General features: G+C 60.9%; 53 protein-coding genes (1 of these 53 running past the window's edge). 30 read left to right on the top strand and 23 right to left on the bottom strand.

Annotated features, from left to right (window positions below; translation table 11 throughout):
* The first annotated feature begins 239 nt into the window (after positions 1-239).
* Positions 240-1,631: a tetratricopeptide repeat protein gene (locus WJ542_RS17890; protein WP_411190748.1), complete on the top strand. Its 1,392-nt coding sequence runs from the start codon at positions 240-242 to the stop codon at positions 1,629-1,631.
* 64 nt (positions 1,632-1,695) lie between these two features.
* Here the strand turns inward: WJ542_RS17890 and WJ542_RS17895 are convergent, their stop codons facing one another.
* The 4 genes from WJ542_RS17895 to WJ542_RS17910 all read right to left on the bottom strand — a co-directional run bounded on the left by WJ542_RS17895 (position 1,696) and on the right by WJ542_RS17910 (position 6,304).
* Complete coding sequence (locus WJ542_RS17895; protein WP_411190749.1) at positions 1,696-2,967, bottom strand: MFS transporter; 1,272 nt, start codon at positions 2,965-2,967, stop codon at positions 1,696-1,698.
* 56 nt (positions 2,968-3,023) lie between these two features.
* Positions 3,024-3,833, bottom strand: a complete 810-nt coding sequence (locus tag WJ542_RS17900; RefSeq protein WP_411190750.1) for a siderophore-interacting protein — start codon at positions 3,831-3,833, stop codon at positions 3,024-3,026.
* Positions 3,834-3,879: 46 nt separating this feature from the next.
* The gene (locus WJ542_RS17905) at positions 3,880-4,608 is read right to left on the bottom strand and encodes a PadR family transcriptional regulator (protein ID WP_411190751.1); all 729 of its coding nucleotides are present in this window, start codon (positions 4,606-4,608) and stop codon (positions 3,880-3,882) included.
* 514 nt (positions 4,609-5,122) lie between these two features.
* Positions 5,123-6,304: an MFS transporter gene (locus WJ542_RS17910; RefSeq protein WP_411190752.1), complete on the bottom strand. Its 1,182-nt coding sequence runs from the start codon at positions 6,302-6,304 to the stop codon at positions 5,123-5,125.
* Positions 6,305-6,551: 247 nt separating this feature from the next.
* Here WJ542_RS17910 and WJ542_RS17915 point away from each other — a divergent pair, with 247 nt between their 5' ends.
* Positions 6,552-7,064, top strand: coding sequence for a winged helix-turn-helix transcriptional regulator (locus WJ542_RS17915; protein WP_411190753.1), 513 nt, complete (start codon positions 6,552-6,554; stop codon positions 7,062-7,064).
* A gap of 141 nt (positions 7,065-7,205) precedes the next feature.
* Positions 7,206-7,826, top strand: a complete 621-nt coding sequence (locus tag WJ542_RS17920; RefSeq protein WP_411190754.1) for an FMN-dependent NADH-azoreductase — start codon at positions 7,206-7,208, stop codon at positions 7,824-7,826.
* Between the two features lie 275 nt (positions 7,827-8,101).
* Here WJ542_RS17920 and WJ542_RS17925 read toward each other — a convergent pair whose 3' ends face one another.
* Complete coding sequence (locus WJ542_RS17925) at positions 8,102-8,668, bottom strand: TetR/AcrR family transcriptional regulator (RefSeq protein WP_411190755.1); 567 nt, start codon at positions 8,666-8,668, stop codon at positions 8,102-8,104.
* A 162-nt stretch (positions 8,669-8,830) separates the two neighbouring features.
* Between WJ542_RS17925 and WJ542_RS17930 the strand changes: the two genes are divergently transcribed.
* A complete protein-coding gene (locus WJ542_RS17930) occupies positions 8,831-10,276 on the top strand; it encodes an alpha/beta fold hydrolase (RefSeq protein WP_411190756.1) in 1,446 nt (481 codons plus the stop codon).
* Positions 10,277-10,453: 177 nt separating this feature from the next.
* Here the strand turns inward: WJ542_RS17930 and WJ542_RS17935 are convergent, their stop codons facing one another.
* Positions 10,454-11,656, bottom strand: coding sequence for an MFS transporter (locus tag WJ542_RS17935; protein WP_411190757.1), 1,203 nt, complete (start codon positions 11,654-11,656; stop codon positions 10,454-10,456).
* A 72-nt stretch (positions 11,657-11,728) separates the two neighbouring features.
* Here WJ542_RS17935 and WJ542_RS17940 point away from each other — a divergent pair, with 72 nt between their 5' ends.
* Positions 11,729-12,547, top strand: a complete 819-nt coding sequence (locus WJ542_RS17940) for an AraC family transcriptional regulator (protein WP_411190758.1) — start codon at positions 11,729-11,731, stop codon at positions 12,545-12,547.
* A 15-nt stretch (positions 12,548-12,562) separates the two neighbouring features.
* On the opposite strand, the gene WJ542_RS17945 is transcribed toward WJ542_RS17940, so the two are convergent.
* Entirely contained in the window at positions 12,563-13,465 is a 903-nt protein-coding gene (locus WJ542_RS17945; protein ID WP_411190759.1) for a LysR family transcriptional regulator, read from the bottom strand.
* Positions 13,466-13,629: 164 nt separating this feature from the next.
* Here WJ542_RS17945 and WJ542_RS17950 point away from each other — a divergent pair, with 164 nt between their 5' ends.
* The 4 genes from WJ542_RS17950 to WJ542_RS17965 all read left to right on the top strand — a co-directional run bounded on the left by WJ542_RS17950 (position 13,630) and on the right by WJ542_RS17965 (position 18,049).
* Complete coding sequence (locus WJ542_RS17950) at positions 13,630-13,962, top strand: DUF485 domain-containing protein (RefSeq protein WP_411190760.1); 333 nt, start codon at positions 13,630-13,632, stop codon at positions 13,960-13,962.
* Positions 13,959-15,731, top strand: coding sequence for a solute symporter family protein (locus WJ542_RS17955; protein ID WP_411190761.1), 1,773 nt, complete (start codon positions 13,959-13,961; stop codon positions 15,729-15,731). Before WJ542_RS17950 ends, WJ542_RS17955 begins: the two co-directional genes overlap by 4 nt.
* Before the next feature lie 27 nt (positions 15,732-15,758).
* Positions 15,759-16,784 carry a carbon-nitrogen hydrolase family protein gene (locus tag WJ542_RS17960; protein ID WP_411190762.1) on the top strand — a complete coding sequence of 342 codons (1,026 nt, stop codon included), beginning with the start codon at positions 15,759-15,761 and terminating at the stop codon, positions 16,782-16,784.
* Between the two features lie 356 nt (positions 16,785-17,140).
* Positions 17,141-18,049, top strand: coding sequence for a LysR substrate-binding domain-containing protein (locus tag WJ542_RS17965; protein WP_411190763.1), 909 nt, complete (start codon positions 17,141-17,143; stop codon positions 18,047-18,049).
* 106 nt (positions 18,050-18,155) lie between these two features.
* Here the strand turns inward: WJ542_RS17965 and WJ542_RS17970 are convergent, their stop codons facing one another.
* From WJ542_RS17970 to WJ542_RS17980, 3 genes are all read right to left on the bottom strand, one after another.
* Complete coding sequence (locus WJ542_RS17970) at positions 18,156-18,881, bottom strand: SDR family NAD(P)-dependent oxidoreductase (protein WP_411190764.1); 726 nt, start codon at positions 18,879-18,881, stop codon at positions 18,156-18,158.
* 61 nt (positions 18,882-18,942) lie between these two features.
* Entirely contained in the window at positions 18,943-19,443 is a 501-nt protein-coding gene (locus WJ542_RS17975; protein WP_411190766.1) for a carboxymuconolactone decarboxylase family protein, read from the bottom strand.
* Positions 19,444-19,542: 99 nt separating this feature from the next.
* The gene (locus WJ542_RS17980; protein ID WP_411190767.1) at positions 19,543-19,824 is read right to left on the bottom strand and encodes a DUF3331 domain-containing protein; all 282 of its coding nucleotides are present in this window, start codon (positions 19,822-19,824) and stop codon (positions 19,543-19,545) included.
* Positions 19,825-20,368: 544 nt separating this feature from the next.
* Here WJ542_RS17980 and WJ542_RS17985 point away from each other — a divergent pair.
* Entirely contained in the window at positions 20,369-20,899 is a 531-nt protein-coding gene (locus tag WJ542_RS17985) for a GlcG/HbpS family heme-binding protein (RefSeq protein ID WP_411190768.1), read from the top strand.
* Between the two features lie 216 nt (positions 20,900-21,115).
* Positions 21,116-21,529 (top strand): VOC family protein, encoded by a 414-nt coding sequence (locus WJ542_RS17990; RefSeq protein ID WP_411190769.1) that lies wholly within the window; start codon positions 21,116-21,118, stop codon positions 21,527-21,529.
* 71 nt (positions 21,530-21,600) lie between these two features.
* Here WJ542_RS17990 and WJ542_RS17995 read toward each other — a convergent pair whose 3' ends face one another.
* Positions 21,601-22,989, bottom strand: coding sequence for an MFS transporter (locus WJ542_RS17995; RefSeq protein ID WP_411190770.1), 1,389 nt, complete (start codon positions 22,987-22,989; stop codon positions 21,601-21,603).
* A 198-nt stretch (positions 22,990-23,187) separates the two neighbouring features.
* Between WJ542_RS17995 and WJ542_RS18000 the strand changes: the two genes are divergently transcribed.
* The 3 genes from WJ542_RS18000 (at position 23,188) to WJ542_RS18010 (ending at position 25,787) form a co-directional block, all read left to right on the top strand.
* Positions 23,188-24,099, top strand: coding sequence for a LysR substrate-binding domain-containing protein (locus WJ542_RS18000; RefSeq protein WP_411190771.1), 912 nt, complete (start codon positions 23,188-23,190; stop codon positions 24,097-24,099).
* A gap of 86 nt (positions 24,100-24,185) precedes the next feature.
* Positions 24,186-25,003 (top strand): IS5 family transposase gene (locus tag WJ542_RS18005; RefSeq protein WP_411186887.1). Its coding sequence is split into 2 segments (ribosomal slippage): positions 24,186-24,534 and positions 24,534-25,003, totalling 819 coding nucleotides; the frame shifts between segments, so codons are not numbered across the junction.
* A 238-nt stretch (positions 25,004-25,241) separates the two neighbouring features.
* Complete coding sequence (locus WJ542_RS18010) at positions 25,242-25,787, top strand: carboxymuconolactone decarboxylase family protein (RefSeq protein ID WP_411190772.1); 546 nt, start codon at positions 25,242-25,244, stop codon at positions 25,785-25,787.
* 186 nt (positions 25,788-25,973) lie between these two features.
* Here WJ542_RS18010 and WJ542_RS18015 read toward each other — a convergent pair whose 3' ends face one another.
* Positions 25,974-26,456, bottom strand: coding sequence for a winged helix-turn-helix transcriptional regulator (locus tag WJ542_RS18015; protein ID WP_411190773.1), 483 nt, complete (start codon positions 26,454-26,456; stop codon positions 25,974-25,976).
* Between the two features lie 467 nt (positions 26,457-26,923).
* Between WJ542_RS18015 and WJ542_RS18020 the strand changes: the two genes are divergently transcribed.
* The 5 genes from WJ542_RS18020 to WJ542_RS18040 all read left to right on the top strand — a co-directional run bounded on the left by WJ542_RS18020 (position 26,924) and on the right by WJ542_RS18040 (position 34,045).
* A complete protein-coding gene (locus WJ542_RS18020; RefSeq protein ID WP_411190774.1) occupies positions 26,924-30,121 on the top strand; it encodes an efflux RND transporter permease subunit in 3,198 nt (1,065 codons plus the stop codon).
* On the top strand, positions 30,118-31,278 hold the full coding sequence (locus tag WJ542_RS18025) for an efflux RND transporter periplasmic adaptor subunit (RefSeq protein ID WP_411190775.1): 1,161 nt from the start codon (positions 30,118-30,120) through the stop codon (positions 31,276-31,278). Before WJ542_RS18020 ends, WJ542_RS18025 begins: the two co-directional genes overlap by 4 nt.
* A complete protein-coding gene (locus WJ542_RS18030) occupies positions 31,275-32,774 on the top strand; it encodes an efflux transporter outer membrane subunit (protein ID WP_411190776.1) in 1,500 nt (499 codons plus the stop codon). Before WJ542_RS18025 ends, WJ542_RS18030 begins: the two co-directional genes overlap by 4 nt.
* 101 nt (positions 32,775-32,875) lie before the next feature.
* A complete protein-coding gene (locus tag WJ542_RS18035) occupies positions 32,876-33,133 on the top strand; it encodes a DUF1272 domain-containing protein (protein ID WP_411190777.1) in 258 nt (85 codons plus the stop codon).
* Between the two features lie 216 nt (positions 33,134-33,349).
* Positions 33,350-34,045, top strand: coding sequence for a M15 family metallopeptidase (locus tag WJ542_RS18040; protein ID WP_411190778.1), 696 nt, complete (start codon positions 33,350-33,352; stop codon positions 34,043-34,045).
* Between the two features lie 300 nt (positions 34,046-34,345).
* On the opposite strand, the gene WJ542_RS18045 is transcribed toward WJ542_RS18040, so the two are convergent.
* Positions 34,346-34,657 (bottom strand): BufA1 family periplasmic bufferin-type metallophore, encoded by a 312-nt coding sequence (locus WJ542_RS18045; protein WP_411190779.1) that lies wholly within the window; start codon positions 34,655-34,657, stop codon positions 34,346-34,348.
* A gap of 423 nt (positions 34,658-35,080) precedes the next feature.
* On the opposite strand from WJ542_RS18045, the gene WJ542_RS18050 reads away from it, so the two are divergent.
* Together WJ542_RS18050 and WJ542_RS18055 are read left to right on the top strand one after the other, a co-directional pair.
* Positions 35,081-36,088, top strand: coding sequence for an alpha/beta fold hydrolase (locus WJ542_RS18050; RefSeq protein ID WP_411190780.1), 1,008 nt, complete (start codon positions 35,081-35,083; stop codon positions 36,086-36,088).
* 165 nt (positions 36,089-36,253) lie between these two features.
* Positions 36,254-36,751, top strand: coding sequence for an HpcH/HpaI aldolase family protein (locus WJ542_RS18055; protein ID WP_411192481.1), 498 nt, complete (start codon positions 36,254-36,256; stop codon positions 36,749-36,751).
* Here the strand turns inward: WJ542_RS18055 and WJ542_RS18060 are convergent.
* Genes WJ542_RS18060 through WJ542_RS18080 form a run of 5 tightly spaced genes read right to left on the bottom strand, consistent with a single transcriptional unit; the run spans position 36,736 to position 39,916 of the window.
* Positions 36,736-37,377 carry a DUF1109 domain-containing protein gene (locus tag WJ542_RS18060; protein ID WP_411190782.1) on the bottom strand — a complete coding sequence of 214 codons (642 nt, stop codon included), beginning with the start codon at positions 37,375-37,377 and terminating at the stop codon, positions 36,736-36,738. The genes WJ542_RS18055 and WJ542_RS18060 overlap by 16 nt on opposite strands.
* Positions 37,374-37,826, bottom strand: coding sequence for a DoxX family protein (locus tag WJ542_RS18065; protein ID WP_411192482.1), 453 nt, complete (start codon positions 37,824-37,826; stop codon positions 37,374-37,376). Before WJ542_RS18065 ends, WJ542_RS18060 begins: the two co-directional genes overlap by 4 nt.
* A 52-nt stretch (positions 37,827-37,878) precedes the next feature.
* Positions 37,879-38,658 carry an HvfC/BufC family peptide modification chaperone gene (locus tag WJ542_RS18070; protein WP_411190783.1) on the bottom strand — a complete coding sequence of 260 codons (780 nt, stop codon included), beginning with the start codon at positions 38,656-38,658 and terminating at the stop codon, positions 37,879-37,881.
* Entirely contained in the window at positions 38,648-39,571 is a 924-nt protein-coding gene (bufB, locus tag WJ542_RS18075; RefSeq protein ID WP_411190784.1) for an MNIO family bufferin maturase, read from the bottom strand. Before bufB ends, WJ542_RS18070 begins: the two co-directional genes overlap by 11 nt.
* A 33-nt stretch (positions 39,572-39,604) precedes the next feature.
* Positions 39,605-39,916, bottom strand: coding sequence for a BufA1 family periplasmic bufferin-type metallophore (locus tag WJ542_RS18080; protein WP_411190785.1), 312 nt, complete (start codon positions 39,914-39,916; stop codon positions 39,605-39,607).
* 544 nt (positions 39,917-40,460) lie between these two features.
* On the opposite strand from WJ542_RS18080, the gene WJ542_RS18085 reads away from it, so the two are divergent.
* Positions 40,461-41,278, top strand: a protein-coding gene (locus WJ542_RS18085) for an IS5 family transposase (RefSeq protein ID WP_411186887.1) whose coding sequence is annotated in 2 segments (ribosomal slippage) — positions 40,461-40,809 and positions 40,809-41,278 — 819 coding nt in all. Because the reading frame shifts where the segments join, the coding sequence is not laid out codon by codon here.
* A gap of 21 nt (positions 41,279-41,299) precedes the next feature.
* Entirely contained in the window at positions 41,300-42,895 is a 1,596-nt protein-coding gene (locus WJ542_RS18090; RefSeq protein WP_411190786.1) for a methyl-accepting chemotaxis protein, read from the top strand.
* 530 nt (positions 42,896-43,425) lie between these two features.
* On the opposite strand, the gene WJ542_RS18095 is transcribed toward WJ542_RS18090, so the two are convergent.
* The gene (locus WJ542_RS18095; RefSeq protein ID WP_411190787.1) at positions 43,426-44,340 is read right to left on the bottom strand and encodes a glutaminase; all 915 of its coding nucleotides are present in this window, start codon (positions 44,338-44,340) and stop codon (positions 43,426-43,428) included.
* A gap of 110 nt (positions 44,341-44,450) precedes the next feature.
* Positions 44,451-45,998 carry a DHA2 family efflux MFS transporter permease subunit gene (locus WJ542_RS18100; RefSeq protein ID WP_411190788.1) on the bottom strand — a complete coding sequence of 516 codons (1,548 nt, stop codon included), beginning with the start codon at positions 45,996-45,998 and terminating at the stop codon, positions 44,451-44,453.
* Between the two features lie 243 nt (positions 45,999-46,241).
* Here WJ542_RS18100 and WJ542_RS18105 point away from each other — a divergent pair, with 243 nt between their 5' ends.
* The 3 genes from WJ542_RS18105 to WJ542_RS18115 all read left to right on the top strand — a co-directional run bounded on the left by WJ542_RS18105 (position 46,242) and on the right by WJ542_RS18115 (position 49,172).
* Positions 46,242-46,895: an alpha/beta hydrolase gene (locus WJ542_RS18105; protein WP_411190790.1), complete on the top strand. Its 654-nt coding sequence runs from the start codon at positions 46,242-46,244 to the stop codon at positions 46,893-46,895.
* Between the two features lie 248 nt (positions 46,896-47,143).
* Entirely contained in the window at positions 47,144-48,190 is a 1,047-nt protein-coding gene (mreB, locus tag WJ542_RS18110; RefSeq protein ID WP_411190791.1) for a rod shape-determining protein, read from the top strand.
* A gap of 196 nt (positions 48,191-48,386) precedes the next feature.
* A complete protein-coding gene (locus WJ542_RS18115; protein WP_411192483.1) occupies positions 48,387-49,172 on the top strand; it encodes an alpha/beta fold hydrolase in 786 nt (261 codons plus the stop codon).
* Positions 49,173-49,289: 117 nt separating this feature from the next.
* Here the strand turns inward: WJ542_RS18115 and WJ542_RS18120 are convergent, their stop codons facing one another.
* Positions 49,290-49,691 carry a hypothetical protein gene (locus WJ542_RS18120; protein WP_411190792.1) on the bottom strand — a complete coding sequence of 134 codons (402 nt, stop codon included), beginning with the start codon at positions 49,689-49,691 and terminating at the stop codon, positions 49,290-49,292.
* A gap of 363 nt (positions 49,692-50,054) precedes the next feature.
* Between WJ542_RS18120 and gltA the strand changes: the two genes are divergently transcribed.
* Positions 50,055-51,356 (top strand): citrate synthase, encoded by a 1,302-nt coding sequence (gene gltA / locus WJ542_RS18125; protein WP_411190793.1) that lies wholly within the window; start codon positions 50,055-50,057, stop codon positions 51,354-51,356.
* Between the two features lie 165 nt (positions 51,357-51,521).
* Complete coding sequence (locus WJ542_RS18130; RefSeq protein WP_411190794.1) at positions 51,522-53,792, top strand: amylo-alpha-1,6-glucosidase; 2,271 nt, start codon at positions 51,522-51,524, stop codon at positions 53,790-53,792.
* A 33-nt stretch (positions 53,793-53,825) separates the two neighbouring features.
* Here the strand turns inward: WJ542_RS18130 and WJ542_RS18135 are convergent, their stop codons facing one another.
* Positions 53,826-54,893, bottom strand: coding sequence for an asparaginase (locus WJ542_RS18135; RefSeq protein ID WP_411190795.1), 1,068 nt, complete (start codon positions 54,891-54,893; stop codon positions 53,826-53,828).
* Between the two features lie 54 nt (positions 54,894-54,947).
* The gene (locus WJ542_RS18140; RefSeq protein ID WP_411190796.1) at positions 54,948-56,018 is read right to left on the bottom strand and encodes a LacI family DNA-binding transcriptional regulator; all 1,071 of its coding nucleotides are present in this window, start codon (positions 56,016-56,018) and stop codon (positions 54,948-54,950) included.
* A gap of 121 nt (positions 56,019-56,139) precedes the next feature.
* Here WJ542_RS18140 and WJ542_RS18145 point away from each other — a divergent pair, with 121 nt between their 5' ends.
* Together WJ542_RS18145 and WJ542_RS18150 are read left to right on the top strand one after the other, a co-directional pair.
* Positions 56,140-57,342, top strand: a complete 1,203-nt coding sequence (locus tag WJ542_RS18145; RefSeq protein WP_411192484.1) for a phytanoyl-CoA dioxygenase family protein — start codon at positions 56,140-56,142, stop codon at positions 57,340-57,342.
* A gap of 65 nt (positions 57,343-57,407) precedes the next feature.
* On the top strand, positions 57,408-57,671 hold the 5' portion of the coding sequence (locus WJ542_RS18150; protein ID WP_411190797.1) for a MurR/RpiR family transcriptional regulator. The gene runs 597 nt beyond the window's last position; the window shows 264 of its 861 coding nt (coding positions 1-264); its start codon is at positions 57,408-57,410; the stop codon falls past the right edge of the window.

A 57,671-nucleotide genomic window follows, 5' to 3' on the forward strand; every position in this document is an offset into this window, starting at 1 on the left:
TGCATGGCTTGCATGCAACGCGCGAAGGACGGCGATCATGAATGTAGTGCCGAAACGAGTCGCGCTTGTGTCACACAGCCGGGTTCGCGGGTGGCGGCGCTCGCGGCTTCGCGTTACGTGGTGTTACACACGGCGCCTCTGGTAATCTGCCGTAAGCTGTCACATCAGGGTCACGGTCTTCGCGGCGCGTGGCTCTGCTATGTTGACCTGTTCAAGTCACGTTGCCGCGCGTTGCCATCATGTCTGTCGATCGCTTGTTTGAACTGGCCTCTTCGCATCATCGCGAGGGACGTCTCGATCTCGCCGAGGGCCATTACCGCGAAGTCCTTGCCGGCGACCCCGATCATTGGGCGGCCTGCTACGGCCTCGCCCAGCTCCTGATCCGGCTCGACCGTTTCAACGAAGCCATCGCGTGTCTCACGCCGCTCCTGAACCGCGAAGGCGACACGGCCGCGGTCTGTCGTCAGTTGGGTCTGGCCGAGGCCTGCGCGGGACGCCGGCTGCGCTCGCTCCGGCACTTCGAGCGCGCGCTCGAATACGCGCCGGACGACGCCACGACGGCCCACCTCGTCGCCAACCTGCAGCAGGCTCTGGGAATGGACGAGGCCGCGGAGGCAAGCTACCGCCGCGCGTTGAAACTCAGGCCGCTGATCCTCATCCCCGCCGCCGTCGCTCCGCCGGATTTTCGTGCGCTATTCGTCTTCGCGCCCGGCGCCGGCAATACGCCAATCGAATATCTGGTGGCGAACGCGCGCTTCGAAAGCAACGTCATCACGGTGCTGGCGGACATGGACTACGATTACGACCGTTTGCGCGGCTACGCGGACGTGGTCGTCAATCTCGTTTCCGATGTCGACCGCGGTCTGGCGTCGCTCGGACCGGCGGAGGCTTTCATTGCGGCGATCGGAAGTCCGGTCGTCAATCCGCCTCGACTGATCGCAGAGACGAGCCGCGAGTCGGTGGCGCGGCGTCTCGAACACGTGCCGGGCTGCCGGGTTCCGCAGACGCGCCTCTATCCGGCGGCGGCGTTGCAGGCGCTGGCCGCGCGGGGCGGCGAGGCCCTGTCGTTTCCGTTGCTCGTGAGGCCGGCGGGCTCGCACGGCGGCGAGGCATTCGAGAAGGTCGAGGATCTCGCGCAGTTGCAGGCGTTTCTGGCGAAACATGTCGCCGGGAACTACTACCTCACGCCGTTCGTGAACTACCGGTCCGCCGACGGCTATTTCCGCAAATATCGTTTCGTTTTCGTCGACGACGAGATTCTGCCGTACCACCTCGCCATCGACGACAAATGGAAAGTGCACCACGTCACGACGGGCATGGTGGACAGCGCGTGGATGCAGGCCGAGGAACAGGCGTTCCTCGACGATCCGTGGCGTGTTTTCGGCACGGCGCAGCGCGAGGCCTTGCAGGCCATACGCAATGCCATTGGCCTCGACTACTTCGGCATCGACTGCTCGCTAGGGCGGGACGGTGCGATCGTGGTGTTCGAGGTGAATGCGAGCATGCTGGTTCACGGCAACAACCAGCAGTTTCCGTACAAGACGGAAGCGGTGGAGCGGATCAAACGCGCATTTCATGCCATGCTCGCGAGGCGTGTGGCAGCGTGCCAGGTCCAGCGCGAGCGCCAGTAACGCCTCCCCATATTCATGCCGCAGCCAGGGGCCAGGTCTTGCGTGTCCTCAAGATGACACGGTGCTAGCGCGACTGGGCGGCAACCGGCGCGGCCGCGGTCCGCACCGGGCCGCCTTGCGCTGGCGTATCGTGGCCGGTGCCTTTCACATGCGCGATCCAGGCAACGGCGGCGAGCGTCAGCACCGTGGCGACCCAGCCGTTGTATCCATAGCCCGTGATCGTGCCGTTCGGCCCGTTCGCGAGCAGCAGGCCGCCGGCCCATGCGCCGATGCCCATCCCGAGCGCCTGCACCGCACTGTTGGCGCTGAGGAAGGCGCCGCGCCGCGCCGGCTCGGGGATCGTCGTGAGCAGAGCTTGCATCGGGATCATACGTCCCGACATCGCGACCATGAAAAACGCGAAGAACGCGACAAGGCCGACGAACGGCAGCACGGGTAGATGCGTAATGAACAGCACCGGCGCGAGCGAGACGAGGGCCATGATGCGGAAAATCTGGCGCTTGCCGTAGCGATCCGCGAGCCGTCCTACCACACGGGACGTCAAGAAAGTCGCCGCGCCGCCCGCCATGTAGAGCCACGAGAGCTGCTGCGGCGCGATGCCGTGATTCGCGACGAGCATGGGCGAGATGAACGGAATCACGAACATGTGGCCGACCATCATCGTGAAGGTCAGCGCAAACGCCTTGAGGTGGCGCGGCAGCGTGAGCAGGCTCCAGAGCTGCGGCAGGATGCGCGAGAGCGGGGTGCGCTCGCCAAGGTGCGCCGTGAGCGGCGGCACGATGCGCGCGCCGGCGAACCAGATGCCTGCCGAAAGCACTACCAGCAGCAGGAACGGGGCGCTCCAGCCGAAGTGCGCGCCCAGCAGCACGCCGGCGGGTACGCCGGCAATCGCCGCAATCGAGAACGCCGTCATGATGACGCCCGTGGCGGCGCCGCGGCGTGCCACCGGAATGACGTCGCTCACGATTGCCATCACGATCGAGCCCAGCACGCCGCCCGTGAGGCCGGCAAATGCGCGCGCCGCGAGCAGCAGATGGAAGTTGCCGGCCAGTGCGCAGGCGAGATTCGACGCGGCGAAGAGCGCGTACGCCACCTGCAGCAAACGGCGCCGGTCGAAGCGGTCGATGTAGGTCGCCGCGAAGAGACCCGAAAGCCCCGAGCACAGCGAATAGGCCGATACGGCCGTCGCGAACTGCGCCGGCGTGATGGCGAACGCATGCATGATTTGCGGGCCGAGCGGCATCATCACCATGAAGTCCATGATGACGGTGAACTGGGTCAGCGCGAGCAGCCAGAGCAGCGTGCGTTCGCGCAGGGGATTGAGCGTGGTTGTCATTGGATTCGTTTTGCTCTGAAAGAAGACCGCGCGGCATGTGAGCCGCGCAGCATGGATTAGTCGTCGATCGTCTCGTGGGTCGCTGGCGCGCCGCGCCGCCAGTAAGCCGACGCGCGAATGCGCTTCTTGTCCACGCCGCGATCGTTCACGAGATGCGTGCGTACGGCGCGGATCGCAGCCGCCTCGCCGGCTGCCCAGACGTAGCCGGTGCCCGGCGGCAGCCAGACCTGGTCCACGGCCTCGAGCAGCGGATTATCCGACGTCGACTCGTCGCGGTAGCACCAGATGGCATAGAGATCGGTCTCGGTCGGCAGCCCGATGCGGGCGGCCCGGTTCTCGACCTCCACGACCACCGCGACGCGCGCGCCCGCGGGCAGTTCGGCGAGACGCCGCTGGATAGCCGGCAACGCGGTTTCGTCGCCGATCAGCAGATGCCAGTCGAAGCCGGTCGGGATCACCATCGATCCGCGCGGTCCGCCGACGCCGAGGTATTGCCCCGGCTGCGCGTTGGCCGCCCACGCCGTGGCGGGGCCGGCTTCGTGGAGGGCGAACTCGAGGTCGAGCTCGCCCGCCTCGGCGTCGAAACGGCGCGGCGTGTAATCGCGCATGGCAGCGCGGGTTTCGCCTTCGGGAAACACCGGGCCGTCGGGGCCGAGCGTCGGCAGGACGGGTATTTCCGCGCCTGCGGGCGGGAAAAACACCTTCACGTGATCGTCGAACGAGGCCGAGACGAAATCGCCGAGATCGCCCGTGAGCGTGACGCGCACGAGCGCGGGCGAGAGCGGTACGACGCGCGCGACGCGCAGCAGCCGGAACTTCAGCGGATGACGCACGCGGACAACTTCGAGGGTTGAGGGGTTCTGCATGAAAGACTCTCCGATGAAGACGGGCTGGCGGGATTGACGCGGCGGATCAGGCGCCGGCCGGTTCGTGGTTGCCGCTGTCGCCGTTTTCGCCGCCGTTTTCGATTTCCCGGGTGGCGCGCACGAGGATCGCAGCAATGCGGCGCTGCTCCTCGGGCGAGGCGTCCGCGCGGCGCACCAGGGCGTGCTTGAGGGCATGGCGTGCTTCGATCAGTTCGCGCACCCAGCCGCCTTCGGTTTCGTCGGCCGGCTCCTGGCCTGCGAACGCGCGGCGCATCACGTCCATCTTGCGGCCGAAGTGCGTGAGCTTGGCGAGGATGAGCTCGGCACGCTCACGGTTGGCGTCGAGGTAAGTACGGCCTTCGGGCGACAATGAGTACTGCTTGCGATTGCCTTCGAGCGTGACGTTCACATAGCCGAGTTCTTCCAGATACGTGAGGGCCGGGTAGACCATGCCGGGGCTGGGGCTATAGAAGCCGTTCGAGCGCGCGTCGAGCGCCTTGATGAGTTCGTAGCCGTGGCTTGGACGCTCGGCGAGCAACACGAGCAACATGAGCTGCAGGTCTTCGGACGTGAACTTGCGGCCGCGGCCGAAACCGTCGCCGTCTCCGAAGCCGCCGAAACCGCCGCCGAAGGGACCGCCGAAGCGGTCACCCCAGCCACCGGGGCCTTCGCCGTGCTGGCGATGGCGGCCCATGGCATGCCAGAAGGCGTGAATGGGGGAGATGTGACGCGAAAAATCGTGGCCGCGACGGCCGAAATGGTGGTGGTGACGCATGGTGCCTCCTTCTCAGGTGTCTTAAAACATGTCTTAAGATATATATCGTAAGAGCGTTTGTCAAAGAGAATTTCTGAGGTATGAGGGCACACTAAAGTCTGCGGGAAGGCAGAAATCGTCGTTCAGAGACAAAAAAGTCTGCGGGAATGCCGAATTTCGGCGTGCAGCGCACAATTCCCGCCCCGTTCCTGGTTATTAAAAGAAGGATTGGATAGTGCGGATGAGCGTCGCAATGACGTGCGTTCGCGCGCTGTTTCTGTGAGGCGCGGTAAGTTTGCGTTATCGGGCCTCTCATGGGGCCACTTCAATCCGGTCGCGCGGTGCATCGAGCACCGCCACAACCCGGGCGGCACGGCGGGTCCTGTCCGCGGACGACCGCCTCTGGATCGACCGGATTGGTTCGTTTTTCGCTACCCGGTTCGAACCTGAGACCGCCGCAACAGTCGCCAACCCGCTATGCCGGCACCCGTGCGCACAAGCTTGACGTAGCCGGGGTTGCTCGTTTCTCCAGTCGTCAGGCGGTCGCGGCTCTTTTCTCGACAGCAGCATTCGCGACAGATGCAATGCGATGGCTGGCAAGCTCCGAGAAGATCAGGGCCAGTACGACGACGGAGCTGGCGAGGTAGCCGAGATTGTGGCTGCCGATCACCGGAATGGCACCCGCACCAACCACGCTAGCGATCGAGACGCCCACATAGGTGGCCGAGGTGTTCAGGCCGACCAGAACCGGGGCCATGGGCGGATTAAGCGAAACGAGGCGGAACTGCTGCGGCACGAGCAAGCCCCAGGCACACGCACCCCACACAGCGATGGCGATGGAAGCGCTCCACAGGTGCGTGCTGGACAACGGCATCGTAACAATCACTGTCCCGACGATGATGAGCATCGCGACAACAACCTTGCGTGAACCGATCCTGTCGAGAATGCGGCCAGTGAGCAGATTGGTGAGCGTTCCTGCGAGCCCCCAGAACACGAGCAACATCCCGAGCAGCGTTGCGTTGCCGCCGGTGGCGCGATCGAACACAACCGAGAAGTAGTTGTAGATGACGAAGGTGCCGATTTGCGCCAGCACTGTCGTTGCGAGCGTCAGACCGACACGGGCGTCCGTGAGCGGAGAGAGGCGCTTGCGCAATGAGATGGCCGGCGGGAGCGGAACTTCGGGCAGGAGGGTCCAGATGCCGATGAAGCCAATTGCACCCAGGCCGGCGACGAACGCCAGCGTCCAGCGCCAATCGACCAGGCCGCCGATGACCGCACCAATCGGAGTCCCTAGAGCGGTCGCCGTGGACAGGCCCGCGACGACGATGGAAAGCGCGAAACCTCGGCGCTCCGGCGGTACCAGTAACGTGCTCGTGCCGCTCGCGGTTGGCGAGAACATGGCAGCGCCGAGGCCGGCCAGTGCACGGGTGGCAAGCGCGATCGCGAGGCTGGGTGCCACGACTGTCCCGAGATTGGCCACCACGAAGATTCCCATCCCGGCGAGCAGCAGGCGTTTGCGGGCGATGCCGGCCGCAAGCGCAGCGATGGTCGGTGCGAGCAACGCAAATGTAAGCGCGTACACGGTAATCATTTGCCCGACAGCGCCTATGCCCACGTGAAATGAGCGAGCGAGCTGAGGCAGGATGCCACCGAAGACGAAGCTATCCGTCCCCAACGCAAACATGCCGAGGGCAAGGGTTAAAAGACGTCGATCCATGGCGATTTCCCTGAAAAGGTGGTCTGTCAAAAGTTTCGTGATGCAACTATAGAAAGACGTCGGGAGATGCGCTATGGACGGAAACTGGCGAATACTTCATCGAAAACTGAGAAAGTTGCATGATAAAACTTATGGTACAAATTGGCCATGTCGAAGAAGTAAGGTGAAGTAGGGATCTGTCCGGTTTCAGCTACGACGGGTGGATTCGACCTTGGCTTGATGTGATGTTCAATCGAAGAGGTGGCGGGTGTATCGCAAGGAAAGCGCACTGGCGAATTGCTCAATCGCTCGAGCACTGGAGCAGGTAGGGGATGGGTGGACGTTGTTGATCGTCCGCGAATGTACGCACGGTACGAAGCGCTTTGATGAGTTTCACAAGCAGCTAGGCATTGCGCGGAACATCCTGACCATGCGTCTGGAACGCCTGACCGAACGCGGGATACTCGAACGCTATCCGCTCGAAGAGCGGGCGAATACACAGGGATATCGTTTGACCACGAAGGGCGAGGAGCTTTATCCCGTCCTTGTCTCGCTCATGCAATGGGGAGACCGTTGGGCGTCGCTGGAAGGCAAGGCGCCCGTTGTTCTGGTCAGCGCCATGAGCGGGCAGTCAGTTGAGCGAATCCAGGTCCGTGAAATCAACGGAACTCCATTGTCGTTCAAGGAGATTCGTTTTGAGCCGGGCCCTGGCGTGACCGCTGCGACACAGCTTGTGATCGAAACCCGCAACGCCAGGATCCTCGAAGTGGAATCGAAATGAAATGCACTGACCATGCGTTCACGACGCTCGTTACGGATGCAAGGCATCAAACAAGCCATCAGTCGTAACGGATGACGTATAGGCAAAAGTAGGAGCGGTAGCTGTAGGCGAAATCGCAATCTTTCCAGGAGAAGTGAAATTATGAAACTGCTTTATGTAAAAGGATCGCCCCGTGGTGATCGCTCGCGCAGTGCTCAAGTCGCGGCGGCCTTTATCGAGACTTATCGCGCCAGGCATCCGAACGCAGAGATCGAGGAGTTGGACCTGTGGCAGGCTTCACTGCCTGAGTTCGACGGCGATCGTGCTGCTGCGAAGATGAGCTTCTTCGGCGACCCCGAGATGAATGGCGCACAGCAAAGTGCCTGGGACGAGATTGCCAGGATCACCAATCATTTTGCTAGCGCGGACGATTTCCTGTTCACGGTGCCGATGTGGAATAGCGGCATTCCGTATCGCCTGAAGCTCTATATCGACATTATCACCCAGCCGGGATTGCTGTTCGGGTTTGATCCGGCTACGGGCTACAGCGGGTTGCTCAAAAACAAGCGTGCGACGGCCATTTACACGAGCGGTGTTTATGGACCCGGGGCCGCGAAGGGCTTTGGCAGTGACTTCCACTCAGCCTATTTCGATGACTGGCTTCAGTTCATCGGGATCGACGACATTGCCAGTGTTCGCTACCAGCCGAACATCCTGACCGCCGACGCGGCGGCCGGACTGGCAAGTGCTCAGGAGGCGGCGAAAGAGGCTGCACGGCGCTGAGCCCCGGGGGAGTCAAAGCGGGCGTGCATCGACCGAGTCAGGTTGGCGGTGCATGTCCGTCGCGTCGTTGTATGAGTACCTGTGCCCGTGAGTATGCCCGTGCTCACGGGATTGCCAGAGCCATGCTTCCGGTACAACGGTTAGGGAGTTGTATGATGAAACTGTCACTCAGCGGCGAGACTCAGCCGGGCACTGTCTGGGTGGCAGTTCGCAGTCGTTGGAATACGGCTATTGCATCGTTGAACGGCCCAGGGGGGCGACGCCTGCAGGTCGCTCTAGACGGTGTCGTCTTTCGCAAGATCCAGCAAGGCCTGGAGCGTTCGCTTATAGGGTCCGGTATTGCCGCTTGCTGCCTGAATAATCAAGGCGCCCTGGAGGCGCGCCACCCAGTCCTCCGCAAAATGTCGCGCACGCGATGCCGACAGGCCACTGTCGGCCGCCAACTTCTCGATTGCCTCGATCCAATGCGTGAACGCATCCTGCAAGCCGCGCCGAGCTTCGGGGCCGATTGCAGAAGTGGTCATCTGTCCGAGAACGCAGGAAGCCCGGCCCCCGGCATACATATGGTCAAGCGCCGCCACTATCTTGCGGACGCGAGGCTTCAGAGGACTGGGGCTACACGCTGCATCGAGCAGCTCGCGATCAATCAGGATTTTCGCTCGATCGAGTACCGCCTCGGCCATCTGCTCTTTGCCATCCGGGAAATGATGGTAGAGGCTGGATTTCCCCAACCCGGTTGCTCGCGACAGATCCGAAATCGAGGTGCCGTCAAAACCTTGGTCGCGAAACACCGTGAACAATCGGTCAACGATTTCGTCCTTCGACGTGGGGATAGCCGGCATGCTGAATTTCCAGGAAAACCGATCATTCGGTACAGGTCAATAGACTACGGCATTGGATCTGGTAAATCAATACTTGACTAATACAGATTTCGTTTGTACTGTACCGATCGTTCGGTTCAATTTGGGCAGGCCGAGCATTCTTTCTACTCAGGAGATTTCAGCATGTCGACGTTTTCCAGCTATCGCACGGTTTCTGTTGCTGACCCGCGTTCAGGTTCGGCCCTCAATCTTTTTTATCGCGAGGCGGGTCCGCAGGATGCGCCCGCGGTCCTGCTCCTGCATGGCTTTCCGACCTCGAGTCATCAATATCGCGGTTTGATCGGCCGGCTGGCGGACAAGTACCGTGTAATCGCACCGGATCTCCCTGGTTTCGGTTTTTCCGATGCGCCAGAGGCGGCCCAGTTTGGTTACACGTTTGATCACCTGGCGGAGGTAATCGAGCAATTCACTCAGACTATCGGTTTGAGCCGGTATGCGCTCTACGTGTTCGACTACGGCGCCCCGGTGGGCTTTCGTCTGGCGGTGTCACAACCGGGACGGGTTACCGCGTTGATTACCCAGAACGGTAACGCGTACGAAGAGGGTCTGAGTGAAGGATGGAACCCGATCCGGGCATACTGGCAGGAACCCACTGAGGAAAATCGCAACAATTTGCGGGCCTTTCTGAAGGCGGAAACAACGCAGTTCCAGTACACGCATGGCGAGAAGGATGTCGCATTGATTGCGCCGGAAAGCTACACGCTCGATCAGCATTTTCTCGAACGGACTGGCAACGACGATATCCAGCTCGATCTGTTCGGTGACTACAAGAGCAACGTGGTGGCTTATCCGCGCTTCCACGAATATTTCCGTACCCATCGTCCGCCGACGCTAGCGGTGTGGGGGAAGAACGATCCATTCTTCGTCCCCCCCGGCGCCGAAGCATTTCGTCGCGACATTCCGGATGCGGAAATCCACTTTGTCGACGCTGGCCACTTCCCGCTCGAGACGCACCTTGACGAGATCGCGGGCATTATCCGCGCGTTCCTTGCAAGGACGTTGGACAAGGCACAGGGGCGAGCGCTTTTCGGCGAGTTGAACGAGGCCGCAGTGCCGGAGCAGGCACAACCGCTTCTTGATGCGATGCGCGGCGTGTTCGGCTTTGTGCCGAACCTCGGCTATGCGCTTGCGGCTGAGCCGTCGGCGCTCGGCGCCTATCTTGCGACGCTCCAGGCGCTCCAGGCGACATCCTTGAGCCCGGTTGCCCAGCAGGTCGCGCTGGTCGCCGCGAGTCATGCCAATGCCGCCGAGTACGGTATCGCAGTCCACGCAACGCTTGCCGGCAAGCTGGGCGCACCGGCGGACGTCGTCGAAGCTCTGCGAGTGGGCGGGCCGCTCGCAGACGCTCAACTCGAAGCCGTGCGCAGGTTCGCGACCGCCGTTGCGTCGAAACGGACTCAGGTCTCGGATAGCGATGTTAATGCACTGACTGCTGAAGGCTTCGATCGCCGGGCCGTGGTAGCGATTGTGCTGGCCGTGGCGAGCAAGACCTTCGCCAATACGCTCGCCCATCTCGCACGACCCGAGATCGACTCGGCGTTTCTGCCCGCATCCGGCTCCGCTGCCTGAAGCAGGCCAGGTTTTGCGCATGCGCGACCCGGTCGTCACTGGCGATGCAATTGCGATGCGATTGACGCGCAGTTGCAGGCGAATTGAGCAGGCGACCGGTCGCGAGCGCAATATGCCGAGATGTCAAAGAGGGTAGCGACCGGTCTGCTCCGGAGACGATGTCTCACGACGCTTGTGTCATTTGATCGTTTTGCGTTTGAGGGAGGGAATCATCGCAAGCATAGCGAGGCTGATTGCCAGAAGCAGGAGCCACGAATCGGAGAACTCCCCGCGCCAGTCACGCAGAAAGCCGAAACTGAGCGGCCCAAGCGCTGCGATCATGTAGCCGATGCACAGGACAAACATCGTCCATGCGTGGCCGTCGCTGGCTTTGGCGGCGTTGTCGAGCGGCAGCATCATCCCCATCGCGAAGCATACGCCCTGGCCGAATGCAATTGCGACAACGAACAGAGTTGGCCACGTAGAGGGGAGGAATGCCAGTCCGAGGAAACCCACAGCCGAGATAATTGTTCCCAAAAGGAGCCAGAGGCGGCGGTCTCCGGACTTCCCGGCAAATCCTCCTGCTGCAAAGCTGCCGGCTGCGAGAAAAAGCGTGAATACGCTGAGCATCAACCCACCGGGGATGTCGCTCATATGCTCTTCATTATTCCAGGGCGCAAGCCATGCAAGGCATGCGTACGCAACAAACTGACTCAATCCGAAAAAGACTGCAAGCAGCCAGGCGCGGCCTTCGTGCCACGGCAGTGCGATCTCTGCCCGAGCTTTTTGATCGGCGGGATGGGCAGTTTGACGACGCATATGGCGCGCGAGATAGCTCCAACTGGCGAGTGCGGTTACGGCAATAACGCACCACATGCCTGCGCCATATCGCCAGTTCTTGAAGAGCGCGGCAATATAGCCGGTGCCGACGGCTGCGATTGTCGCGCCGATGCTGAGTCCACCGGCATAGATGCCCATGAACAGCGACGCCTGATCAGCGAAGTGTTCCTTGATCCAACCACCGATCAGCGCACCGGCAACTGCGATGCCGATACCGACCAGCGCGGTCCAGAACAGCAGCACGGGTGCGGAAGTCGCAAGCGCACGAAAAAAAATGGCAAGACCAAGAAGTAGCAATGACAGCGCGATGGTGCGCTCAATGCCCAGCCTGCGGCTGAGGGCCGGCACGCACAGGACGAATAGCCCCATGCATACATCAGGAATGGACGTCAACAACGCGGCTTCGGAGTAGGTCAGTCTGAAGTGTTGCCGTATCGACAGGAGAATGGGACCGATCGATACGATCCCCGGTCGAAGTGCCAGCGATACGATGAGCAGCAGCACAATCGGGGCGAGCAGGGAGGTGGCTGGTCTTTCGTCGGTTCGCGTGCGGGTATTCATTGGGAAACCTGTCCGTCAAGATGGGATGATGTTGCGAGATGTTATTTTTTTCGAGCACGGAGCGAAATGACGATGCGTGACAAGATTCGTCGCGGAAGTGACAAGTCCCAGCGGGAAGAGAAAAGCCTTGATCCCGGCGCTTATCAATCCGTGCCGCGCGTCATAACCGGAATGGCTCGTAATGAAGCGACGGGCGGCTACATTCCCGCGCACAGTCATCCGCGCGGACAGTTGCTTTATGCAACCTCCGGGTTGATGCGGGCGGCTACAGAAAACGGCATATGGCTGTTGCCTCCACAAAGGGGCTTATGGATTCCGGCGCATGTCGTCCACGACCAGTTGATGCTGAGTCCCACGTTGATCCGGACCGTGTACATCGAACCGGCCGTCTCCCGGCGCTTCGGCAACACATGCCGGACGCTGGAAATCCGTCCTTTGTTGCGGGAGCTGATTCTTGCCCTGCTCGCCGAACCTGTCGAATATGCACTGACCGATAGAAACCTTCATATCGTCGACCTGATTCTGAGCGAACTAGATATCGCTCCTTCTCTGGCCGTCCATATTCCGTGGCCGCGTGACCGCAGGCTGTTATCGATCTGTGAGTCCATCCTCGATGCGCCGCATACGCCCATGACTATCGATTACTGGTCCGAGCGCGTGGGCGCAAGCGCGCGCACACTGATACGGCTTTTCATCCGGGAGACGGGCCTGACGTTCCGGCAGTGGGTTCAGCAGGTACGCCTCGCCGAGGCACTCAGCCGGCTTGCGCATGGCGACCCGGTATTCCAGATAGCCGAAGAACTGGGATATGCCAGCCCGAGTGCGTTCAGCGCCATGTTTCGTCAGGTCATGGGGCAGGCGCCCACCGATTATCTGCAGGAGCGGCCGTGATGTGCCGCCGTCGGATCAGGTGCCTTGCGCCGGAAAGTCAACGGCGAAGATCTCGCCAAGATAAGCGAGAACGGCCTTGATACGTGGCACGCGGTGCAAATACTGATTGGTGCTGATCCACACGTCACGATGCACGTGAATATCTTGCTGAAGCACACCAACGAGTCCGAAGCGCTCCGCCCGCGCAAATGCCGGCAACATGACGATGCCAGCGCCCGCTGCGGCAGCGAACATCTGGGCAAGCATACTGCTGGAATAGAAGTTGATTTCAGGATGATCAATTGTCTCATCGAGCCAGCGCACGGCATCGAGCTGGATGAGGTCGTCGATATAGCCCACGAACATGTGTTTGTGCAGTTCATCGGGCGAACGAGGCGTGCCATGACGCTCCAGATATTCGGCACTGGCATATAGATGAAGCGGAAAGCGCCCGATGCGGCGCGTTTCCACATTAGCGCCGCGGGGCTCGAAAAAGCCGAGGAAGATGTCCGCTTCGCGTTGAGAGATTCGCACGTCATGCGACGAAGTGATGAGTTCGATGACGATACCAGGATGCGTCTGCCGGAAACGGGTTAGCTGTTCGCTCAGATAAAGCGAGGCGATGCCTTCCATTGTGGCGATGCGGACGTGACCGGCGAGGCCGGGCGCACCGTTCTCCAGCGTGTCGGCCAGGGTGAGCAGACTGGCCTCGACCGCTTCGACATGCACCAGCATCTCGCGTCCTTGTGCATTGAGGCGGCAACCTTGCCGATCCCGCTCGAACACAGGTGTCTCCAGCGCGAACTCCAGTGCCGAGATGCGTCGGCCGACGGTGGCGTGATCCATTCCGAGACTGCGCCCGGCACGCGATAAATTGCCGTGGCGCGCAACCGCGAGAAATACCCGGAGGTCGTCCCAGATCAGCTTGTTGATGTTCATGGGTGTTTCCCGTGTCTTTGGTCAGCCTCTATCTTCGCTGTGCATATTTGCACACGCTAGTGATTGTTTTCTGATTTTGGGTTTGCCAGGCGATCTTTAAACTGCCTTCACCTTCGCGTCAGCATGCTGCAGCGCGGCCAATCCCGTTCACCTGGAGAAATTGCATGCCGAACTCCGATATTGACTGGCAGGCTGTCCTGGCCAGTCAGCGCTTCCAGAAGCTCGCTCGCCGCCGTCGAAATATCGTTCTCACGCTGGGAATATTGGCTGCTGTTTACTACTTCGCGATTCCCGTTCTGATCGCCGGAGCACCTGGCTGGTTTCGCATCCGTATCACAGACGGTCTCAATCTCGGCACACTGTTCGCCATCTCGCAATATCCATTCGGTGGCCTGATCGCGTGGGTGTTTCTGAGGCGTACCGCTTCGCTCGATCACGAAGCGCAACTATTCACACAGGACAGGCAGCAGGCTTCGCCGGTGGGGGAGATAGCGTGATCCAGCATCGCGGGTTGACCTTCCTTGTTTTTGCGCTAGTGATTGCTTCAACACTCCTCATCACCTATTACGCCTCGCGGCGAAATCGCACAGCCGGTGACTTCTATACTGCCGGCGGTGCGATCAGTCCTGCGCGGAACGGTCTTGCCATCGCTGGCGACTATCTCTCGGCCGCCGCTTTCCTTGGGGCTTCGGGGCTGATCGCGCTTTACGGTTTCGACGGCATTATCTATCTGGTCGGATTCTTCGCAGCCTTTATTCCCGTACTGCTATTCATCGCGGAACCCTGCCGCAATCTTGGACGCTACACGATCGGCGACGTGCTCGTGATGCGTAACGGTTTCCGATCGACGAAAGCCGTGTCGGCACTATCGAGCGTCGTCGTCGCGCTGGCGTACATGATTCCGCAGGTGGTCGGCGGCGCCGTGATTGTGCGGGCGCTGGTTGGCATCGACTATACCGTGTCCGTGCTCGGCGTAGGCGTCCTCATGCTGATCTACGTGGCCTGCGGCGGCATGCGCGCAACAACCTGGGTTCAGGTGATCAAGGCTATCTTGTTGATCGGCGCTTCATTCATCCTGGTCGTGCTTGCCTGGATGCCGTTTGGCTTCAGGGCGCCGGCGTTCATGCAGGCGATCGTGGACAGTCCGCTCATACAAGCGCATGTCGCCAGCTTTTCCGCTGCTGCCGGGCTCTCCGGGCAAGCTCTCGGCTGGCGCTTCATGGAGCCGGGCCTGTATCTGGATAAGCCGCTCGAACTCTTTTCGCTCGGTCTTGCCCTTGTGCTGGGCACGGCTGCGATGCCGCATATCATGATGCGGTTTTTCACCGTCAAAGATGCAAAGGCGGCGCGTCATTCGGTGTTGTGGGCCATGCTCAGCATCGGCGCCTGCCATCTGTTCATCGTGGTCATCGGTCTTGCCGCCGCGTGGTATGTCGGCGCGCCGCGCATCGTTGCGTTCGATAAAGGCGGCAACCTCGCTGCGCCGTTGTTGGCGCAGGCGCTGGCGGGGGGAGCCACCAGCGTGGGCGGCGACCTGATGCTCGCATTTGTTGCGGCAGTTGCCTTCGCGACCATTGTTGCCGTGGTTGCCGGGCTCACGCTTGCCGCTGCGTCGTCACTGGCCCACGACGTCTATGTTGGTGCGTGGCGCAACGGCGAGGCAAGCGAGCGGCAGCAGGTCACAGCAGCTCGCATCGCAACGCTGTTCGTCGGCGTGGTGGCCATTGCCGTGAGCATTCTCGAGCGCGGGCAGAACGTGGCCCAGTTGGTTGGATTGGGTTATGCGGTTGCGGCATCGGCAAATTTGCCGGCGCTCGTGCTCACCTTGTACTGGAAACGTTGCACGACACAAGGCGTGATCGTCGGTATTGTCGGCGGCACGATCGTTGCCGTGGCGCTCGTGCTGATTTCTCCGAATATGAACTATCCGGCTCTCGTGCGCGAAGGTGCGCAACAGCGTGCCGAAGCCATCGCGCTGCATCTTTCCTCCGTGCACGACGTCGCGCAGCGCGATACGTTGCTTGTGGAGCAGGCGGCCGCGGAGGCGACAGCGCGCGGTATCGCGCCCGACGCGACGAGTTTTGTCGGCCTGCGCAAACCGTTGATCGGATTGCGTAATCCAGGCGTCATCTCGATCCCTGTCGGCTTTTTGCTCGTTATCCTGGTCTCATTGATCACCCGCGATCCGCTCGCTGCGTCGCGGTGGGCAGAGCTCGTGGTCCGTCGAGAGACGGCGTGGCAAGCCGTGCCCGCCACTGATCACTAGATTGAATTTGCATAAAAGGAAATTCTTATGTCTCAGCTTCCTCTCGTCAAAGTGGCAGCCGCGCACGCCGCGCCGGTTTTTCTCAATCGCCGCGAAACGGTCGCCAAGGCCATCGATCTGATCCGCGAAGCCAGTCAGAACGGCGCGCAGCTCATTGCCTTCCCGGAGTCGTTCATACCGGCATTTCCGGTGTGGGCTGCCCTGTGGGCTCCAATCGACAATCATGACCTGTTCGAACGCTTCACCGAAGAGAGCCTCTATGCCGATGGCCCTGAAATCGAGCAAATTGCGGCCGAAGCTGCCCGCAACGGCATCTACGTCTCGCTCGGCTTCAGCGAGCGATCACATGCGAGTGTTGGTTGCCTCTGGAATTCGACTGTGCTCATCGATGCTCAGGGCGTGGTTATCAATCATCATCGCAAGCTCGTCCCGACCTTCTATGAGAAGCTTCTTTGGGCCTCAGGCGATGGTGCCGGACTGCAGGTTGCCGACACGCCCATTGGCCGCATTGGGGGTTTGATCTGCGGAGAGAACACGAATCCATTGGCGCGTTATTCGCTAATGGCGCAGGGCGAGCAGATCCATATTTCGAGCTGGCCGGCGCTCTGGCCGACGCGGCGTCCGGTGACCGGTCGCAACTTCGATAATGTTGCGGCGAATCGGTTGCGCGCGGGAGCGCACTCGTTCGAAGCAAAGGCATTTGGCATTATCTGCGCTGGATACATGGACGCGCAGATGCGGGACTTTTTGATCGCACGGAACCCCGAAGCGGCTGCCGTGCTCGACGGGTCGTCCCGTGCGGCAACGATGTTCGTCGATCCAACCGGTTCACCCGTGGGTGATCTGCTGTGCGAGAAAGAGGGGATCGCTTATGCCGAATTCGATTTGAATCGCTGTATCGAGCCGAAGCAGTTTCACGACGTGGTCGGCTACTACAATCGCTTCGACATTTTTGCTCTGAGTGTCGACCGCGCGCGTCAAGAGCCGGTCACCTGGCGAGAACGGAAAATGGCGCAAGCGAGCCCCGAGGTCGAGGTGGAGGACGCAGGTTGAATTTGCTGGAGGCGGGGGCTTCTGGGTTGCAAACGTCGCCCGTCAATCGATACCACACCACGTCTTCGGTGTCGGGGAGATCGCGCTGATACGCCTCAGTGGTTACCGAAACGAATGAATTATCGTGGCGACCTCTTATCACCAGCGTGGTCCGATGGGACGCGCCACTATCATGACGTCGTCTGCATCGTCCGTGAAGCCTCAAAATTTGAGTGGCATATTCTCAAGATATGAGAAATTGAATCCTGTAACTGGACTCAGCCCGAGGCGAGTTCCAAAGGCCTCAAATGGGCCGCTCATGAGGGGAAACATCCACTAGAATCGAACATAGTCTTCTCAGAATACGGACAAGTGACGTGGACCGACTTGAAGCTATGGCAATGCTGATCGCGGCTGTCGACAAAGGCAGTTTGTCGGCTGCCGCGCGCGATCTGAACGTGCCAGTACCTACGCTCACGCGTAAGGTCAGCGACCTGGAGGAGCAGCTCGGGACAAAATTGCTCACACGGACGACGCGCAAATTGACGTTGACCGACACGGGTCTTGCCTACGTGACGGCTGCACGCCGAATTCTCGACCTCGTCGAGGAGCAGGAGCGTGAAGCCGCAGGGGAATTCACGGCGCCGCGCGGTGACCTGGTCGTCGCCTCTTCCAATCTTTTCGGGCGCATGCACGTCCTGCCTTTGATTACCGATTTCATTGCGTTGTTTCCCGAAATCAATGTGAAGCTGGTGCAGTCCGACCGGAACGTTGATCTGGTCGACGACCGCGTTGATCTGGCGGTGCGTCTAGGCAAACTGCCTGACAGCGGCATGATTGCGACGCGAGTGGGATCGTTTCGCGTGGTAGTTTGCGCAAGCCCCGCCTTTCTTGCGGGACACGGCGTACCGCAACATCCGTCCGAGCTGCTCGACATGCCGTGTGTGATGTTCAATGGTCCGATGCTTTCGCCTGAATGGAGTTTCAAGGTGCCGGCAACTGGCGAACGCCTGGTTGTTCCCGTCGCGCCGCGTCTTCAGGTATCAACGCCGGATTCTGCAGTCGATGCTGCAACGCGCGGTGTCGGGTTCACACAGCTACTGCATTACCACGTCGCCGATGAGATCGACGAAGGCAGGTTGCAGATTGTCTTGCCGGATTTCGAAGTCGAGCGAGTGCCGATTCATCTCGTTCACGTTTCGCGTAACCTGATGCCACTCAAACTGCGGCGCTTTATCGATTTCGTTGCGCCGCGTTTGCGAGAGTCGCTAGCCCGCTTTCAGTGAGCTTCCCATCGTGGACAACGTGGCCGGTTTGCGCCGCGCGTCGTCATTAGCGGTCGAGCCTTGGCGGCCGGTTGGCCATCGACGCCGCGCGGCTCAACCTGCGCGCTTAACGCCCTGCGGCGGCGCCACCATCTACCGCGAGAATAACACCGGTAGTAAAGTCAGCGTCCGTGAGATATCGAACTGCATCGACAATCTCCTTCACCTGGCCAAGTCGCCCAAACGGATTCAGAGTCGAGAGGAAGGCATGCTTTTCCGGGCTGTGGAGCGGGGTATCGACTACGCCGGGTGCTACCGCATTGACCTTGATGTTGTGCCTGGCAAGCTCGGTCGCAAGCGAACGGGTCGCCTGATTGAGGCCACCCTTCACCAGTGCCGGTAACGTGGCAGGCACGTTTGCATTGGGTTGAATGCCCACCACAGCCGTGATGTTGACGATATGTCCGCCGCCCTTTTCGGTCATATGCGCGGCCGCGATCTGAGTCGGATAGAAAAAACCGCGCAGGTTGGTGTCGATCAGCGTGTCGAAGTCGTCAGCCGTGTAGTGCGTGATCGGCTTCGCGATAAAGATGCCGGCGTTGTTGACGAGAATATCGACTTTCCCGAATCGGTCGATCGCGGCATCGAACAGGCGTCGCGACGTGTCGGCGACTGCGATGTCGCCTTCCACGCCGATATAATTTGCGGGATTGCCGAGCTTGACTGCCGCCGCTTCCAGTCGCTCGCGTGAGCGTCCATTGCCGACGACATTGAAGCCAGACGTCAGGTATGACTGAGCGAGTGCGAAGCCAATGCCGCTCGAGGCTCCGGTGATGATGACGGTGCGAGACATGATGAACTCCTGAAAATAAAAAGAAGGATTGTTGGCTTGACTGGCTGGCCAAACCGGCGGATCACGATGATGCTTCGCCGCGCTTGTCCGGGATATCTCTCTCAATCGATTCGAGCCTGGTGAGCACATTCATCATCACATTGATCGCCAGCGCCGCGACGATTGCGACGATCTCCGTATCCGTGAATCCCGATGCGCGGATCTGGTCGATATCGGCGTCGGCAATATGTCCTCGGTATCGAATCACCTGATCTGCGAAAGTGATGGCGGCCGACGCGCGTATGTCGAGTCCGGCTCGTTCGACGTTTCTCGTTCCCACCCAGGCAAGCGCCGCAGCACCGGCGGATGTAGCCGTGGCGTGATCGATGTGCTCGAGTGTTGCAATGTTGAGCGAATTCGAGAGTGCCTTGCGCATCGCGGCGTAACTATCGAGGACAGACTCACCCTGTGCGACTGCGTCGCGCGAACTCGTTGGCGTGTCCTTGCCGGTCCGTGTACGCTTTGCCCGGGCACGCGAGGATTTGAGCGGATCTCCGCGTACAGATGTGATCAACTGACGCATAGCGGTTGTCCTCCATGAGATGGTTCGCATGTCAATGCGAAAGACCGTATTAGCTACGCCGTACCGCACCATACGGAGCGACCGACACGGTGCGCGAATTCAAATCCGGTCAGGATCGACATCGTCATTCACGTTCTCGGCAAGAATCATCTCGTCCCAGTTCACTGGCCGCTGACTGGTCCCCCCTTTGGGCCGAAATACCGTATCTCCGCGTCGGATACTTTGGCCTGTTAATGAACAGAGTCCGTTGCGTGATGCCACGCCTTTTTGCCAGGTTTGATAGCCGTAGCGGCCTGCAGTGGATGTTTGCCATGACACGACAATCAGTCTGGACGTCAAAACATCAACCACACTGACTTTGCGCTCGACGAATTTGGACACGGGAACGCGTTGGCAAACGCGCAACGCTGCGTTCGTGGGATTGCTGCGGGAGCCTGCCCTCAAACCTGAGCAATGCACGACATCGGATAGGCTACGTTGTGCAGTTTCGCGCATATGAAATCTCCCGATCTGTTTGATGGCAATCGTTCAGATAGCGTCACGACATCTCTAGTCGATACGACCGCACGCGCGACCAAGCCGGGAAGAACGAGGTCGGAACAGTCGTTTGTCCATTGGCAATTGTGCCGATCACCGGGTTTGTGGTGAATCCATCAAATCCGAGAGACATATCTTCAAAAAGTGACGAAGTGGAGTCACCTCGTATGCGGGACAATGCAGCTATCGAGTTCCTCACAACATTCCACGCGGTCCATCGATCTCTTTTGGCGCTATCCAAAGCTGCGGAAGAAAAAGTCGACGAGACCGTATCGGATACGCTTGCATTTCTCGGGCGAGTACAGAATGATCACTGATGCGTGATTTCTTCGACTATGGGGCTTTCCATTTGAAAATAAGTTGCATAATAAAACTTATGAGGCGGTCAATGTTGAAAAGGAAACGATCTGCACTGGCAGGCTTTCTGGCGCTCGGCATCGCGACGGGAAGTGTCGGTGTGCATGCACAGGTCTCCGAGAGTGGCTATACGCTCCCGATGAACCTTGCTCTGCAGGGTGCGCTTGAAGCGGTGCGAACCTGCGCAGCGTCTGGATACGATGTGACGGCGACTGTCGTCGACGTGGCGGGGACGCCGCAGGTGGTACTGCGCGGCGATCACGCTACTATCCACACGAAAGACTCGGCTTTCCGAAAGGCTTATACGATCGTCACGATGGGGCCGATCTTCCATATCGACACAACGAGCCAGTTTCTCGCATTGCTGTCCAAATATCCTGCTCTCGCCGGCCAAGGACTTGCATCGACGCCGAATGTCGTTGCTCTCCCCGGCGGGGCGGCCATAAAGTTTCATGACGAAATCGTTGGCGGAATTGGTGTTGGCGGCTCGCCGGGGGGTGACAAGGACGAAGTTTGTGCGAAAGCAGGTGCCGCCAAAGTGGAGAGCTTGATCCTGCATTGATTCAGGGGTGCAGGAACAGCGGGTAGATTGATGTCGTACAACCCTTTGGGTGCGCGTGGCGCCATCCTGGGGCAACCGTTTTGCGTTGTCGGGAAAATACCGATCTGATAGCTGAACAGCAGCTCTCAGTACGTGCTGTCCGGATGTAAGAACACTCGCTACCGGATGACGACATCCAGTGCGTTGTTGATGACGATAGTCAGAAGGAGCAAGAAAATGGCAGTGGAATCACGGACACGCGGTGTCGATCATGTTGGCCTGACAGTGCGCAATCTGGCCGATACCCGGGACTTCTTTATCGACTGTCTCGGCTGGGAACAGGTCGGGGAGAAGCCGGAGTATCCGGCGATTTTCGTCTCCGACGGTTATGCCCGGTTGACACTCTGGGAGGTAAAGAATCTGGAGCATGTAGTGGCATTCGATCGCAAGTCGAACATCGGCCTGCATCATCTTGCTATCAAGGTCGAGAGCCCGGATGCTCTCGACGATATCTTCCACCGTGTTTCGAACTGGCCCGGCGTGCAAGTCGAATTTATGCCGGAGCCGCTGGGAAAAGGACCGAAGACGCATACGATGATCTACGAGCCGGGCGGCATTCGCATTGAATTCAATTACGCACCGGGCGTCTGATGGATAGCGCTGGCACAAGGATAAGGTACTGGACTCGCAGTTTGGGATGAAATCGGATCTCGTTCATCCGTTCATTTCTTTGCACCGCGTTCCTGAGAGGCGAGGAAAGCGATCAGGCTAGCTGCGCAAAGGAAGATGGCGGCGGTGTACTCGGCGGCACGGACGCCGGACAACGTCACAGGGTCACCGAGTAATGCTCCGAGCACGGCTACGCCGATAACGCCACCAGCCTGGCGCGCACTGTTCAAAATACCGGAGGCGAGGCCGCCCTGACTACGCGCTACGGAATCCAGGACTGCAAGGCCCATGGCAGGCGTTGTTACGCCGGCGCCTAACCCGATGATGATAAGCGGCAGGATCGAAGCTTGGGGTACCAGAAGGCGTTCGGGCACAGCGAGTAGCAGCACGCCGAACCCGGCTGCGAGATGTCCCCAAATGAGCGGCTTAAATGGACTGTACTTGCGCAGGATTCTTGTACCAATGCGTGTCCCACCGGCAAGCGCAAGAGTCATCGGCAAAAAGAGCAGCCCGGCAGACATCGGCGTCAAATCGAAGAGACGTTGAAATTTGAGGCTAAGAACGAAGATGAGACCGTAAATGGCTACGTTATGCAGCGATCCCGCGAGAGAAACTGGACCGAGCGTGCGAATCGTCAAGAGTTGCAATGGCAGCATCGGGCTCTTTTGCCGGCCCTCTACGATGAGGAAGGTGCCAGCGAATACCACGCACGCTACACCTGAAGCGACCAGACCCGCGCCGTGCGAAGCAGGGCGGCCGGAGCTGATGAGCGCATAGGTGGCGCTAGCCAGAGTAGCGACGCCGAGCAATTGACCGAGCGGGTCGAGCGAGCGCGTGACGTGGTGCGCGGCTTTGGGCACATGACCATGCGTCATCCAGAGCGCGAGCAGGCCCACAGGCAGATTGACGAGAAAGATGCTGCGCCAGCCGAGCGTCTGCACGAGGACTCCTCCGAGCACAGGACCGACCGCAATGCCCACCGCGCCTGCGCTCGCCCACGCGCCGATCGCCTTCGATCGCTGCGTCGCGTCCAGAAAGGTGTGATTGATGGCAGCGAGCGAGTTCGGCAGCAGCAATGCGGCACCGACGCCCTGCAAAATACGTGCAAACTGCAGGGAGGTCATCGTAGGTGCGACGCCACAGAGGCCGGAAGCAATAGTGAAGACGAGCAACCCCGTCATAAAGATACCTTTCACGCCAAGTCTGTCGCCGATCGCACCGGAGCCGAGGAGGAGGCTGGCGAAAATCATCGCGTAGCCGTCCACAAGCCACTGGAGCGACGCCACATTCGAATGAAAGTCCGTACCGATTCGTGCGAGCGCGAGATTCACGATCGAGGTGTCCAGCACGATCATGAAGAATGCAGCGCTGGTAGCCAGAACTGGAACCCAGTAAGCGAGGAAATTTGACTGAGATGATGTCCGATTATCGATGGTGTTCATGAGTTGCGTATCACGCTTTTGGGCTTGATGTGGACAGTAGTGGCGGCCGCGACGTTGCTTTGCGTTCTGGGGTCGAGTCGAACCTGGTGATCCGCACCCTCCCGGTCGCGTTGTCTCGCGATAGATATTGCCTTCTCCGCTCCCATTTTTTAATTCACTAAATTCGAGTTACTTTTTCTCGAAAACTGGATAGACATCTTGGACCGTCTGGAAGCAATGAGCATGCTGCTCGCGGCGGCGGAGAAAGGCAGTCTTTCTGCCGCTGCCCGAGGACTCAACATTCCCATACCGACGCTCACACGCAAAGTTAGCGAGCTGGAGGCCCAATTGGGTACCAAGCTTCTGCTGCGCACGACGCGCAAGCTGACACTAACCGATGCGGGTAATGCCTACGCGGTCGCTGCGCGGCAGATACTGGAACTTGTCGAAGAGCAGGAGAGAGATGTAGCGGGCGAATTCACGGTACCGCGCGGGGAACTCGTGGTTGCAACGCCTGTATTGTTTGGTCGTGTGCACGTGCTACCGAAAATCGTCGATTTCCTCGCGCTATTTCCGGATATTAACGTGACGGTACTACAGTCGGATCGCAACATCGATCTGGTCGATTCACGTGTAGACGTCGCTGTTCGCATCGGGCGGCTGCCGGACAGTAATCTGATCGCCACCAGACTCTGTGCTTTTCGCGTCGTGGTATGCGGGAGCCCGGCGTTACTGGCCGGGCAAGGCGTGCCACGCCAGCCTGGCGATTTGACCTCCATGCCGACGGTCGTATTCACTGGTCCGATGCTATCTCCAACATGGCGTTTCAGATCGCCGGATTCCCATGAGTCGATGTCGGTGACCGTCAAACCACGGCTTCAGGTGTCGACACCCGATACGGCCGCGGAAGCGGCCATCCGTGGGATCGGCGTGACTCAATTGCTTCACTGTCACGTAGCCGAAGCCGTCGAGTCAGGCAAATTGAGCCTGCTCCTGGAAGAGTACGAAGTCGAGCCGGTACCGGTACATCTTGTGCACGTTTCACGTAATTTGATGCCATTGAAGCTGCGGCGTTTTATCGACTTCGTGGCGCCTCAATTGCGCGAGTCGCTGGCGAGGTTCGGCTCTTAGAAACGGTTTCAAAAAGAGTTCGTAGGGGCTGTTAACCCGTAACGCAACCTGTTAACCTCGATTGTTGTGACAACAGGATCGAGGAGATGGGCAAACCAATCATCGACGACGAACTGTGGGCACTGATCGAGCCACTGCTACCACCAGCGAAGCCACGCCGCTTCAAGTATCCGGGTCGCAAGCCGGTACCGGATCGGGCTGCGCTGACCGGCATCTTGTTTGTGCTGAAGACCGGCATCCGCTGGCGAGATCTGCCAGCGGAGATGGGATGCGGCTCCGGCGTCAGTTGCTGGCGCAGGCTGCGCGATTGGCAGCAAGCCGGCGTGTGGGATCGACTGCACGCACTGCTGCTGGCGAAACTGCGAGCGGCCGGGAAGATCGACTTCTCCCGCGTCGTCGTCGACTCATCGTCGATTCGCGCGGTTGGGGCGGGCGAAAAACTGGCCCGAACCCCACCGATCGAGCACGACCTGGTTCCAAACACCACATCGCCACCGACGCTAACGGCACGCCGATCGCGGCAATCCTGACCGGCGCCAATCGTCACGACGTTACCCAGCTGATCCCGTTGATCGAGGCCATCGTGCCGATTAGCGGGGTGCGCGGCAGGCCGCTGAGTCGTCCTGGCCGTGTCTACGCCGATCGTGGTTACGATCATGACAAGTACCGGCGCCTCCTGCACGTGCGCAACATCCCCACCCGCATCGCACGGCGCGGTCACCCGCACGGTAGCGGCCTTGGAAAAGTTCGTTGGGTCGTCGAACGTACCCATGCCTGGTTGCATAACTTCCGCCGTTTGCGTATTCGCTTCGAACGCCGTGCGGACATTCACGACGCGTTCCTCAAACTCGGTTGTTGCCTGATCTGCTGGAACACTCTTCAGCGAACTCAACAGCCTTTATGAAACCGTCTCTTAGGGGTGACCTGGTTGAAGGGTGCAGCAAGCTTCCCGGCTAACTGCGATTGAGAGAGGAAAGCGAATTTTGGCGTGGCTAAGCCGGTTATACGCGAACGTCGTCATTGGATCGGCCGAAAGCTTGCCTGCTCGGATTGCGAGAAGATGAAATTCATTTTCAGCAGATTCAACTTCGGGACGAATTTCGCCATTATGACCCTACCCGTTGAATGAACAGGAAGCTATCGTGTCCCGCCTCGCTGTCCCCGATCGCGACGATGTCCCCGAAGGGTCGCGGAAAATTCTGGATGCAGTCCATGACTGGCTCGGGGTAGTGCCGAACGCATTCCGGCTTATGGGTAGCAACCCCGCTGTTCTTCGAGGCTACAGCGTCATGAATCAGGTACTCATGGATACGCTTGATACCAAGACGCTCGCGCGCATTGCACTTGCAGTCGCACAGCTTTATAGCTGCGATTACCTCGTCTCCGAGCAGCGTTATCTGGCACTGAATGTGGCACGCATGCCTCCTGAGGAAATCGAACTCAGCAGAATCGGGCAAGCGAGCAGTGCAAGGACCAAGGCAGTGCTCGCCTTTGCCTTGAAAGTTGCCGGCGAACGGGGACAAATTAGCGCAGACGATGTTGAAGCGATACGCAACGCAGGTCTCAGCCACGCTGAGATTCTGGCCGTTGTCGGTGCTGTGAGTCTGAACGTGATGACAAGCTTGCTCTGTCAGGTATCAAAAGTGGAGATTGATTTCCCTGTCCTTCGTTGCAGCGAATGGATCTGATACCGCAGGGACAGGGTGAATGTCCGTAAGAACGGTTAGAGATTGACGTTTCGTCGGCTATATCTTTCTGCGGATGGACGGAGGGTGGTGCCGCTGTATATCGACGCGGCGTTGTTCAACAGGCTATTCGCAGTCGGACGATCTGACGAAGGCGGTAATTGGCGTGAGGGACCGCGCCTCGGGGCATTAGTCGTGCCCTAACACACGCGAATTGCGACTGGCGATTACGAGCTTGGTCGCAGAGGTCGCGCCGGGTCCAGGCTCGAATCGGACATCCTGAAATGACAGCGGACGACCACCCTTTTCCCGCACTTCCAGGCGTTCCACCGGGCGCCCAGTTTTTTCGGACACCATTTGTATGGGTGGCTTGCCAGCTTTGGCTAACCATCGATCACCCCATTGCATCAGCGACACAACAACGGGATAGAGGTCTTCGCCCTTCTTCGTGAGCCGATATCCGTCCGTGTTGGCTCGCTCTTCCAGGGGATAGCGCTCGATGATGCCCAGGATGATCAGGCGTTCCAAACGAGTGGCCAGTATGTTTCGCGCGATGCCCAACTCGCGCTGAAACTCATCAAATCGTCGCGAACCTTGTGTGCACTCGCGCACAATAAGTAGCGACCACCATTCCCCGACCTGTTCGAGTGCCCGTGCAATCGAACAATTCATGCCCGTAAATTCCTTCCTGCGCATCGCAACACCTCAAGGTCCGGCCCGGTGCCAGTCCGGACCCATCTGAACGCTGGAGAAAGTCTAGCACCATACAGTTGCTTTTTGCAACTTATAGGGATACAGGCGAGCAGACGGAGAGCGCGAGCCGGACAACGGCTGCTGCGGGCGAAGAGCTAATCGCATAGCACGCTTTGCCGACGGCAAATCGTTGGTTCGCTGAAGATCCAGCTATTCGATTTCCGAGTAAGACTAAATCGGCTTTGATGGATTAATTTTCACGACGATTAGCTGCATGATGCGCTGCGGGTGATGGCGAATGTCTCCCGAGGGTCATTGGAGGCAAGAACATCACTGCATATTGCTGAGGCAATGCCAGAGGATCAGAGCGGCGCAGCAGTATGGCATTTGTCGGTGGCAAGCCAGGCCACGGAACAGGTGCATCTACACTTTACTGGAGTTGGGTTATGTGGATTGTTCGGGTCGCGCTCAAGAGACCCTACACGTTCATCGTTCTGGCTTTGCTGCTCGCCGTTGTTGGACCGCTTGCAGTGCTCAGAATGCCGACAGATATTTTTCCGAATATCAACATTCCCGTCGTCAGTGTCATATGGAACTACAATGGGCTCCCTCCGCAGGAGATGAGCGACCGAATCACGGGCGGGTTCGAGCGTCTGACGCTCGTGACGGTGAACAACATCGACCACATCGAGTCTCAATCGCTCAACGGCGTGGCCGTCATCAAGTATTACTTTCATCCGGGCACTAACGTCTCTATTGCCACCAGCCAGATGACGGCTGGCGCTCAATGGTGGCTGAAGCAGTTGCCGCCCGGCACGACGCCACCGCTGATCGTGAATTACAACGCGTCGAGCGTGCCGATCATCCAGCTTGCACTTTCCAGCAAGAGTATTCCCGAGCAAGGTCTGTACGATCTCGCCAACAACTTCGTTCGCACGCAGCTAGCCGGTGTTGCGGGGGCGTCGATTCCCTTTCCCTATGGTGGACGTCTGCGTCAGGTTCAGGTCGATCTCGACCAAAATCTTCTGCAGGCACGTGGGATCTCGGCGAATGATGTCGTGAATGCTCTCGGGGAACAAAACCTCATCATCCCGGCGGGAACGGAGAAGGTGGGGGACTTCGAATACAACGTCAGGCTCAATGGCAGTCCGGCGGAAGTTCAGGCGCTCAACGATCTGCCTGTCAAGGTCGTGAACGGAACGATCATCTACATGCACGATGTCGCCCACGTGCGCGATGGCTCGGCGCCGCAAACCAACATTGTGCGTGTCGATGGTCAGCATGCGACGCTTATGACGATCCAGAAGACGGGAACAGCGTCCACGCTGGATATTATTGATCAGATCAAGCAGCTATTGCCTCAGGTGCGCGACGCGTCGCCTCCGGCGCTGGATATTCATCCTATCGGCGATCAATCGGTCTTCGTCAGGTCGGCAATTGACGGGGTAGTGCGAGAAGGTCTCATCGCTGCGGCGTTGACGGCGCTGATGATCTTGCTCTTTCTGGGTAGCTGGCGCTCCACGCTCATCATCGCCATCTCGATTCCATTGTCTGTTCTCTGCTCGCTGGTCGGACTTTCGATGTTGGGCGAGACGATCAATATCATGACGTTGGGCGGTCTTGCGCTTGCCGTCGGTATTCTTGTCGACGATGCTACGGTCGCAATCGAAAACATCAACGCACATCTTGAACTAGGTGAAGAAGTAGAAGCCGCGATTCTTGCGGGTGCACAGGAAATCGCGGTCCCGGCGTTTGTCGCGACGCTTTGTATCTGCATCGTATTCGTGCCGATGTTTTTCCTGAATGGTGTGGCACGCTATCTGTTCGTTCCATTGGCAGAAGCGATCTGTTTTGCGATGCTGGCGTCCTATCTCATCTCGCGCACGCTGGTTCCGACGCTGGCCAAATATTGGCTGCGCATGCACAACCCGCACGATGATAAAAAAGAAACGCCACGCAATCCTCTCTCCAGGATACAGACCGCATTCCAGCGTGGCTTCGAAGCGCTGCGAAAGCGCTACAGCAATGTGCTCGCCGCCGCGATTGCCTATCGAAAGCGCTTCATCGTAATGTTTCTTGGGTGCATTGCTTTATCGTTCGCGCTGGTGCCTTGGCTCGGCAGCAACTTCTTCCCCGCGGTGGATAGTGGCCAAATCAAGCTGCATCTGCGGGGGCACGCCGGGTTGCGCGTCGAGGAGACTGCACGGCTGACCGACGAAGTTGAAGCCGCTGTGCGGCAGGTCATTCCCCAAAGCCAGATATCGAGTCTCGTCGACAACGTCGGTTTGCCAGTTAGCGGTATTAATCTTTCGTATAGCAATTCCGCGCCGGCCAGTGCGGCCGATGCGGACATTCTCATCACACTGAAACCGGACCACCGGCCGACTGCGGACTACGTCCGTAGCCTGCGCGCAATCCTGCCAGACGCGTTCCCGGGGGTTACGTTCTCTTTCCTGCCGGCGGACATTGTCACGCAGATCCTGAACTTTGGCGTGCCTGCACCCATCGATATCCAGATAAGTGGCTTCAACGTGGGCGCCAACAATGCTTTTGCCCAGAAACTTCTTGAGCAGGTACGGCATGTGACGGGTATTGCAGATGTACGCATCCAGCAGGACTTTGACTATCCCGAGTTCGATGTGAAGGTTGATCGTAGTCGCGGACAGGAAGTCGGTCTTTCACAACGTGAAGTCGCGAACGATCTGCTGTTCACGCTAACTGGCAGTTTCCAAACGAATCCGACTTTTTGGCTCGATCCGAAGAATGGGGTTTCGTATCCGATTGTGGTGCAAACGCCGCAGCCGCAGCTCGATTCGCTCGATGCCTTGCGCAACGTAACGCTTACAAGCGCCAACGGCGGCCGCATGCAGATCCTCGGCGCGGTTAGCAGCATTTCGCACAGCGTAGGTCCCGCTGTGGTTACGCACTACAACGTCAAACCGACCATCGACATCTACGCGGCAGCACAGGACCGTGACCTTGGCGCGATCAATGGCGATCTGACTCGTCTCGTCGATTCAGCGAAGAAAAGTTTGCCGCGCGGTTCGACCATCGCCATCCGTGGGCAGGTGCTGACCATGCAGACGTCGTTTATCGGATTGCTCGGTGGCCTCGCGTTCGCCGTTCTGCTGGTATATCTGCTTATTGTGATCAATTTCCAGTCATGGACAGACGCCTTCATCATTATCACGGCATTGCCTGCCGCGATGGCCGGGATCGTATGGATGCTTTTCCTTACGCGCACACCACTCAGCGTACCCGCGCTTACCGGCGCAATCATGAGCATCGGCGTTGCTACAGCAAACAGCATTCTGGTGGTCAGCTTTGCCAGAGAGCGCACGCAGGAACTCGGGGGAGATGCGATCAGGGCTGCGATGGACGCCGGTTTTTCCCGCTTCCGCCCTGTGTTGATGACTGCGCTCGCCATGATTATCGGTATGGTGCCCATGGCTCTCGGACTCGGTGATGGCGGCGAGCAGAATGCTCCGCTTGGCCGGGCGGTTATCGGTGGACTTTGCCTCGCCACGGTGGCCACCTTGCTCTTCGTGCCTGCGGTGTTCGGTCTGATTCATGGTCGCGCCGACAACATTCTCGAACCTCAACGCATGGCAGAGCCCGCATCGGATAAGGAGAATCGAACATGAATAGCGCTCGTCTGCCACACCGCAGGTGGATCACAGTGTGTGTCGCCGGACTCCTCTTGTGTACGGTTGGTTGGGGTGTTTGGTCGCGCGTCCACGCCGAGAACTCGCTAGTACAGCTAACAGAAAAGGAATCCGTGCCGACAGTGTCGGTAATCCTTGCTATGGCCGGTCCGGCAACCGCTGAGGTTGTATTACCTGGCACAGTGCAAGCCGAATATGACACGCCGATCTATGCTCGAACGAGCGGCTATATCAAGCACTGGTACGTCGATATCGGCACGAGAGTAAAGGCGGGGACTGTACTCGCGGAGATCGACGCTCCCGAAGTCGATCGACAGCTACAGCAGGCGAAGGCAGATTTGCTCACTGCACAGGCCAACAATCGACTGGCCCAATCGACGGCGAAGCGCGTTTACGCTTTGTTGCCCACGCAATCGGTTTCAGCCGAGCAGGACGATCAAGCGCAGAGTGACGCCGCTGCCAAGGCGGCAGCCGTGGCGTCAGCTCAAGCCAACGTGGCGCGTCTATCCGAACTGGTTGGATTCGAACGGGTCGTCGCACCTTACGACGGCGTTGTCACTGCACGCGAAACTGATGTGGGCAATCTGATTAACGCCGGGAGCGGCACCGGTCCAGAGTTGTTCCGGGTAGCGGATACGAGCAAGCTACGTATCTACGTTCAGGTTCCGCAAAGCTACGCAGCGCTGATCCGGCCAGGTGTCGCGACTATGCTCGCATTTCCTGAATATCCGGGGCGTATGTTTCCTGCTCGCTTCACGCGCTCGGCAGATGCGATAGAACCCATCTCCCGTACGCTTCTCGTAGAACTGGAGACCGATAACGCGAAGGGTGAACTATTGCCGGGCGGCTACACGGAGGTCCATTTCACGCTGCCGGTGGAGCAGCGCGGGGTAAATGTACCGGCCAATGCGTTGCTTTTTCGTTCCGAGGGCGTACGCATCGCAACTGTCAATGCTGATGGTGTGGTTGAGCTGCATCCGGTCACCTTAGGCCGCGACTTCGGCGCAACCATCGATGTTACCACTGGCATCTCACAAGGCGCCCGCGTTGTCCTTAATCCACCGGCATCGTTGGCCACAGGACAACGTGTTCGTTTGCAGCAGGCGCAAGGGCACGCGCAGGGGGCTCGCTCATGAGACGGCTACTTCGAGGTGGCGCATCGCTCCTGGTCTGTATTCTGAGCGCTTGCGACCTGGCACCGGCGTATGCGCCTCCTGTTGTGGCGGTGCCGAGCGGATTTAAGGAATCGGTTGACTGGACCACCGCAACACCCCAGGACGCCGTGGCGCGTGGCCCATGGTGGCAGATGTTCGGGGATCCGACCTTAGACCAGATCGAGGATCAGGTTGGGATTGCCAATCAGGATCTCGAGGTCGCGCTTGCGCGATACGATGAGGCGCGTGCCGACGCGAAGAGCGCGCAGGCTGACTATTACCCTTCTGTGGATGCCGGAGGCTCCGTATCGCGTGCGGGCCTGTCGCCGGAGGCGCCGAATTCGCTGCCAAATCGTACGTATTACAACTATAGCCTTGGGCTCGATTTCAGCTATGAAATTGATGTTTGGGGACGCGTACGTAACCAGGCCAAGGCAGGGGTAGCCCTGGAGCAGGCTAGTGCCGGCGATCTGGCGACTGTGTCTCTGAGTCTGCATGCAGAGCTTGCTACCGACTACTTTATCCTTCGCGGCGACGATGCCCAGCAGGAGGTTCTTGATCGCACCGTTGACAACTATCGGAAGGCACTCGAACTCACGAAGGCGCGCTTTACAGCCGGTTATGCTGCAAGGCCTGATGTGTCTGCGGCCGAGGCTCAGTATGAGAGTGCGAAGACAGAAGCCACGGAAATCCGCCTCAAGCGAACCAACCTCGAGCATGCTATCGCGGTCCTTACGGGACAACCGCCTGAGGGCTTTACGCTCCCACCTGGTGCTCTCCAAACGGTACCGCCAGATGTGGCACCTGTACTCCCGGCCACACTACTCGAACGACGCCCCGATATTGCCGCTGCGGAACGGCGTGTCGCCGCTGCCAATGCAGACATCGGGGTCGCCAAGGCCGCATACTTCCCAGCGTTCAACCTTAACGCGCTGTTTGGCGTACAGGCAGCGGTTCCGAGCCGGTTTTTCACTGCGCCCGCAGAGGCGTGGTCGCTTGGGCCTACGACCGTGCTCAATCTGCTCGATGGAGGAAAACGACGGGCACTTAACGACCGCGCGCTCGCAGCTCATGAGGAAGCAGCCGCACAGTATCGACAGACAGTCCTGATCGCCTATCGAGAGGTGGAAGACAGCCTTGCTTCGTTGCATCTGTTAGCCCGCGAAACGGCGACTCAACAGGCGGCGGTCGATGCGGCCAGGGAGTCGGCGGCGCAAGCAGAGCGGCTCTACACGGGCGGGCTGGAGAACTACTATAACGTTATCGTGGCACAGGACGTCGAACTTGGCGCTCGCCTGGCCGAGGTTGACATCCAGACGCGCCGAATGACAGCAGACGTCGCGCTTATAAAGGCACTGGGTGGCGGATGGGATAGCAAGACCGGACTCAATAACGATCCCCAGACCGCTATGACAATGTCTTCACCGGAGGCCCGGGCAATTCGGGCCGTTTCACCGGAGAGTCGTCCCGCGCCGTGAGGGCAGGCCAGTCTGGCTGCGCCTGAGCCTTCCGTCTGACGTCAGGCCTTTTTAAGGCCCCGCGGCGATTTACCTGCAGTTACAGATTAAGGAGATGGAAAGTGTTAGAACTTCGCCCGAACTGCGAGTGCTGCAACAAAGACTTACCCTTCGATTCTACCGAGGCGTTCATCTGCTCCTTCGAATGTACGTTCTGCCAGACGTGCACGGAACAAATCTTGAAGGACACCTGCCCAAACTGTGGTGGTGAACTGGTGTTTCGGCCACGTCGTCCTGCGAACAAACTGGCCAAATTTCCGACCTCGACAAAGCGGGTCTTCAATCCGGATTGTATGAAAAACGCTCAGTCAAGCACGTAAATCCGGTACCGAGAGATGGCGGACATTTTCTATAGTTCATCGCGCTCCGAACACTAAGCGTGAAATAGTCGTCCAGCGTATACCCACCTCATAGAATACGTTGAGAAAGCCTTTGACAATGTCGCACCTTGGCCGCCGAAGTGCTTTTTCAATACGGTTGCTTCTCCATAGCCAACACCGATTCCTGGGCCATCGCGTGCCGGAAAGGAGCCCGCAATGAAGCGAGCGTTGAATGAACTGGAGCTAACCGGGAGATCCAGGACTCACGTTGAACAGTTCGTTGAGCCGAGATTTGCTGCACAGCCGGCAGCCGGACAGGCTTTCCTTGCCATGCGCGAAGAAGCGCGACGTGCTGGCATTGAACTGTCACCAATCAGTAGTTTCCGGGATTTCCGTATGCAGTTGAGAATCTGGAACGGGAAATTCAGTGGCAAAAAACCGCTATACGACAGCGAAGGGAAACCAAGAGAATTTCACACGCTGTCACCAACGCAAATCGTCGACTGCATCCTGAACTGGTCAGCTCTCCCCGGCGGGAGCCGTCACCAATGGGGCACCGAGATAGATGTAGTTGATCTATCCGTCATGCCATCTGATTACCGTCCAAAATTGCTGCCTGAGGAAGTTACCCCAGGTGGAATTTTCTGGAATCTGCATTGCTGGCTTGATGAAAATATTAGCCGGTTTGGCTTCTTCAGGCCGTACAAGCACTTCCTGGGCGGGATGTACCCGGAGCCGTGGCATCTCAGTTATGCTCCGTTGTCCGTCCCCGCGCTGCAACAGATGAATGTTCCTCTCCTGGCAAGCGCCATCCGGAAGGCAGATATGCTTGGAAAGGATCTTGTTCTTGAGCGGCTTCCTCAAATATACGAGCAGCACATGCTCACTATCTCTGGGCCGGAGCAACGGTGATGTCATATCGCTTCGCCGATATTGGGCATGATCTTGCGAACCAGAGGCGAGAGTAGCCTGGCCGTGTCCATGTCAACTACGTCAAACCCGGAAAGCGGGTATTTGCCGGTGCGACGATGAACAAACCACATGTCTCGAACCTGGTTCTCGAAGACGACTCCGAGATGTCTGTACTTTGAGCTGGTACCGATGAGCCCAGGCTTGCCAGGCGTTGCAGGGCGAGGCCGGCCACACATATACGATGCCACGGTGCTAGTGGAAATATCTATGGCCGTCCAATGCCTCTTGGCGGTTGCGTGATCAGGACTTGATGGGCGTGAGCGAACCGTGGCCACCACCCGGAACCTGAATACTCGCGCACGTGCCGCCCTGGACGAACTTCCACGAGTTACCCTGAAAGTCGACCGTCGACGTACCCTGGCAGGTCGTGCCCGGACCGGCAGCGCAATCGTTTTGCCCCTTAAGCGCAACGCCGTAGCATTTTTCCTTGTGAGCGGAAACGGCGGCATTCATTTCTGCGTTGGTGAGCGGTGCAGCGTGAGCGACGGAAGCGAGCAGGCTTGCAACGGCACTTGCGAGCAGGGTTGAAGTAACAGTGGTCTTCGCGGACATGCAGTTTCTCCGATGGTTGAGATGGAAGGTATCCGCAGCGGATACATAAGCTAGTTCGGTAGATACTGGACGTCGGTTACAGTGGCCGGAAAATTTCGAACCTGGACGTCATTGTCGAGAAAAATGGCTGGCGTAGTTTCGTAATGAAACCAATTGTCAACATACAGGCGTGTTGATCGATATCTCCGCCGAATGAGGAATATATGTTCGAAAAGTGAGAAAGTTGCATGATGAAATCCGTGGTAAAAACTCCAATACCAGCAGGAAACGCAGCGACCCCTCCCGACGATTGCCGCGCACACCGGAAAACGCTGAGTGCGCGAGTTGCAGTGGATACGTGCGCCAGGAGAGCCAGGCAACATTGAATCTGGACGAACAGCGACTGCGCAACCCTGCGCTGACCTCTCTTAAATTGGAGTTGTAATGCCTGATCGCACATCCTTTCTGGATCCAACCGCACGCAAGGACGGAGGCAATCCTTCGAATCCGCCTCGTCGCGCACTCCTCGCCGGCGGCGTGCTAGCTGCCGGCCTTGCCGCCAGTCTTCCCGTCGGGGCCGGGACACAACTGAGCGGTCTATCGGCCGACGTTGAGCATAAGTGGATCCGCGCGGATGGCGTGGACGTTTTCTACCGCGAAGCCGGTCCAGCCGATGCCCCCGTGTTGTTGCTGCTTCATGGGTTCGCGAACTCCTCGTTCTATTTTCGGCATCTGATGCCAAAACTCGCCGGCCGCTTCAGGATGATTGCACCAGATCTCCCGTCGTTCGGCTTTACCGAGATTCCGGCGGAGCGTAAGTACGTCTATGATTTCGCGTCGCTGGCCCGGACGATGACGGCATTTGTAGACGCATTGAATTTGAAACGGTACATCATGTACGTCTTCGACTACGGTGCGCCGGTTGGCTGGGAATTGGCGCTGAACTATCCGGATCGCGTAGCAGGCATCGTCAGTCAAAACGGCAACGCATATGTAGAGGGGCTGGGTGAAAAGGCCTGGGCGCCGCTACGCGCTTATTGGGCAAATCCGAGTCCTGACAAGCGAGAGCCAATCCGTGCTCGCCTGAGCCTTGAAGGAGTGAAAGCTGCCTACTTTCAAGGTGTGCCGGATCCACGCGTGATCGAGCCGGAGTCCTATACGCTCGACGCGGCGATTCTGGCGCGCCCCGGCAACGCCGATCTGCAGATTGATCTGAAGCTTGATTACAAGCGCAACATCGAGCGATATCCGCTGTATCAGGCATTTTTCCGCGAACGGCAACCGAAGCTCCTTGCAGTTTGGGGCCGCAACGATCTGTTCTTTATCCCTCCGGGCGCTGAGGCCTTTCGGCGCGACATTCCGGGTGCGCGCGTCGTTTTTCTCGATACGGGCCATTTTGCACTGGAGACGAACGTGGATTCGATCGCTCAGGAGATTCAGCAGTTTTTCTAATGCCTTGGTCTCTGATCGTTTCGTGGGTTCGCGGTTACCACGCGGTGAGCCACGGCATTAGAGGAGCCGAATAATGCATAGCAGTCCTGCTAATCATTCGGCTTATCTTGACAGTGGATTTCTAAAACCCAAAGGCGTCAAGCTGGGCATTGGCGTTACCTGCCCATCCCGGAATTGGTGCAAATGTTTTCCCATGTAGGCCTTGACTTTGTGCTGATCGACATGGAGCACGGTCCAATTTCGATAGAAGCCGCTTATCGAATGGTGACTGCGACGATAGGGACATCAGTGGAGCCGTGGATCCGGGTGATACGCAACGATGCTGCACAAATCAAGCTGGCGCTTGATGCGGGTGCAAGGAGCATTGTCGTGCCGATGATCACTTGCAAGGAAGATGCGAAGCATGCGGTATCTTTTGCCAAGTACCCTTCGCAGGGTGTGCGCGGCTGGGGGCCATTCCGCGCGCAGTACCAATGGCAAACCAGCATGATCGACTATGCCAGACGAGCAAACGATGAAACAGATGTCATCGTGTTAATCGAGCATCCGGGTGCGGTTCGCGATCTTGATGAGATTCTGGATAACAGCTTCCTGGAGGCCCTCAATGGTTTGTTCCAGTGCGGGCATGATGCCGGGGCAGGAGGCCTTTACCAGCGCAGATAGCGCGGCGCGATAACCGCGCCGATGGCGATCATGATAATAATTGCAAGCACGTACCAGACGACCCAGAAAGGCACCGCCATCTCCGAGCAATACAGCGAGTAGACGAGCAACCCCTGCGCGCCGGCCAGGAGACCTGCGCCCGCGCCAGCAGACGCGAGACGAGTCGGCGCGAGTTGCTTCATCGCGTGCATGATGGCGGCGAGTGACGGAAGCGACAGCAACACGACGCTCGCCGTCGTCGTGCGCCACGTCGTGCGGAGCATTAGCTGGAGCCGATAGTCAGGCGGCGTTGCCAATAGAATGCTGCCTGCGGCAAACAGCATTGTGCCGATAGGCAACGCCACAGCGAACCAGGCGAGCCTGAGTGGTGCGCCGGGGCGGCCGAGCCGTTCCGTGAGCTTCATGGCCGCAACAACAATCGCAAGTGGGAACGCAAGACGTACCCAGAACATTGCCGTGAAAATCAGCTCGGGCATATCGCTGCGCAGGCCGTATAGCGCGACAAGCAGTGCAGCGTTCCCGGCCAGTCCACGCATCAGTGCGCGATTGAGCAGCCTCGGCACTGCATTATGTTCGACGGGTGACATCTCGCTCGCGAGCCGGGTAATCAGATCTCGCGTTTTCATGACCGATTCGAGCGGTCTCCGAGCAGGTAATCGATCGAAATCCGGCCCGGGCCCCATGCGGCGATGCCGAGCGCCATGGCGGCCCACGTGATGTGGATCGGCCAGCCGTCCGGCACGGTCAACTCGATGATGCACGTCATCAGCAGCAAACCGGCGGCGGCGAAACGCGTGCCGAATCCGAGCACGAGCAACACCGGGAAGCCGACTTCGCCGCATGCCGACAAGAACGCAAAAATGGCCGGTGCCGGGAATGGATAAGGGCCACCGGGCAGATGGAGCTTGAATTCGTCGGTGAAGAGATAAATAGCCGTGTCGTTGAGCTGCAGGAAGCCGTGCCATTTAAGGATGCCTGATTTCCAGAACGGCACGGCCAGCGCGAGGCGCAGTACGAGTTGTACAAACGACGGTTGCGCGAGTCGTTCGATGAAGCGCCGCGCGCACACGATCATGTTCGCGACGTTGGCCGGAAAGGACGGCCTGGAGTCTTGTCGGGTCTGCATGTCACTCTCCTGGTTGAACGGCAGTGAATACGCCGGCCGAAATCATCGCGGCCAGGTTGGCCGGCAGGTCGAAGGTGTCGGTCTCATCGAAGGCCACTTGCGCGGCGGCGCCGAGCGGCACGCCCTCAATGAGAGCGGTGAGAAACGCAGCGCCGCCCGCGGGCAGACGCGAGACGATCACGTCGGCGTCAGGCCGCGTGACGAGCGCGTCCTCTGCATCGCTCGAATGCAACGCAGTGACGGGACCGTCCTTCCGGTTCATTGCGAAGATCGCAACGGCCGGGTAGCGCGAGCGGACGATTCGCGCGGCCGGATGCGGGACGAGGCGCGCCTGGGCAAGCGATCCTGGATCGATGCTCGCGAATGCTTCTGTCGTGAGCGGCGTGGCATCCGCAGCGTGATACGCATCGAGCCACGCGCGCTCGATGCGTGCCGTGTCCGCAAGCCACGGCATCTCGCGCGCGTACTCATAGGTCTCGATGAACGACGGAAAATCGCGTCCATATTCGAACAGGAGTGGCGAAGCCGGCGGCGTAGCACGCACGTGAAAACGAGCCATCGCGCGAAAGAACTCGACGCCCGTGATGCGCTGCACGGCGGGATAAATGACGGCCAGTGCATCGATGAGGCTGACGGTGACGTTGTTGCGATAGACGTTGTAGCGCCTGACGACACCGTTGCCATGCGCCGCCACGACATCTTCGGGTGTGGCGATCTCGGGATTTATGAGTCCCGGCGCGAAGGTTGCGGCGAAGCCGGATGAACGTTGTTCAGCCTTCATGGCTAACGAGCTCCGGGTTGGATACATCGGATGCCGATACGATTCGCCGGGCCATGAGCGCCTGAGCACGCAGTTCAGACCACGCAGGCAACTGGCTGTCCCATTCGATCAGTGTCGGGATCGGTCCCGTGCGCGCGATAACGTCGTGGTAGAGCGCCCATACCGGATCGGAAATGGCCCGATCGTGGCTGTCGATGAGCAGAGGCGCATGTTCGTCGTCGTGTTGTTCGCTATGACCTGCCAGGTGAATTTCGCCAACGCGTTCGAGCGGGAAATCCGCGAGATAGGCGCGCGCCGAATAACCGTGATTAGTCGCCGAAACGAAAACGTTATTGACGTCGAGCAGCAGCCCGCAGCCCGTGCGCTGGGCCACTGAGCGGATGAATTCCGTCTCGCTCATCGTCGACGAAGCGAAGGCCGCATACGTCGATGGATTTTCGAGCAGTATCGGACGTCGAATGGCATCCTGTACCTGATCGATGTGCTCGCAGACCTTGTCGAGCGTTGCCTTCGTGTAGGGCAGCGGCAGCAGGTCGTTGAAGAACGTGCCGTCGTGCGAGGACCATGCGAGATGTTCCGAAACCAGCGCGGGTTCGTAGCGCGCAATCAGCTCGCCAAAGCGCGCGAGGTGGTCGGTGTCGAGTCCGTCTGGTCCACCGATCGACATGCACACGCCGTGCAGCGAGATTGGATACTGCTCGCGCAGCGTGCTCAATGTGCGGTGCGGCGGCCCGCCGGCGCCCATATAGTTTTCGGCGTGCACCTCAAAGAAGCCGTCCTGCAGACCGTCTTCGAGTATTGCCGCGAGATGTTCGGACTTGAAGCTTGTGCCGGCGAGCCCGGCCGCGTGGGTCGCCGAGCGACGAAGACGGCCGGACGCTTCGGTCGCCACTGATCGGATGGAAGCGTTCATGGCCGTCCCGTCTCTCTATCGTCGTTGTGGCAATCAGGACTTGATCGGCGTAAGCGAACCGTGGCCGCCGCCCGGCACCACGATGCTCGAGCACGTGCCGCCCTGAACGAACTTCCACGAGTTGCCCTGGAAGTCGACAGTCGAGGTGCCTTGACAGGTAGTGCCCGGACCGGCGGCGCAGTCGTTTTGCCCCTTCAACGCGACGCCGAAGCACTTTTCCTTGTGGGCAGAGACGGCAGCGCCCATCTCTTCCTTGGTGAGCGGCGCAGCATGGGCGACTGAAGCGAGCAGGCTTGCAACGGCGCCTGCGAGCAGGGCGGAACTGACAGTAGTCTTTGCGGACATGAACGTTCTCCAGTAGTTGAAATGGAAGTATCCCTGGCGGATACACGAGCTAATTCGCGATGTACCAGACACCGGTTACATCGATTGAGAATTTTTTTGCATGAACTTTCGACGAGCGGGCGTGTATGAAGGCAGCCCCGTCGGTAAAGGCTGCTGCAAAATCTTTCGCGAAAAGAAGCGGCGAACTGTAACCAGAACGCGTAGCCGAACGAATTGTCGTCGGGAGCAACGACGATCGATATCCGAGCATGGCCTCGAGGTAATTCTGACTTCGGGGCAAGAGGGGTGAATGCGTCGATCGGCGTGCTGCGGCGCAGTTTGGGCCGTTGCGACTGATCCAGGTGAACGGGCCATGGCGTTTGAGTTTCCAGAGCCAGGGAATCGATATTAAACAGAACCACTCGGCACCCGAGCGTCTATACATGACGTGTACCCGGAGCGGTTTCAGCTTGACTTAGAAACGGTTTCAAAAAGAGTTCGTAGGGGCTGTTAACCCGTAACGCAACCTGTTAACCTCGATTGTTGTGACAACAGGATCGAGGAGATGGGCAAACCAATCATCGACGACGAACTGTGGGCACTGATCGAGCCACTGCTACCACCAGCGAAGCCACGCCGCTTCAAGTATCCGGGTCGCAAGCCGGTACCGGATCGGGCTGCGCTGACCGGCATCTTGTTTGTGCTGAAGACCGGCATCCGCTGGCGAGATCTGCCAGCGGAGATGGGATGCGGCTCCGGCGTCAGTTGCTGGCGCAGGCTGCGCGATTGGCAGCAAGCCGGCGTGTGGGATCGACTGCACGCACTGCTGCTGGCGAAACTGCGAGCGGCCGGGAAGATCGACTTCTCCCGCGTCGTCGTCGACTCATCGTCGATTCGCGCGGTTGGGGCGGGCGAAAAACTGGCCCGAACCCCACCGATCGAGCACGACCTGGTTCCAAACACCACATCGCCACCGACGCTAACGGCACGCCGATCGCGGCAATCCTGACCGGCGCCAATCGTCACGACGTTACCCAGCTGATCCCGTTGATCGAGGCCATCGTGCCGATTAGCGGGGTGCGCGGCAGGCCGCTGAGTCGTCCTGGCCGTGTCTACGCCGATCGTGGTTACGATCATGACAAGTACCGGCGCCTCCTGCACGTGCGCAACATCCCCACCCGCATCGCACGGCGCGGTCACCCGCACGGTAGCGGCCTTGGAAAAGTTCGTTGGGTCGTCGAACGTACCCATGCCTGGTTGCATAACTTCCGCCGTTTGCGTATTCGCTTCGAACGCCGTGCGGACATTCACGACGCGTTCCTCAAACTCGGTTGTTGCCTGATCTGCTGGAACACTCTTCAGCGAACTCAACAGCCTTTATGAAACCGTCTCTTAGGAGGAATCGTGAAGGTTCTTGCAAACTTGAGAGTTGTCACGCAGCTTGTCCTTGCATTCGGCGTCGTGCTGCTAATGCTGGTCGGTATCGGTCTTTTGGGGCTCTCGGGAATTTACAGGGAAAATGACCACGTCGAATCGCTTCGCGAGAACTGGATTCCAGGTGTGGCTGCGAGCCAGCAGATGGCAATTGCGTTGAAGGAGATTGCGCTTGAGGAATTCCGCTTAGTGTCGGCCACAAAGCCTGACGAAGCGAAGCTGGCAAACAGTCGCGTAGATCAGGGATTCAAATCGTGGCAAAAAGCTGCTGGCGATTATGAAACAACGCTGCATGAGACAGCGGAGCAGAAAGCATATGCGCACATCCAGATGCTTATGCCAAAGTATTCGCAACTGGATTCGCAGGTGCGGTCCCTGGTGAAGACAGGCCGGTCCCAGGATGCAGCAGGTCTGCTTTCCGGACAGGGAACAGAGCTTCGAGGAAGCCTTGAAAAGGAGCTCCAGACGATCACGGACGTGAATCTGCAGGGGGCAAGCGACGAGGGTGACGTGGCCTACGATGCGTATAATCGCATCAGGGCCGTTGTCAAGGCGCTGATCATGGCGGCCGTGATCGTTGGCCTGCTGGTGACGTGGAGGGTTACCCGCAGGCTTGCCAGACAATTGGGGGGTGAGCCTGCGACAGCGGCACTGATTGCGGGCAGGATAGCTTCAGGGGACCTGGAGGTTCACATACCGATCCGAAAAGGAGACACCGAAAGCCTGATGCACTCGATCGCGGCGATGAAGATCCAGCTTGTGGAAATCGTGGCTGGAATCAAGACATCGAGCGATTCCATTTCAGTAGCAGCGAACCAGATCGCACAAGGCAACGCGGACCTTTCCCAGCGAACCGAAGAGCAGGCGGCTTCTCTTGAGCAGACAGCGTCTAGCATGGAGCAGTTAACGGGTACCGTCAGGCAGAACGCGGACAATGCGCAGCGCGCCACGACGCTTGCGCAATCCGCAGCAAACGTCGCCGAAAAGGGAGGGGTGGTTGTGGGGAGCGTCGTTCACACGATGCGCGATATTTCGGAAAGCTCTGTCAAAGTATCGGAGATCGTCTCCGTTATTGAGAGCATTGCATTCCAGACGAACATTCTTGCCTTGAATGCGGCAGTAGAAGCGGCGCGCGCAGGGGAAGGAGGGCGGGGATTTGCAGTTGTCGCAACCGAAGTTCGCAATCTCGCCCAACGCAGTGCAGCGGCGGCACGGGAAATCGGGGATCTGATCGGTGAGTCGGTCGCGCGGGTCACGCAGGGCTCAAAGTTGGTCGAGGAGGCGGGAAGTACGATTAATGTCGTGGTTTCTTCAGTCAGGAATGTCGCGGACATCATGCTGGAAATCTCCTCCGCATCGGCCGAACAGAGCACAGGGATCGGGGAGGTCAGCAAGGCGATCACCCAGATGGACGATGTGACGCAACAGAATGCCTCACTGGTGGAAGAAACGTCGGCTGCTGCGCATTCCATGGATGCTCAGACAAGGTCGCTACGTGACGCGGTTGCGGTGTTCAGGCTTGGAGAGGCCGACACCAGGTCACGGAGCGTGGGGCGGCTGGCATGACTGCGTGGGCGGGTGAGCGACGAAATCACGTACGCGCGGAACAGGCGATGTCGGCATGGCGCGCTGAAGCTGCCAACGCGATCTGGCGTATGCCTCAGGATCGTGGGTACGTACGCCGCGAGTACGACAAAATCGATGCGGCAACCGTGGAACTGGAGTAGTGGGAATGGACATTCGTCCGGTGCATTCTGAGGAAGATTAGAAGGCTGCGCTCGCTGCCGTACTGTGGTCGTCGAGATAGATCCCGAGTCCGGTACACCCGAAGGCGACGAACTCGAAATCCTGTCATTGCTGGTGAGCGGTATGAGGAAACGAACTTTCCGCTCGAGAGTCCCGATCCTGTCGAAGCGATCAAGTTCAGGACGGAGCAGCAAAGCCTCACCGCGACTGATATGCAGTCCTATATCGGCAATACGAACCGCGTCTATGAAGTGCTGAATGGCAAGCGAGCGCTAAGCCTGGTAATGATCCGGCGTCTACACGCAGGACTGCATATTCCCGCTGACGTGCCGATCGGTGCAGCCTGAGCATCAGAAAATCGACCGCTCCGTGCGCGTCGTCAGCCACTCCAGCGCCAGCGTCCCCACCAGCGAATTTCCCGTCGGATCGAGCCCCGGCGACCACACGCACACCGCGAATTCCCCCGGCAGCACGGCCACGATGCCGCCGCCCACGCCGCTCTTCGCGGGCAGTCCCACGCGGTAGACGAAGTCCCCCGCGGCGTCATAGGTGCCGCAGGTCAGCATGAGCGCGGAAAGCCGCTTGGCGGAGCTGGCGTCCAGCACATGCCCGCCGCCGGCGGCCGAGACGCCGCCGTTCGCGAGAAAGAGCGCGGCGCTCGCCAGCTCCACGCAGTTCATCGAAATCGCGCACTGGCGGCAGTACGCGTCGATTACGGCGTCGGCGGGCATCTCCAGATTGCCGAAGCTCGCGATGAAATGCGCCATCGCGCGGTTGCGCTCGGCATGGTCGAGTTCCGACTGCGCCACGCGCAGGTCGTAATCGATCTCGCGTATGCCCGTGAGCCGCCGCATGAAGTCGACGAGTGCGGTCTCCGCCCTCACGAAGCGGCGGCACAGCACGTCGGTGACGACGAGCGCGCCCGCGTTGATGAACGGATTGCGCGGTTTGCCGCACTCGCTTTCGAGTTGGACCAGCGAGTTGAACGCAGTCCCTGAAGGCTCGCGTCCCACGCGTTCCCACAGTGCGTCGCCGAGCAACTGGAACGCCAGCGTGCAGGCGAACAGCTTGGAGATGCTCTGGATCGAGAAGCGCACGTCGGCGTCGCCGGTGCGAAAGATGCGGCCGTCGACGGTGACGATGGCCATGCCGAAGTGGTCGGCGCGGACCCTCGCGAGTTCGGGAATGTAGTCGGCGACGCGGCCCGTGCCGATGTAGGGCTGCAGGTCGCGGTGGATGGCGTCGAGTATCGGCTGGTAATCCATGGGCGGGTAATACAAAAAAGCAATGCGCGAAAAAGCGGGGAGCGGTCCGGATGGGCCGCAGGTCCCGGCGATTGTAGCGATTCCCGCCGCGGCGCAACACCGCCCGGCGTTCAATGCGCCCCGGCCGCGCCTCCGCCTCCGCCCCGCGTCGATTTCGTGACCCAGATGAGCGGGATGATCGCGAGAAAGATGATCGCCGAGATATAGAAGATGTCGTTCAGCCCCATCATCGCGGCCTGGGTGGTGAGCTGGAAATCGAACAGCGCGTGCGCGGAAGGCTCGCTCAGATGCAGGAGCGTCTGCGTGTTCTCCATCGACTGGCGGAAGACGGGGTTGTCGACGGAGGCCTGCTCCGTGAGCCGCACATGATGGAGGATCGTGCGGTTGTTCCAGGCGTTCGTCGCGATCGAGGTGCCTACCGCGCCGCAGAACACGCGCACGAAGTTCGAGAGGCCCGCGGCCGCCGGCATGCGCGAGGGCGGCTGGCCCGAGAGGATGATCGCCGTGAGCGGCACGAAGAAGAGCGCCATCGGGATGCCTTGCAGGAGCGTCGGCAGCACGAGATGGAAGGTGTCGACCTCGATCACGTACCACGAGCGCATGAAGAACACGCCCGCAAAAAGCACGAACGCGATCGTCGCGATGATGCGCGCGTCCGAGCGCGGCAGGATGCGGCCCACCACCGGCGCGAGGATCACGGCGAAGATGCCGAGCGGCGCGGTGACAAGGCCCGCATCGACGGAGCGGTAATTCAGGTATTCCTGCATCCATTGCGGCAGCAGCACGAGATTGCCGAAGAACACGCCGTAGGCGACCGAGATCGCCACGGTGCCGCCAAGGAAGTTGCGCTGCGCGAAGAGCCGCAGATCGACGATGGGGTGCGCCTCGGTCAGCTCCCAGACGAGGAAGAACGCGAAGCTCACGAGCGCGGTGATGCCGAGACCGACGATCACGGGCGAATTGAACCAGTCGAGATCCTTGCCCTTGTCGAGCATGATCTGCAGCGACGCTACCCACGCGATAAGGAGCCCGAGCCCCACGATGTCGATCGGCGGTTTGCGCGTGGGCGATTCGCGGTGACGGTAGATCAGCCACGTCGCGGTGCCCGCGAACAGGCCCACGGGGATGTTGATGTAGAAGATCCACGCCCAACTGTAGCTGTCGGTGATCCAGCCGCCCAGCGCCGGGCCGGCGATCGGGCCGACCGTCGTCGTCATGGCCCAGAACGCGAGCGCCGTGGCCGACTTGTCCTTCGGCCAGGAGCCGAGCAGGATGGCCTGCGAGAGCGGAATCAGCGGACCGGCCACGGCGCCCTGCAGCACGCGCGCGACGAGCAGGAACGGCAGGGTCGGTGCGATGCCGCACAGCCACGAGGCGATCACGAACGAGAAAATCGAGGCGACGAACAGGCGCACCTGCCCGAAACGCTGCGTGAGCCAGCCGGTCAGCGGAATCGACACGGCGTTGGCGGCGGCGAACACGGTGATGACCCACGTGCCTTCGTCGACCGAGACGCCGAGGTCGCCGGAAATAGTGGGGATGGCGACGTTGGCGATCGACGTGTCGAGCACGTTCATGAACGTGGCGAGCGCGACGGCGATGGTCGCAAGGATCAGGCGGCCGCCTTCGAGTGGCGGCGGCGGGGCGGGCTGGTTCAAGCTGGTTCTCCGCGTGTCTGGCGTGTTCGTCCGCTGCGGGATGGCGCGGGCCGCGCAGCCCGTCCGGGTTTGCGGCAAGCTTAACCGCAATCGGATTGGGCCATGGCGGCGGCGGCCAGCATCCCCACGGCGCAGAGGGGCATCCGGTTGCGCTGCTGCACGAAGCCGGCAGGCTCGGCGTATGCTTGCGGCTGCGTTCGGGACCACAACTTATCTTGTCGATTGGGCAACAGGGGACTTCCAATGAGCTGGGAATCGTTCGATGGCGGCTGGCGGCTCGTGCCGGCCGGGGGCAGTGCGCGCGCACTCGTCGTGCTGCTGCATGGCGTGGGCAGCAACGCGCGCGACCTGCTGCCGCTGGCCGACACGTGGCACGATGCGCTGCCGGGTGTCGCGTTCGCATCGCTCGACGGCAGCGAGCCGTTCGACGGCGGATTCGGCGGCCGGCAGTGGTTCAGCCTGCGCGACATCGGCGAGAGCAATCGCGAGGCGCGTGTCACGCAGGCGGCGGCCGTGCTGCGTGGACGGCTCGACGCCGAGCTCGCGCACTGGGGGCTCGGGTACGACGCGTTGGCGCTCGTCGGCTTTTCGCAAGGCTCGATCATGTCGCTGCACCACGTCGCGACGCGGCCCGAAGGCGCGGCGGCCGTCGTCGCCTATGCGGGGCGGCTCGTCACGGCGGTGACCGCGAAGAGCCGTACGGCGCTCACGCTCGTGCATGGCGAGGACGACGAGGTGATTCCGGTGCAGGAGCTCGAGCGCGCGGCGATCGCCTTCAGCGACGCGGGCTATGCCGTCGGGGCCTATGTGCTGCCGGGCGTGGGCCACACGATCACGCCGCAGGGCGTCCTGCTTGGCCGCGATGCGCTCGTTCGGACCCTGGAATCGCGTTTTTGAGGCGCGCGCGGCGCCTCTGCGTGACTTATTCGATACATATTGCGCGGCTAAGCTGCACGGTTATTTTTGACGCGGCTAAAGTCTGCGGCGGCCTTGGCCGTTAACGAGTCCAATGAGGTAGCCCATGGGCTGAGAAAGCCCGATCCGCCCGGGGTGCGGCCAGCGTGACGCATCGCCGGGTTCCGGCGGGGCGGGCCGTTGGCGGGGCCGTCCCTAATCGTCCAAAAGACCGCGCACAAAAGACCGACATGGCTCGAGCGAAGCCGCATTCCTCCTTCCTGACAAGGCTGTCCCGCGACGACGTGGCGGTCGATCTCGGCACGGCGAACACGCTGATCTTCACGGCAGGCGAGGGCATCGTGCTGAACCAGCCTTCGGTAGTCTGCTTCGAGCGCGGCACGAAGGCCGGCGAGCCGACGATTGCCGCGGTGGGCCGCGAGGCGCGGGACCTGCTTGGCCGCACCCCCATGAATCTCCAGACCGTGCGCCCCTTGAGCCACGGCGTGATCGCGGATTTCCCGGCAGCCGGGCACATGATGCGCCGCTTCGTGGCGATGGCGCAGCCGCGCCGCCTGTTCGGCCGGCGCGCGGCATTCACGGTCTGCGTGCCGGCTTCGGCCAACCATGTCGAGCGTCGCGCGATTCGCGAAACCGCGCTGGCCGCGGGCGCCGCGAGCGTGAACCTGATCGGCGAGTCGCTGGCGGCGGCGGTGGGGGCGGGGCTGCCCGTTTCGTCGGCAACCGGCTCGATGGTGGTCGATATCGGCGGCGGCACGACCGAGGTCGGCGTGATCGCGCTCGGCGGCGTGGCCTGCAGCGGCTCCGTGCGCGTGGGCGGCGACGAATTCGACCGCGCCATCGTCAATTACATACGCGGGCTCTATGGCGTCGTGCTCGGCGAGCAGACCGCGGAACACGTCAAGAAGACCATCGGCAGCGCGTTGCATGGCGAGCCGATCGAGACCATGCGCGCGACCGGGCGCAGCGTCGAGGACGGCCTGCCGCGCACGATCGAGCTGTCGAGCCACGACATCGCGGACGCGCTTGCCGCGCCGCTGCGGCAGGTGATCGGCGTGGTGCGCCAGGTGTTCGAAACCGCGCCGCCCGAGCTCATCACCGACATCGCGCATCACGGCATCGTGCTGACCGGCGGCGGCGCGCTGCTCGGGCGGCTCGACCAGTGCCTCGCCCGCGAACTGGGCGTCGCCGTGCGCGTGGCCGACGAGCCGCTGACCTGTGCCGTGCGCGGCGCAGGCGCCGCCGCGGCATGCCTCGACGCGTGCGTGTTCGAGTAAGCGAGTCGCACAGGCAGCCAGGCGCTGCCGTGCGCAGTACACGCGTTGTGCCACAACGTGGGACAATGGCGCCTTTTTCCTGACACGTCCCGCGCGCGGCCCAGCCGGCGCGTCGTCGTTTTCATCGTTTTTCGCCGTGAATCAAGCCGTCTTTCCCGCGCCCGGGTCGTTCGTCGAACTGCCCGGCGGCGTGCCCATGCCCTTTGTCGAACGCGGCAAGGGCGAGCTGCTGCTGTTCGTGCATGGCTCGCTCTGTGACTACCGCTACTGGCAACCCCAGCTTGCGGGCCTCGCGCAGCACTACCGCTGCGTTTCTGTGAGCCTCACGCACTATTGGCCGGCGCCGGATCCGGCGCACGCGCAGCCTTTCAGTTGGAGCCGCCATGCCGACGAAGTCGGCGAATTCATCGAAGCTCTCGGGGCGGGGCCGGCCCATGTGATCGGGCATTCGCGCGGCGGCAACGTGGCGTTTCATTTCGCGCAGCGCCATCCGCGGCTCGTGCGCTCGCTCACGCTGGCGGATCCGGGCGGTCCCGTGCAGATGCCGGGGCAGACGCTCGCGCAACTGCCCGAGACCGTCAATGCGCTGCGCGCCCGCGCCGTGCAGTTGATCGATTCAGGCGAGGTGGACGCGGGGCTCGAGCTTTTCGTCGATTCGGTCAGCCGGCCCGGCTTCTGGGCGAAGAGCACGCATTCGTTCCGCCGCATGGCGACCGACAATGCGCATACCCTCGGACCCCAGTTTCGCGATCCGCTCGCGGCCTATACGCGCGAGGATGCGGAACAGGTGGCGTGTCCGGTACTGCTGATAGATGGGCAATTGAGTCCCGCCGTGTTCCATCGTGTCGTGGCAGCGCTGGAGACGTGGATGCCCGACGTGCGCCGCGAGACCGTGAATGGCGCCTCGCATGGCATGAACCTCGCGCGTCCGGCCGAATTCAATATGCTCATCGACCAGTTCGTGAGTGGGCACGGGCGCTGAAAGGCGTGGCGTAAAGCGGTATGAGAGGGGTATGAGGGGACGCCGGCGGCAAGGGCCAGCCCTCGCGGAAGACCGCCCGGGGGGGCGGCCTTCTGCGAGGCCCGGTGATCCGGCGTCTTAGTCGCGCTCGAGCGCGTGGGCATCGAGCGCATGCTCGGCGGCTTCGCCCACGAGGCCCGCGTAGTAGAGGTGCACGCCGATCGCCAGCGAGTCGTTGCGGATCTCATGGAAAGCCTTCCGTGCCTTCACGGGATCCTTGAAGACGAGATAGTGCGCTTCCTGCGAGACGAGGCGCGCGACCTGGTGCAGGCCGTGGCCGTTCAGCTTGTCGACGAGGTGATCGAGGCTGCGGTGCGTACGTGCGTCGGTGCGCGGGTAGAGCATGTGCAGCACGGCGACGCGCTCGGACGCCAGCGCGGCGGACAGCGCGACCACGATGTCCTGATGGTTCAGCGCCGTGACAACGGAGCCTTCGGCCAGTTCGTCTTCCGCAAACAGGGTGTCGATCGAAATATTCATCTGCTATTCCTTACATTTTGCTTCAAGCGCGTGTGACTAGAGAAAAAAGGCCCGCCTAAACAAGGCAGGCCAGCAGAGTGACATGCAAAGTCAATAGGGGAAGTCTCTGCATGCGTCGCAGTATCGCAGAACTGAGGGCGGGATGTTGCACTGCAAGAGCAAAATATTGTTGCAATAAGTGCGTGGAAGGCGGCTGAAAGCGATGAGCGTTGCGTAAGTGAAGAGGCATTGTTGCCGGAATAGTTGTCAATCGTTGCCGCGCAGGGTCGTAGAATGCGCCACGTGGTCGCAGCGATGCCACCCGCTGTTCGAGGGGCCCCGCGCTGCGGCATGTGCGATGTGACAGCCACTCAAGGACAAGACATGATTGATTCGAAGACACACGCCACGCTCACGATTCCTGGCAAGGCAGAGAGCGTCGAGTTGCCGGTCTACAAGGGCACCCTGGGCCCGGACGTGATCGACATCCGCAAGCTGTACGGGCAGACGGGCATGTTCACGTACGACCCGGGCTTCATGTCGACGGCGTCGTGCAACTCGGCGATCACGTACATCGACGGCGACAAGGGCGAGCTGCTTTACCGCGGCTACCCCATCGACAATCTCGCGCAGAACGCCGACTTCCTCGAAACCTGCTACCTGCTGTTGAAGGGCGAACTCCCCACGCAGACGGAAAAGGACCAGTTCGTTGCGACCGTCACTCATCACACGATGGTTCACGAGCAGATGCACTTCTTTTACCGGGGGTTCCGCCGTGACGCGCATCCGATGGCGATTCTGGTTGCGGCGGTCGGCGCACTGTCCGCGTTCTACCACGACTCGCTCGACATCAATGATCCGACTCATCGCGAGGTGTCGGCGATTCGCATGATCGCCAAGCTGCCGACGCTCGTCGCCATGGCCTACAAGTATTCGATCGGCCAGCCGTTCGTGTATCCGCGCAACGACCTGTCATACAGCGCGAACTTCATGCAGATGATGTTCTCCACGCCGAGCGAAGCGTACAAGGTCAACGACGTGCTGGTGCGCGCGCTCGACCGCATCCTGATCCTGCACGCCGACCACGAGCAGAACGCCTCGACCTCCACGGTGCGTCTGGCCGGTTCGTCGGGCGCGAACCCGTTCGCGTGTATCGCGGCCGGTATCGCCTGTCTGTGGGGCCCGGCGCACGGCGGCGCGAACGAAGCGGCGCTGAACATGCTCGAGCAGATCGGCTCGCCGGACAACATTCCCGAGTTCATCAAGCAGGTGAAGGACAAGAACTCGGGCGTGAAGCTGATGGGCTTCGGTCACCGCGTGTACAAGAACTACGATCCGCGCGCGAAGCTGATGCGCGAGACGTGCTACGAAGTGCTCAACGAACTGGGCCTGCACGACGATCCGCTGTTCAAGCTGGCGATGCAGCTCGAGAAGATCGCGCTGGAAGACGAATACTTCGTGTCGCGCAAGCTGTACCCGAACGTGGACTTCTACTCGGGCATCGTGCAGCGCGCGCTGGGCATCCCGACGTCGATGTTCACCTGCATCTTCGCGATGGCGCGTACGGTGGGCTGGATTGCGCAGTGGAACGAAATGATTGCCGACCCCGAGCAGAAGATCGGCCGTCCGCGTCAGCTCTTCATCGGCGACGCGTCGCGCGAAGCCAGGCCGATCGCGCAGCGCTAAGTCCCGCAGGCTGCCGGTTGCCGGTATAAGAGGCAGAGGCGCCCGCACGCATCCGCGTGCCGGCGCCTTTTTTGCGCATGTTTCTTGCGGTTCGGGCATGCGTTTCGTCGGCCGCGGCAGAAGCCTCTACAATCGAGCGGAAGCGAACCGCACAGGAGCCAGACGATGCAGGATCCAGAAGCACTCGGCGGCGTCACCCATTCGGGCGGCGTGGATCATCCCGAACACGATACGGACGGCGCGTTCATCGCGCCCGAAACCCCCGAGGTCGCCAGCGCGACCCAGCATGTGCTGAAGTCGGGCGACACCTTCATCGTCAACGATCCGCTCGGCGACCTCACCGGCATCGACGACGGTCTCTTCGTCAACGACACGCGCGTGCTCTCGTCGCTGCGCCTCACCTTCGGCGGGCGCGTGCCGTCGCTGCTCTCGGGCAGCGTGAGCAGCGACAACACCGCTTTCACCGCGCACCTCACCAACCGTCCGCTGCCGCCGCTCGGCGGCTCGACCACGCCCGAAGGCGTGATCCACGTGCAGCGCTCGCGCGTGCTCTCGGGCACGATGATGACCGAGGCCATCGAGCTCACGAACTACGGTACCGAAGATGCTGTCGTGCCGCTTTCGATCTCGTTTGCGAGCGACTTCCGCGACATGTTCGAAGTGCGCGGCCTCAAGCGCGAAGTGCGGGGCACGCTCGCCCCCGCGCGCGTGGAGGACGGCGAGGTGCGGCTCGAGTACATCGGCCGCGACAAGGTCGCGCGGCGCGTGCGCATCGAGTTCTCGCCCACGCCGGACAAGCTCTTCGCGGATCGCGCGGACTTTTCGGTGGCGCTTCCCGCCCAGGCTTGCGACTCGGTCTACCTGACCGTGGCGATCGCGGTCGAGCCGCTGGAGGGCGCCGCGCCCGACGCGCCGAGCGCGAGCATCATCCAGCCCGAGCATTGCCTTGCCGACGCGAAAGGGCAGCGCGTGGGCCGCGCGGCTGTGCGCGCGGCGCTCGTCGACTCGCACATCGTGATGCGCGAGCGCCGCCGCGCGACGGCGCGCGTGCGTTCGAGCAATCCGCTTTTCAACGCGTGGATCAACCGCTCGATCGCCGACCTCGGCCTGCTGACCACGGATCTGCCGACCGGCCCGTATCCCTATGCGGGCATTCCATGGTTCTCCACGCCGTTCGGGCGCGACGCGGTCATCACCTCGCTGCAGACGCTGTGGCTCACCCCCGCGCTCGCGCGCGGCGTGCTGCGTTTTCTCGCGGCGCACCAGGCGCGCGAGAACTCGGCGTTCCGCGACGCGGCGCCGGGCAAGATCATGCACGAGATGCGCAAGAGCGAGATGGCCGCAACGGGCGAGGTGCCGTTCGCGCTCTATTACGGCGGCGTGGACACCACGCCGCTCTTCGTCGTGCTGGCGGGCGCCTATGTGGAGCGCACCGGCGACACGGCGCTGATCGACGAACTCTGGCCCGAGCTCGAAAGCGCGGCGGCGTGGGTGTCGGGCGTATGCGACCGCAACGCGCTCGGGCTGCTCGATTACCGGCGCGAATCGGAAGGCGGCCTTGCGAACCAGGGCTGGAAGGATAGCCACGACTCGGTGTTCCACGCCGACGGACGCTTCCCCGACGGTCCCATCGCGCTCGTGGAGGTGCAAGCCTACGCGAGCGCCGCGTTCGACACGATGGCGCGTTTCGCGACTCACCGAGGGTTGACCGAGGAAGCCATCCGCTACGCAGCGCGCGCCTCGAAAATCCGGCAGTGCGTGGAGGAAAAATACTGGATGCCGGAGTCGGACTTCTACGGCATCGCCCTCGACGGCCACGGCGAACTGTGCCGCGTGCTCGCTTCGAACGCGGGGCATCTGCTTGCCTTCGGCCTGCCCGAATACGAGCGCGGCCGCAGCGTGGCGCGCACGCTCGAATCGGCGCTGTTCCATACGGGCTGGGGCGTGCGCACGCTCGCCGCCGGGCAGGCGCGCTTCAACCCGATGGCTTATCACAACGGTTCGGTCTGGCCGCACGACAACGCGCTCTGCGCGCGCGGGCTCGCGCGCTATGGCCACAAGGAGGCCGCGGTGCGTCTGCTGCAGGCGCTCTTCGAAGCGGCGGTCACCTTCGACATGCGCCTGCCCGAGCTCTTCTGCGGTTTCCCGCGCCGCCGCGGCGAGCCGCCGACGGCTTATCCGGTCGCTTGTCTGCCGCAGGCCTGGGCGGCCGGTTCGCCGTTCATGATGCTCGAAGCGTGCCTCGGCATTTCGATCGACGCGGCGCGCCACGAAGTGCGCGTCGAGGAACCGATGCTGCCCGAAGGCATCGACTGGCTCGAGATCGGCGATCTGCGCGTGGGCAAGTCGACGGTCACGCTCACGTTCCGGCGCGTGGACGGCAAGGTGGTCGCGGCAGCGGACCGCAGCGACGTGAAGGTCGTGGCATTGCTGTGAGCGGCTCGCCGGGGCGGGGGGCGAGTACCGGTTTCAGGTACTCGCACGCAGGGCGAGCTTTGCCGTAACTTGCCCGGTCTCGACGCCCTTCGTATTGGTGATCCGCGGCGTGCGAAAACGCGCGAGCGCCGCGTGCTGGGCCGCAGTGCCGATGCCTAGTTGCGCCAGCACTTCCATGACGACCGCATAGAGTGCGGTCGGGTTGCCGTCCTCCATCTTGACCGCGAACCCCAGCGCGCGCTGCCCGGCGTGCGGGGCGGTTTGCGGGCAAGCGCGCACGCCGATCGCATAGCTGCCTTCCGCGCCTAGCTTGCCGACCAGCGCACCTTCGAAGGTTTCCATCAGCGCCGTGCAGAAGCGGCCTTCGCCCGCGACCATTTCTGGGTGCGAGGTCATCGCGCGGTAGATGCGTGCGAGGGCGGCGGAGCGCGAAGCGGCTTCGGCTTCGGTGCTATGGTCCGCGGCATCGGCGAGCTTCGCGTAGAGGCGCGCCAGCCGGTCGAGCGGGAAGGCGGGTGTAGGCAGGTTGCAGCCGTCGATGGCCCATTGCACGCCGTCGTCGGGCAGGCCGCAGGCCTGTGCAACGGTCTGGCGCACGCGCGCCTGCAGCGGATGTTCCGGAAGGTGATAGTCCTCGATCGGAGCCTCGATGGCGCTTGCGCCCGCGAGCATGCCCACGTGCTTGCCGGAGCAGTTGCTGCACGCCGGTCCCGGCGTGAAGTCGCGCTTGATCCAGTTGCGGTAGACGGCGTCCGACAACGGCGTGTGCGGGCCGCAGCGCATGTCCGACTCCTGCGCCGCCACCTTCGCGAGCATCTGGCGCGTGCGCTCGACGTGCCGGTCTTCGCTGCTGTTCGAGCCGCACATGAGCGCGAGGTCGGCGTCGTCGAAGCCGAAGCGCTCGAGCGCACCCGTCTCGACGACGGCCAGCGCCTGCGCAGGCTTGGCCGCCGAGCGCACGAGCGTTACGCGGTACGGATCGCCGGAGGCATAGAGCAGCCGGCCGTCCGCATCGACCACGGCGACGTGGGCCCGGTGGGTGTTTTCGACGATGCCGCCACGATAGACGGTGACGGCGGGTTCGAGAGCAGGCGTGGCCATATGGAGTTTCCCGATAAGAGGTATGTGAAATCGGACCGATGGTACATGAGCCGCTTACTGGTCGTAGCGGTCATCGCGGCCATGGCGGGCATAGCGGCGGGCGATATGTTCCGGAATGTTTTCCGGGGTGACGACGACCACCGACGACGACGGCGACACGGCGGCGGCAGGCAGCAGCTTGTGGAAGCCCATGACGTGCTGGCAGGCCGAGCGCATGTCCTGCCGAAGGTCGTGATGGAGGATTGCCTGGATCCGGCCTTCGCGCAGCAGGCGCACGTTGTCGCGGTCGAGGTCGTGACCGACGAAGACCACCGGCGCGCGCTGCAGCGCTGCCAGCGCGCGCAGGATCGCGACGTTGCCGCCTCCCATCGAATAGACCGCGGTGATATCGGCATGGCGGGCCAGCGCGGCGCGCACGCGCGCCTCGGTCGCTTCGTCGAGACCATGTCCGCCGCTTGCGTCGACGAGCGCGAGGTGCGCGTAGCGCGTGCGTAGTGCCCGCCGGAAACTGATTTCCCGTTCCTCCTCGCCGCGGAAGCGCTCGTCGCTCAGGGTGATGAGAACACTGCCGGGCCGCGTGCCGGCCCACTGTCCCACGAGATAGGCCGCCGTCGCGCCGGCGACGCGATTGTCGAGACCCGCATAGGCGATGCGGCCCGAATGCGGAATGTCCGTGAAGATCGTCACCACCGGAATACCGCGCTGCTGCAATTCGCCGATTGCCTCGGCGATTTCGGGAACATCGCGCGCCTTCAGAAACACCCCGTGGCTGCCGCGACGGCCGATCACCCGGAGTGCCGCGACGACGTCCTCCGTGCTCATGGTCTCGTGCATCAGGAAGCGCGGCCGGAAGATGGCAGGATGCAGGCCCGGCAATTCGGCTTCCAGGGCATCCCGGATTTCGTCGGCGAATCTCGAGGGCGCCTCGACCACCACGTCGACCACGAGCTTGCGGCTAGCCGTAGCCAGTTGTAATTCCTGCTTTTCGAGTTCCCGGATGGCTTGCTCGACGCGCTTGCGGGTGTGCTCGCGCACGTGCACCCGGCCATTGAGCACACGGTCGACCGTCGCGAGGCCCACACCTGCCTGCAGCGCTATCTCCTTGACCAGAAACCGGTGAGCCACGTTCGAAGCCTCCGTCTTGATGTGTTTTTGATCGATTCATGATAGCTCACGCTTCGCTCTCGCCGTTATGCTTGTTTGACACAAAACCGGATGGGAAGGAGACGCGATGAACCAGCGTGAAATGCGCGCAGAAGCGCACCTGAAAGCGCACCCGGAAGCGCGCAGCGAGGGTTGGTACACGGAGCATGGCTGCTCGCTCGACGAATTCGCGGCGCTGCTCGAACGGCGAGATCCCACGCCGTTGCGATTTGCCAGCGCCGTCGGGCAGCAGATTCCGCTGTACGACTGCCGCGCCCTGCGCCACGTGGTGGCGGATGAACGGCAGCGTGCCGGCCTGCAGGCGGAATGGGCGCGCATTCTGCACGACGGGGCCGGCGTGCTGGTGCTCCAGCGAGCTTATGACGACGTGGGTCCGGTCGACGAAGCGACTGCCGTGTTCGAATCGATCATCCGCACCGAGCGCGCCAACGGGAACGGTGCGGGCGATCATTTCGCGAAGGCCGGCGCGAATGACCGCATCTGGAACGCTCAGGAGAAGCTCTGTCTGCAGGCGCCCGCCGTGTTTGCCCGCTACTTCGCCAATCCGATGCTCGCGGCGGTTGCCGGGGCCTGGCTCGGGCCGGCGTATCAGATGACCTCGCAGGTCAACGTCGTTCGTCCTGGGGGCGAGGCCCAGCTCGCGCACCGCGACTACCACCTCGGCTTCCTGACGGCCGGGGAGGCCGAGCGCTTCCCGGCTCACGTGCACCGGGTCTCCGCGTTCCTCACGCTTCAGGGCGCGGTTGCTCACAGCGACATGCCGGTCGAGAGCGGGCCGACCAAGCTTCTGCCGTATTCGCAGCGCTATGCCGAGGGTTATCTGGCGTGGCGACGCCCGGATTTTCGCGAGTATTTCGAAGCGCATTTCGTGCAGTTGCCGCTCGAAAAGGGCGACGCGCTGTTTTTCAATCCGGCGCTGTTTCACGCCGCCGGCGCGAACCGGACGGCTGACGTCCAGCGCATGGCCAATCTGTTGCAGATTTCGTCGGCATTCGGCCGCGCGATGGAAAGCGTCGATCGCCGGCGGATGTGCGAAGCGCTATTTCCCGTTCTGCGCGACGACCGCGCCGCCGGGCGGATGACCGATGGGGAAATCGAGGCGGTGATTGCATCTTGCGCCGAAGGCTATCCGTTTCCGGCCAATCTGGATCGCGACCCGCCCGTCGGCGGCCTCGCGCCGAGGAGCCAGCAGGCGATACTGCGCCAGGCGCTGGATGAAAAATGGCCGGATACGGCGCTTGCCGAGGCATTGCGGGAATACGACCGGCGACGCCGAACCGACTGACGGGGCTGCAACATCCCGCAACACCGGTGGTAACATTTGTTGTCGCCCACCCAACCGTTGCCCGCATGCCCGACAGTTTCGATCAGCTTGCCGCGCTGATCCGCGCGCGCTTCGCCGAACTGAGCCCGCAGTTCCAGACGGGGGCCGCGTTCCTGCTCGATCACCCCGACGAAGTGGCCGTCTCGTCGATGCGCAAGATCGCCGAGCGCGCCAACGTGCAGCCCGCTTCGCTCGTGCGCCTCTCGCAGCAGTTGGGCTTTCCCGGCTGGAACGAGTTGCGCAACCTGTTCGTCGCACGTGTGCGCACGCGGCCCGAGCCGCTCACGAGC

Source organism: Paraburkholderia yinzeri (assembly GCF_046581065.1).
Lineage (GTDB): Bacteria > Pseudomonadota > Gammaproteobacteria > Burkholderiales > Burkholderiaceae > Paraburkholderia.

Coding starts and splice junctions, on each gene's coding strand:
- WJ542_RS17890 (WP_411190748.1), top strand. CDS start 240: ATGTCTGTCGATCGCTTGTTTGAACTGGCCTCTTCGCATCATCGCGAG.
- WJ542_RS17895 (WP_411190749.1), bottom strand. CDS start 2,967: ATGACAACCACGCTCAATCCCCTGCGCGAACGCACGCTGCTCTGGCTG.
- WJ542_RS17900 (WP_411190750.1), bottom strand. CDS start 3,833: ATGCAGAACCCCTCAACCCTCGAAGTTGTCCGCGTGCGTCATCCGCTG.
- WJ542_RS17905 (WP_411190751.1), bottom strand. CDS start 4,608: ATGCGTCACCACCACCATTTCGGCCGTCGCGGCCACGATTTTTCGCGT.
- WJ542_RS17910 (WP_411190752.1), bottom strand. CDS start 6,304: ATGGATCGACGTCTTTTAACCCTTGCCCTCGGCATGTTTGCGTTGGGG.
- WJ542_RS17920 (WP_411190754.1), top strand. CDS start 7,206: ATGAAACTGCTTTATGTAAAAGGATCGCCCCGTGGTGATCGCTCGCGC.
- WJ542_RS17925 (WP_411190755.1), bottom strand. CDS start 8,668: ATGCCGGCTATCCCCACGTCGAAGGACGAAATCGTTGACCGATTGTTC.
- WJ542_RS17930 (WP_411190756.1), top strand. CDS start 8,831: ATGTCGACGTTTTCCAGCTATCGCACGGTTTCTGTTGCTGACCCGCGT.
- WJ542_RS17935 (WP_411190757.1), bottom strand. CDS start 11,656: ATGAATACCCGCACGCGAACCGACGAAAGACCAGCCACCTCCCTGCTC.
- WJ542_RS17940 (WP_411190758.1), top strand. CDS start 11,729: ATGCGTGACAAGATTCGTCGCGGAAGTGACAAGTCCCAGCGGGAAGAG.
- WJ542_RS17945 (WP_411190759.1), bottom strand. CDS start 13,465: ATGAACATCAACAAGCTGATCTGGGACGACCTCCGGGTATTTCTCGCG.
- WJ542_RS17950 (WP_411190760.1), top strand. CDS start 13,630: ATGCCGAACTCCGATATTGACTGGCAGGCTGTCCTGGCCAGTCAGCGC.
- WJ542_RS17960 (WP_411190762.1), top strand. CDS start 15,759: ATGTCTCAGCTTCCTCTCGTCAAAGTGGCAGCCGCGCACGCCGCGCCG.
- WJ542_RS17970 (WP_411190764.1), bottom strand. CDS start 18,881: ATGTCTCGCACCGTCATCATCACCGGAGCCTCGAGCGGCATTGGCTTC.
- WJ542_RS17975 (WP_411190766.1), bottom strand. CDS start 19,443: ATGCGTCAGTTGATCACATCTGTACGCGGAGATCCGCTCAAATCCTCG.
- WJ542_RS17985 (WP_411190768.1), top strand. CDS start 20,369: ATGTTGAAAAGGAAACGATCTGCACTGGCAGGCTTTCTGGCGCTCGGC.
- WJ542_RS17990 (WP_411190769.1), top strand. CDS start 21,116: ATGGCAGTGGAATCACGGACACGCGGTGTCGATCATGTTGGCCTGACA.
- WJ542_RS17995 (WP_411190770.1), bottom strand. CDS start 22,989: ATGAACACCATCGATAATCGGACATCATCTCAGTCAAATTTCCTCGCT.
- WJ542_RS18015 (WP_411190773.1), bottom strand. CDS start 26,456: ATGAATTGTTCGATTGCACGGGCACTCGAACAGGTCGGGGAATGGTGG.
- WJ542_RS18020 (WP_411190774.1), top strand. CDS start 26,924: ATGTGGATTGTTCGGGTCGCGCTCAAGAGACCCTACACGTTCATCGTT.
- WJ542_RS18025 (WP_411190775.1), top strand. CDS start 30,118: ATGAATAGCGCTCGTCTGCCACACCGCAGGTGGATCACAGTGTGTGTC.
- WJ542_RS18030 (WP_411190776.1), top strand. CDS start 31,275: ATGAGACGGCTACTTCGAGGTGGCGCATCGCTCCTGGTCTGTATTCTG.
- WJ542_RS18040 (WP_411190778.1), top strand. CDS start 33,350: ATGAAGCGAGCGTTGAATGAACTGGAGCTAACCGGGAGATCCAGGACT.
- WJ542_RS18045 (WP_411190779.1), bottom strand. CDS start 34,657: ATGTCCGCGAAGACCACTGTTACTTCAACCCTGCTCGCAAGTGCCGTT.
- WJ542_RS18050 (WP_411190780.1), top strand. CDS start 35,081: ATGCCTGATCGCACATCCTTTCTGGATCCAACCGCACGCAAGGACGGA.
- WJ542_RS18060 (WP_411190782.1), bottom strand. CDS start 37,377: ATGAAAACGCGAGATCTGATTACCCGGCTCGCGAGCGAGATGTCACCC.
- WJ542_RS18065 (WP_411192482.1), bottom strand. CDS start 37,826: ATGATCGTGTGCGCGCGGCGCTTCATCGAACGACTCGCGCAACCGTCG.
- WJ542_RS18070 (WP_411190783.1), bottom strand. CDS start 38,658: ATGAAGGCTGAACAACGTTCATCCGGCTTCGCCGCAACCTTCGCGCCG.
- bufB (WP_411190784.1), bottom strand. CDS start 39,571: ATGAACGCTTCCATCCGATCAGTGGCGACCGAAGCGTCCGGCCGTCTT.
- WJ542_RS18080 (WP_411190785.1), bottom strand. CDS start 39,916: ATGTCCGCAAAGACTACTGTCAGTTCCGCCCTGCTCGCAGGCGCCGTT.
- WJ542_RS18095 (WP_411190787.1), bottom strand. CDS start 44,340: ATGGATTACCAGCCGATACTCGACGCCATCCACCGCGACCTGCAGCCC.
- WJ542_RS18105 (WP_411190790.1), top strand. CDS start 46,242: ATGAGCTGGGAATCGTTCGATGGCGGCTGGCGGCTCGTGCCGGCCGGG.
- mreB (WP_411190791.1), top strand. CDS start 47,144: ATGGCTCGAGCGAAGCCGCATTCCTCCTTCCTGACAAGGCTGTCCCGC.
- WJ542_RS18115 (WP_411192483.1), top strand. CDS start 48,387: ATGCCCTTTGTCGAACGCGGCAAGGGCGAGCTGCTGCTGTTCGTGCAT.
- WJ542_RS18120 (WP_411190792.1), bottom strand. CDS start 49,691: ATGAATATTTCGATCGACACCCTGTTTGCGGAAGACGAACTGGCCGAA.
- gltA (WP_411190793.1), top strand. CDS start 50,055: ATGATTGATTCGAAGACACACGCCACGCTCACGATTCCTGGCAAGGCA.
- WJ542_RS18130 (WP_411190794.1), top strand. CDS start 51,522: ATGCAGGATCCAGAAGCACTCGGCGGCGTCACCCATTCGGGCGGCGTG.
- WJ542_RS18135 (WP_411190795.1), bottom strand. CDS start 54,893: ATGGCCACGCCTGCTCTCGAACCCGCCGTCACCGTCTATCGTGGCGGC.
- WJ542_RS18145 (WP_411192484.1), top strand. CDS start 56,140: ATGCGCGCAGAAGCGCACCTGAAAGCGCACCCGGAAGCGCGCAGCGAG.